The following is a 57,175-nucleotide window of genomic DNA, read 5'->3' as shown; positions in this document are numbered from 1 at the left end:
AACACCGTCGACAGCCCCATGACAAAGAACACCGCCGCCAGAATCGCCTTGCGCCGCGCCGCTGCCGTGCCCTGGATCTCGCCGATGGTGACACCGCTCATATAGGCCAGATAGGGCGGCACAATCGGCAGCACACACGGGCTCAGAAAGCTGATGATGCCCCCGACAAGGGCCACGAACATGGCGGGCAGAAGGCTCGCGTCGATGATCTCGATTCCAAACATAGCGCCTGCATAGTCGAAGCCATTCGCGGCGTCACCTGCACGGCTTGTCACATCCTTGTGGACAGGCTGTAACACGCGGCTTATCTCGGAAGGCATGACAGATTTTGACGCCACGCTGGACGCCATCGGCCTCCTCTGCCCGCTGCCCGTATTAAAAGCCCGCAAACGCCTGGAGCCCCTGCCAAAGGGGGGTGTCTTGCGCATTCTGGCCGATGATCCGGCGGCGATCGTCGATGTGCCACACTTCTGTACCGAGGCCGGACATGGGTTTCTGGGCATGGAAGACGCCGGTGCGCATCAGATCTATCTGATCCGCAAGGGCGCAGACTGACACGGGCCTGTCCCGCTGCCGCGGATCCCTGCCCGCACCGCTGTATGGCACCCCTGAAATAAATAAGGCGACCCGCTGAGGGCCGCCTTTTGTTTTTTGTCCTCTGGTCCTAGCGACCGACCGACCACCAACCGCGCCGCTTGGGCTTTGCAGGCTGTTCCGGCTCGGACTCCGCTGTCACAAGCTCCGGCTCGGGTTCAGGCTCTGGCGCGCTCTCTTCGGCAGCGGCCTCTTCGACAGGTGCCTCAACAGGGGCATCTTCCGTCGGTTGCGCCGCAGCAGGAGCCTCCTCACCGGTTGTCTCGGGCTCAGACGCCGCCTGTTCCGCTTCTGGTTGAGGCGTGTCAGCCTCTGCCTCAGCGACGACGGGCGCGGCATCTTCCGCCGCCGGTGCGGGGGCTGCCTCGGGGGTATCGGCTGCCGGCGCATCCACATCGGCGGCCTCCGCGACCACATCGGCAGCGGCCTCGACCGCGGCGGGTTCTGCACCCGCTTCAGCCGCTTCGGAAGCGTCGCTTTCGGCAGGGGTTTCCGCCTCTGTCACCTGCTCCGTATCCGCCTTTTTGCGCGAGCGGCTGCGGGTGCGGGTCCGGGTTCTCTTTTTCTTCGGCTCCGCCTCGGCGTCGCCCTCAGCCTCCGCTGCGGGTTCTGCGCTGGCGTCAGTTTTCGCCTCTGCGTCCTGAGCGGTCTCCTCGGCCTCTTTGGTCTCCTCAGGTGCCGCAGCCTCGGACGCGGTATTGCCACCGTTGTCCTGACCGTTCTCACCATTGCCGGACTTCTTGCGGCGACGGCGACGACGCTTGCGCTTGGGTTTGCTTTCGCCTTCGGTCTCCTCGGCCTCAACGGGGGCCGGAGCCTCCTCGACGACCGCTTCGGCAACCTCTTCCACCGCATCGATCTGATCCATGATGGAGGCGTCGACCGACACCACCGGGCTGGTCACCGCAGGAATGGCGCGCGAGGCGGTCTTGAACTTCTCAAGCGAGAAATCGGGGCTGACCAGCGTCACATCGCCTTCGATACGCACCGACAGACCATAGCGCGCCTCGATCTGCGCGATATGCTCGCGCTTCTGGTTCATCAGGTAGTTGGCGATGTCCACCGGGCATTTCACCAGCACCTCGCGAGAGCGACGGCGGGTGCCCTCTTCCTCGATCTGGCGCAGGATCGACAGCGCCATGCTGTCATCCGAGCGGATCAGGCCAGTGCCATGGCAATGCGGGCACGGCGCGGTGGTTGCCTCGATCATGCCGGGGCGCAGACGCTGACGCGACATTTCCAGCAGACCAAAGCCGGAGATACGTCCGACCTGAATGCGGGCACGGTCGGTCTTCAGCTTGTCTTTCAGCTTCTTCTCGACGGCGGCGTTGTTCTTGCGCTCGTCCATGTCGATAAAGTCGATGACGATCAGACCGGCAAGGTCACGCAGACGCAACTGACGCGCCACTTCTTCGGCGGCCTCAAGGTTCGTCTTGAGCGCGGTTTCCTCGATCGAGGCTTCCTTGGTTGCCCGGCCGGAGTTCACGTCGATGGCCACCAGCGCTTCGGTCACGCCGATCACGATATAGCCACCGGATTTCAGCTGCACGGTCGGGTTGAACATGCCGCCAAGGTAGCTTTCCACCTGATAGCGCGCAAAGAGCGGCAGCTGATCCTGGTAGTTTTTCACGTTCTTGGCGTGGGACGGCATGATCATCTTCATGAAGTCCTTGGCGATGCGGTAGCCGCGTTCGCCCTCGACCAGAACCTCGTCGATCTCGCGGTTATACAGATCGCGGATCGACCGTTTGATAAGGTCGCCTTCTTCGTAGATCTTCGCCGGTGCGATGGATTTCAGCGTCAGTTCGCGGATCTGCTCCCACATGCGCTGCAGGTATTCATAGTCGCGCTTGATCTCCGCCTTGGTGCGTTTTGCCCCGGCGGTGCGCACGATGAGGCCCGCGCCGGTCGGCACGTCCAGTTCCGCCGCGATGTCCTTCAGCTTCTTGCGGTCCGCCGCATTGGTGATCTTGCGGGAAATGCCGCCACCGCGCGCGGTGTTGGGCATCAGCACGCAATAGCGACCGGCCAGCGACAGATAGGTGGTCAGCGCCGCACCCTTGTTGCCGCGCTCTTCCTTGACGACCTGCACCAGCAGGACCTGACGCACCTTAATGACTTCCTGGATCTTGTAGCGCTTCGGACGCGGCTTGCGCGGCGGGCGAATGTCTTCCTGGTCATCGTCGTCGGCCACCGACTCGATGCTGTCATCCTTGTCGGCCGCGTCAGAGGCTTTGTCCTCGGTCGCGTCGTCCTTGGCCGCCTGCGCCGTGTCGTCATCCTGGACGTCCTCAGCGGGCGCGGCCTCTGCGGATGCGCCTTCGTCAGCGGTATCATCGACATCAGCCTCGGCCGCCGGGGCGGTCTCGGCGCTGTCGTCCCCGTTGGGCTCCTCCACGGGGGTCTCGGCGACGGTTTCCATCGGCGAGGTCGCTTCCGGCACCTCGGCAAGATCGACCTCTTCCTCGGTCAGGTCGATGGTCTCCATGCCGGAGATCTCGCCATTGGCGGCGGCGACGTCCTTGGTTTCCACCGCATCCGACGTCTTGGCCTTCTCGGCGCGGGTCTTGCTGCGCGAACGGGTGCGTTTCTTGGGCTTGGGGTCGTCGTCTTCCTCGTCCCGTGCGCGCTGTGCCTCGGCATAGGCGCGCTCCTCCTCCATCAGGGCCTCACGGTCCGCAACGGGGATCTGGTAGTAGTCCGGGTGAATTTCGGAAAACGCAAGGAAGCCGTGGCGGTTGCCGCCATAGTCCACAAATGCCGCCTGCAACGACGGTTCGACGCGGGTTACCTTTGCGAGGTAGATATTGCCAGCAAGCTGGCGTTTGTTTTCAGACTCAAAGTCAAATTCCTCAACTTTGTTTCCATCCACCACCACGACGCGGGTTTCTTCCGCGTGGGTGGCGTCGATCAGCATTTTCTTCGCCATTAGTCCTTGGATTGCACCATGCCAGCACAGGCCGCCGCCGGTCGGGGCGCATGGGACGCGGGGCGATTGCCCCTGATCCCGCGCCGGGTCCGGGTGGACGTGCATGTTGTGGGTGGTGTCTTGTCAGGGCGATTTTCGACTGCGTGGCGGACCAGGGAGTGCACAAAAGGGATTTCCGGCATAAGTGCGGAAAACCTGTCTCTGTGCTCAATAGTCTCGCGCGCGTCATCGCGGTTCTTCTCCGACAGGTGGGAGTATCCCGATCCCTGCCCGTTATTTCCTCTTTGATCTGACCGAGGTTCGGCCGCGTCAAAGCAGGCACTCTTCTGCCTCGCAATCTGCGAGACGATCTGGTCTGTCACCCCTGCCCCGGCTTTGGCCGGTCGGACATGAGGACAGAAAATCTCATGTGGGAACACCGTCAGATGCAGTGTTCGTACAGTCAGCATAAGGCCTGTGGATAGGTAATGACAATGGTCATTCTGCGCCGGGGCCGTCGCGAACGATATTTTCCAGTCATGCCCGCAAATATCCAAGGCAAGATTAACAGGCGCGCCCAATCCGACATTTTGGCGCGAAAAGCCCGCAAACAGGCGTCACTCTGCCGGGCTGACCGTGCGGCGCGTCTGCTGAAAATGCGCCTGTGCAGTGGCCACCGCCTCCTTCAGCGTCGGCGCAAAACGCTGCCCCACCGCGGGAAAGGCCCGCGATACGGGCCGCAGGTCCGGGATCTGCACGGCGAAACATCCGGCCCGCGCCGCCGCGGTGATGCCAAGGTCGCTGTCCTCAAAGGCCGCACTATCCCCCGGCGCCACCCCCAGTTGCTCGGCCCCTTGCACATAAGGGGCCGGATCGGGCTTGTTCGCCGGAACCTCATCGCCGCCGATCACCGCACGCAAACAGGGCAACAGCCCCGCACGGTCCAAGTGATGACGCGCCTTGTCGCCCAAGGTCGAGGTCACAACCGCCATGGCGTGGCCGTCCGCATGCAGGGCCGCAAGGGTATCGGCGACCGTCGGCTTTACCGGTATCCCGGTCGCAAGGCGTTTCTGGCTGTGATGCTGCCAGGCCTGATCGAGCGCCTCGAAATCGCGTTCGGGGCCGATGAACTCACGCACCATCTGCTCGCCCTGCGCCTTGGCCGTGCCGATCAACCCCATGAAAAATTTCTGCATCTCATGCGGATCGAGGTCGAATTCCGGCCCGCAATCGAGGAACGCATCCAAGGTGAGCTGCTCCGTATCCAGGAGCAACCCGTCCATATCGAAGAGATACGCCGCCGGCATCAGCCCAGATAGTCGGAGCGTTGCAGGCCGTATTTCGCCATCTTTTCGTTCAACGTCCGGCGCGGCAGGCAAAGCTCGTCCATCACCGACGCAATGGAGCCCTTGTGACGGCGCATGGTGTTGTCGATCAGCATCCGTTCGAACGCTTCGACATATTCCTTGAGCGGCTTGCCCTCGGTCGTCATCACCGGCTGCATGTCTTCGTGGTCGCTCATCAGAAGCGAGGCAATGGTGCCGGAGCCGCGCCGCGATTGCAGCACCGCCCGTTCCGCCACATTGATCAGCTGGCGCACATTGCCCGGCCAGGGCGCCTGCAACAGCTGCGCGGCCTCCTGCGCGGTCACCTGCGGCGCATCACAGCCGTATTCCTCGGAGAATTGCTCGGACAGGCGGGTGAACAGCGTCAGGATATCCTCGCCACGCTGGCGCAGCGGCGGCACGGTGATCCGCAGTGCGGCCAGACGATAAAAGAGATCGGCACGCAGCACATCCTCTGAAGTCTTGCCCGCCTCCTGCAGGTTGGAGATCGCGATGATGCGCGTCTCGCCCGGAATCCCCTGCTCGTTGATGAAGTTCAACAGCTTGGCTTGCAGCGCTTCGCTCAGCGCCTCGACATCCTCCAGCACCAGCGTGCCACCACGGGCCTCTTCCACGGCCGGGAGCATGCTGTCCTCGGGCTGCATCGGGCCAAACAGACGTTTGGCGAGCGCGTCTTCTTCCAGCGCGGCACAGGAGACCAGCACGAATTTCTTGCCCGCCCGGCTGCCCACCGCATGCAGCGCATGAGCGACCAGGGTCTTGCCGGTGCCGGTTTCGCCGTCGATCAGCACATGGCCGTCGGCCTGGCCCAGATCGAGGATATCCTCGCGCAGGCGATCCATCACCGGACTGGTGCCGATGAGTTTCTTCATGATCTGGCCGCCGTCGGACAGTTCGCGGCGCAATGCGCGGGTGTCGAGCGTGAGACGACGCGCGCCGGTGGCGCGTTTGGCCAGCTCCGACATGCGATCCGGGTTGAACGGCTTTTCGAGGAAATCGAAGGCGCCGACGCGCATCGCCTCGACCGCCATCGGCACATCGCCATGACCGGTAATCATGATCACCGGCAGGGAGCTGTCAGATCCCATCAGTTTCTTCAGGAACTGCATCCCGTCCATGCCGGGCATCTTGATGTCGGAGATCACGATACCGGGATAATCCGGCCCCAGCTGCTTCAGCGCGTCCTCGGCGCTGGCAAAGGTTTCAGTGTCATAGCCCGACAGTGCCAGCCACTGGCTGATCGACTGACGCATGTCCTGCTCGTCATCCACAATCGCAATTTTCATGGCCTGTGCCATAAGTTGCCCTCCAGGTCGTGCCGCCTACTCGGCGGCCTCGATGCCGTCCACAAGGATCGGCAGTTGCATTTCAAACACCGCGCCGCCCGCCTCGGAATTGCGGGCCGTGAGGCGACCGCCAAGGTCGTTCACGATCCCCGAGGAGATAGCAAGCCCAAGACCAACGCCGTCGCCGGGTTGCTTGGTTGTATAGAACGGTTCGAACAGGCTGTCGAAGTCCTGAATGCCGTCGCCGTTATCCCGCACGGTCAGTGTCGCGGTTTCCCCTGCGGCAAGGATAATCTCCACCTCGGGTTCATCGACGGATTTGGTGGCGTCCAGCGCATTGCGCAAGAGGTTCACCATCACCTGTTCCAGCCGCATCCGGTCCGCCATGACATAGACCGGCTGTTCCGGAAGTATACGGGTAATTTTCACATGGCGCTGACGCAGTTGCGGCTCCATCATCGACAGCGAGGACGCCAGCGCATCGCCCATGTTTACAGGGCTGAACGCATCCCCGCCCTTGCGCGCATAGGATTTAAGCTGCCGGGTGATCGCGCCCATCCGCTCGATCAGGTCGTCGATGCGGCCAAAGGAGGACAGCGCCTCGTCCGGCCGGTTGCGCTGCAACAGCAGCCGCGCGCCCGCGAGGTATGTTTTCATCGCCGCCAGCGGCTGGTTGAGTTCATGGCTGACAGCGGCGGACATCTCTCCCAGGGCGGCCAGTTTGGAGCTTTGCGCAAGGCTCTGTTCGGCCACCGCAAGCGTCTCCTGCACCCGTTCGCGTTCGGCGATTTCCCGCTGCAGCCGGGTGTTCAACACGCGAAGCTCCGCCGACTCGCGCTGGAACAATGCCATCCTGAGCGCGGTCTTGCGGCTCAGCGCATAGAAGGCCAGCGCCAGCAGGATCGCGAAGCCCATGATTTCGAGGGCAATGACGGCGTTTACCTGCTCCCGGATCGAATCATAGGTGGTGTAGGACATCATGCGCCAGCCCTGAAACGGCACCCGCGTCTCCAGCCGCATCACCGCCTCGCCCTGCAGGTAGACATCCGTCGGCAGCGCGGTCCAATCCGCAGTGGCCCGGATCGCCCGCTGGATCGCGCCTTCGGGGGTTTGTTCCTTCAGTGCCTCGGCCTCGGACAGGCCCCGCCAGCGCGCCTCGGTGGCGAGCACCACGGTGCCGGTGCTGTCGGCGACCATCACCGCATCGGAAATCCCCGCCCAGGCGCGCTCGAACTTCTGCAGGTCGACCTCGACCATGATGACACCCAGCGTGCCGCTGCTGTCGACAAGACGGCGCGAGTAGGTGAACAGATAGCCTCGCACCTCGCGCGGGATCACCGAAAACACCGTGGAGTTCGAGCGGATCGCTTCGACGAAATAGGGCGCATTGCGATAGACCTCACCGAGACGAATGCGATCCGTGGCCGCCACCGTCCGCCCGTCCCGATCCATCAGCGTGATGGACGCCGCGCCGATCTCCTCGACAAAGGAGATCAAGCGTTGCGTGGACAGCGAGAAATCCTGGCTTTGCAGGGCGGAGATCAGGGCCTGATCGCGCGACAACAGCTGCGGCACGATCGCATGGCGGCGCAATTCGCTGACGAGGTTGCCGGAATAGAGTGCAAGCCGCAATTCGGCACGGTTGCGGGTGGCTTCGGTAAAGCTGTGGGTCAGGGTGGTATTGGTGAACCAGACCGTGCCCCCGGCAATCGCCATGAACACAACAAGCGCCACGCGCACGCGCCACGAAATGGTGCGTGAGCGCGACACATGACGCTTGGCAGGGCGCTCGGAGGGCGCCCGCGTCTTCTGTTCAGCGGGCTCTTCGGGGGCAGTCATGACGTAACAGTAGGTTTACCGCCCCGAAGGCTCAAGTCAGGCGTCCGTCAGAAGACCGGACAATGCGCGGAACATCGCCGCACCATCGGTGCCGCCATGGCCTTCGTCCGCCGCCCGTTCCGGGTGGGGCATCATGCCAAGCACGCGGCGATTTTCCGACAGGATTCCCGCAATATCGGCGACAGAGCCGTTGGGATTGTCCACATAGGTAAAGGCGATGCGGTCCTGATCCTTCAGCGCCTGCACGGTGGCCTCATCGGCATAGTAGTTGCCGTCGTGATGCGCGATCGGCACGCCGATCACATCACCGGCATTGTAGCCCTGGGTGAAGGCACTGTCCGAGGTCGCAACATTAAGGTCCACGGTCTTGCAGATGTACTTCAGCCCCGCATTGCGCAACAGCGCGCCCGGCAGCACGCCGGTCTCGGTCAGGATCTGGAAGCCGTTGCAGACACCCAGCGCATAGCCGCCGCGTTCGGCGTGATCGACCACCGCCTTGCAGATCGGCGACTGCGCCGCGATCGCACCGCAGCGCAGGTAGTCGCCATAGGAAAAGCCACCGGGAACGCCGACGATGTCCACGCCTTCGGGCAGCTGGCTGTCCTTGTGCCACACCATGGAGACGTCGAAACCGGCCTGTTCAAAGGCCACGGCAAGGTCACGGTCGCAGTTGGAACCGGGGAAAACGACGACGGCAGCTTTCATCACTGGATCTCGACGCTGTAGGATTCGATCACGGTGTTGGCGAGCAGCTTTTCGCACATCTCGGTCACATCGGCCTCGGTGGCACCCTCGGCCAGCTCCAGATCGATGACCTTACCCTGACGCACGCCTTCGACCTTGTCAAAGCCAAGCGCGCCAAGCGCGTGCCGAACGGCCTCTCCTTGCGGATCAAGAACCCCGTTCTTCAGCATCACATGCACCCGTGCTTTCATCGCGTCTTTCCTCAAGTTCCTGCGGGCGGGAGCATCAGCGCCCTGCCCTGTTGCGCTATTGAAAAACCCGCAAGACCGGCGGAGCAGACCTTGCGGGCGAAATCTCTCAGTTCACCAGCTGGGGCTTGCCCGGGGCTGGCGGGTTGTTCGGCATGACACCCAGACGGCGGGCGACCTCGGTATAGGCATCCGTCAGGCTGCCAAGGTCGCGGCGAAACACGTCCTTGTCGAGCTTCTGACCGGTCTTGATGTCCCACAGTCGGCAGCTGTCGGGGCTGATCTCATCGGCGATCACCAAGCGCTGGAAATCGCCGTCATAGATGCGGCCGATCTCGATCTTGAAGTCGACGAGGCGAATGCCGACGGCCAGCATCACGCCGGACATGAAATCATTGACCCGCAGCGCCAGGCTCAGGATGTCGTCCATGTCCTGCTGGCTGGCCCAGCCAAAGGCCGCGATATGCTCTTCGGTGACCAGCGGATCCCCAAGCGCATCGTCCTTGTAGCAATATTCCACGATCGGACGCGGCAACTGCGCGCCTTCCTCAAGGCCAAGCCGTTTGCACAGCGATCCGGCCGCGTAGTTGCGCACGATCACCTCCAGCGGGATGATCTCGCAGGAGCGCACCAATTGTTCGCGCATGTTGAGGCGTTTCAGGAAATGCGTCGGCACGCCGATCTGGCCCAGACCCAGCATGAAGAACTCGCTCAGGATGTTGTTCAGGACACCCTTGCCCTCGATCACGTCGTGTTTTTCGGCGTTGAAGGCCGTGGCGTCATCCTTGAAGTACTGGACGATGGTGCCCGGTTCGGGACCTTCATAGAGGGTTTTTGCCTTGCCTTCGTAAATCTTCTTGCGCCGCGCCATGGAGAGCCTTTCGGTATGGACCACCGGGAATCTGCCCCGATCCGTAGCGCTCTCATAGTGCAAGGGGGACGGTCCCGCAAGCGTGGCGCCGATCCCGCCCGCCTGCCCGTAGGGCAAAGGGCGGCTGCGGATCTGACGTTGCGTTAAATATACGCAATTCCGCACCTCTGCGCCATTTCGCGCCCTGTTGCGCCCTTCGCGTTGACGCTTTGTTCAAGAACGGGCGTTAGTTTGGGTGTTAACCGAATACGGACGTCCACGGATGTCCGGCCTCCCGTGGTGGGACCCGGGGACCGCGGTTTCAGTGCACAGAATGGCACGCCGCACCCTGACACAGATTGTGAAATCGGAATGCGGTGCGATGTGCTACCATGGACCTCCGGGGCAGGTCCGGCAGCGGCACGGCCCCGACCCGCAGGATCGACCGCATCACCACTTTGGGAGGGAGGAGCCGACGTGACGACCTTTGATGACCGCGAGAAGGCATTCGAAAACAAATTCGCGCATGACGCCGAACTGAGGTTCAAGGCAGAAGCGCGCCGCAACAAGCTGCTGGGCCTTTGGGCCGCAGATCTGTTGGGGCACCGAGACGAGGCGGCAGAAGCCTATGCCCAGACCGTCATCCTGGCGGACCTGGAATTGCCCGGTGACAGCGATGTGCTGGACAAATTGGCCCGCGATCTGGATGGCCGGGTCACCCGTGACGTGATCCGCGACAAGATGGCGGACTGCATGCGTCAGGCGGTGGAAGAAATCTCCGCTCAGACCTCCTGATCCCGACGGCTGCCGACCGGAAATACCCGGCACATCCGTCTGATAGTGACCTCGTGTCGACCGCGCGCCGTCTGTTTTTGGCGCACGGTCTGCACGCCTCAAGCATGGCGGATGCCCAAGATGACACCACGCTCCACGCGCAAACAGATCTTTGCCAACGCTTTGCGCGTGATCGCCCCGCTTGTCATCATGGCCACCTGCCTGCTGACGCTGGCCGACCATACCGATCTGCCGGCACTGCCGGATCTGCTGTCGATGGCGCGGCAGGTGCCTGTCGCCAACTGGATCGGCGCCATGGTCGCCACCGGGCTGAGCTTCTGGGCGCTGGGTCGGTATGATGCCGTGGCCCATCGGCATCTGGGCAGCGGGACGCCCGACCCGCTGGCGCGCCGCGCAGGCATGGCGGCCATCGCCTTTTCGCAGGCGGTGGGTTTTGGTCTGCTGTCAGGGTCCTTCGCCCGCTGGCGCCTGCTGCCGCGCCTGTCGCCCCTGCAGTCGGCACAGATCACCGGGTTTGTCGGCATCACCTTCATGACCGCCCTGGCGGTGATCTGCGGGCTGACCCTGCTGCTGATCGGCGCCACACTGGCGTTGCGGGCGGTGGGGCTTGGCATTCTGGTGCTGGCCATACTCTGCTGTGTGCTGTGCTTCCTGCACCCGGAATGGCGCCTGCGCGGTCTGAAGCTGCGGCTGCCGTCACTACAGGCCATCCTGGCGCTTGGCCTCTGGACCCTGATGGATGTGACCTGCGCCGGCATCGCCTTGTGGCTGCTGCTGCCAGAGGGCAGCGGAATTGCACTCGGCGCCCTGCTGCCCGCCTATTTCGTGGCCTTGGGTCTGGCCATCATCTCCTCGTCGCCCGGCGGTGCCGGCCCGCTGGAACTGGCCATGTTGTCCCTGCTGCCCGCGTCCGATCCGGCCGCGCTGATGGCCGGGCTGCTTGCCTTCCGCGCTGTCTACTACGGTCTGCCGCTGCTTGTGGCCGGTGTCGTGTTGCTCTGGCCCGGGCTGATCGGGCGCGCGCTGCCGGCGCCAGCCGTCACGGACACGGATCTGCTGGGGTCGGATGTTCGCCCCGCCGCCAGCCAACCCTTTGTCCGCCCGCAGGCCGAAACCGCCGTGATCCTGCAAAACGGCGGCCATGTCATGGCCTTTGGCCTGAACCAGGTGGCCATGCTGGACACGCCGCAGATCTCCGCGGTGCTGTTTGATCCGCTGAGCGGGCGCCATGGTGAAATCCCCGATGCCCTGCGCCGCCACGCCCGCGCCCGCAATGCCGCGGCCTGTTTTTACAAATGCAGCGCGCGCTTGGCGATCAGCGCCCGCCGCCGGGGGTGGAAAGCGCTCCGGGTGGCGCAGGATGCGATCCTCAGCCCCGCGGAATTCACCCCGACCGGGGCCAGCTTTCGGCAATTGCGCCGCAAACTGCGCCACGCCAGCAAGGCCGGGGTGACCGTCACACCGGCGTGGAGCAACCTGCCGCTTGCCGATATGGCGGCGGTGGACACCGCCTGGACCCAACACCATGGTCGCCCGCGCGGCACCACGATGGGTCAGTTCGAGCCTGGCTACGTCGCCATACAGATGGTCTTTCTCGCCTGGCTGGATGACCGGCTGATCGGTTTCGTCACCTTCCATCGCGCCGCCGATGAATGGTGTCTGGATCTGGTACGGCATTTGCCCGGCGCTCCGGATGGCACCTGTCACGCGCTGGTGCACAGCGCCATCGAGGCCGCGCGCGAGGCCGAGGTCGCCCGCCTGTCGCTGGCCGCGGTCCCCGCTCACCGATTTGCACGCCAAGAGGAGTGTGGATTGCGGCGGTTCAAGGCCAGCTTTGTGCCGCGCTGGGAGAACCGCTATATCGTCGCCCCCAGCTGGCCGCAGATGGCCCTGTCCCTGGCGGAGATGATCCGCATGATTCACCGCCCCGCGCGCCCCGAGATCACATGGCAAACGCCTCCCCAGTCCTCGCATCCGCCTCATGTTGATGTTGAAGAAAATGCAGTTGCGATGAAACGCTCTGCGTGACAGACGGACCCATCTTGTCGGTGGCACATCCCGCCGCTGACGCAGACTTGGCAAGTGGATACCAAGATGAGCAACAGTTTCCTCGATCTATTGCAGAGCCGCGACGTGCTGCTGGCGGATGGCGCCACCGGGACCAATCTGTTCAACATGGGTCTGCAGTCCGGGGATGCCCCGGAACTCTGGAACACCGACGCGCCGGACAAGATCAAGGCGCTTTACCGCGGCGCGGTTGATGCGGGCAGCGACCTGTTCCTGACCAACAGCTTTGGCGGCACTGCCGCGCGGCTGAAACTGCATGACGCGCAGAACCGGGTGCGCGAATTGAACCGCATCGCCGCCGAACTGGGACGCGAGGTGGCCGATACCGCCAGCCGCAAGATCGCCGTGGCCGGCTCTGTCGGCCCCACCGGCGAGATCATGCAACCGGTGGGCGAGATGAGCCATGCCGTGGCGGTCGAGATGTTCCACGAACAGGCCGATGCGCTCAAGGAAGGCGGCGTCGATGTGCTCTGGCTGGAGACCATCTCCGCACCGGAGGAATTTGCCGCCGCCGCCGAGGCCTTCAAGCTCGCCGATATGCCCTGGTGCGGCACCATGAGCTTTGACACCGCCGGGCGCACCATGATGGGCGTCACCTCCGCCGACCTGGCCAAACTGGTCGAAGGATACGACGTGCCGCCGCTGGCCTTTGGTGCCAATTGCGGCACCGGCGCGTCCGACATCCTGCGCACCGTCCTTGGCTTTGCCGCACAGGGCACCGAGCGGCCGATTATCTCCAAGGGCAACGCCGGCATTCCGAAATACGTGGACGGCCATATCCACTACGACGGCACGCCGGAACTGATGGGCGAATATGCGGTCCTCGCCCGGGATGCCGGTGCCAAGATCATCGGCGGCTGCTGCGGCACCATGCCGGAGCACCTGCGCAGCATGCGCGAGGCGCTCGACACCCGTCCGCGCGGCGACCGTCCGACGCTGGAGCAGATTGTCGACGTTCTCGGCCCGTTCACCTCGACCAATGACGGCACCGAAGACGGCGCCAATACCGGCTCAGAGCGCCGCAGCCGCCGGGGTCGTCGCCGCGGCTAAGCCGACGCATCGACGCCATGCCCTAACAAACCTGTAAAGACCGGGCCTCTGCCCGGTCTTTTCCGTTTCAGAACAGGCTGAGCTGGTCGCCGGGTTGCGCGGGACGGGCAAACAGGTCGCATCGCAGCGGCGAGGCCTTCTCCGACAGCCCCAGCCGGGTGCAGGCCAGCTTGAACCGGCGGGCAATCATTTCGGCGTAGTGCCCTTCGCCGCGCATCCGCTGCCCCCAGCGCGGATCATAGTCCCGCCCACCATGCATTTCGCGCAGGCGCGCCATCACCTTCTCCGCCCGGTTCGGGACATGGGCGTGCAACCAATCCTGCCACAGGCCGGAAACCTCGCGCGGCAGGCGCAGCATGATCCAGCTGGCGGCATCCGCGCCCGCATCGACCCCGGCCGCAAGCAAGGCTTCCAACTCGTGATCGGTCAGCCCCGGAACCAGCGGCGAGGTCATGATGCGCACCGGAATGCCGGCGCTGCTCAGCCGTTTGATCGTGGCCAGCCGGCGCACGGGCGCCGGGACGCGCGGCTCCATCCGGCGCGCCAGATCCGCATCCAGCGTGGTCACCGACACGCCGACCCGCACCAGACCCTGCGCCGCCATATCGGACAGGATGTCCAGATCGCGTTCGATCAGGGTCCCCTTGGTCACGATCGCCACCGGGTGGCGAAACTCTTGCAACACCTCCAGACAGGCCCGCATCAACGCATGATCGCGCTCGCAGGGCTGATAGGGATCGGTATTGGTGCCGATGGCGATCGGCGCGACCTTGTACCCCGGTGCAGAGAGCTCCTTGCGCAACAGATCCGGCGCATTTGGACGCGCCACCAGCCTGGTTTCGAAATCCAGCCCCGGCGACAGGCCGAGGTAGGCGTGGCTCGGACGCGCAAAACAATAGATGCAGCCGTGTTCACATCCCCTGTAGGGATTGATCGAGCGGTCGAACGGCAGATCCGGCGACCGGTTGTAGGAGATCAGGCTCCGCGCCATCTCCTGGCGAATCTCTGTCGCGACCGACCGCTCCGGCACGTCCTGATTCCACCCATCTTCCACCTCTTCGCGCTGCAGATCAAAGCGTCCTGACGCATTGCTGAGCGCACCGCGAGATTTACGACATTTGAGGATTTGAGAACCATTTCCATGCATAGTGGGACTATGACACGCCACGCAGAACAAATAAAGAACACTTGCGGAAAAGAATACAAAATCAACCTGCAACAGCAGCATGATTGCGGTGGTTTCATCACCAGAGGTCGGTTCGTAACGCGGCTATGTCGCAATCAAAACAGTTCACCCCGTCGTTTCTGTCACAAAAAGATAGAATAACGGCCAAACCGGGTACGCCCGCCAGCTAAGGAATCCAGATATGTCAGACGAAGAAGACATCATCCTCGCAGACCTCGATGACGAGGAACTGGTCCAACAAATGTTCGACGACCTCTACGACGGTCTCAAGGAAGAGATCGAAGAAGGGGTCAATATCCTGCTGGAGCGCGGCTGGGCGCCCTACAAGATCCTGACCGAAGCGCTGGTCGGCGGCATGACCATCGTTGGCGCAGACTTCCGCGACGGCATCCTGTTTGTGCCCGAGGTGCTGCTGGCTGCCAACGCCATGAAGGGCGGCATGCAGATCCTGAAGCCGCTGCTGGCGGAAACTGGCGCGCCGCGCATGGGCTCCATGGTGATCGGCACCGTCAAGGGCGACATCCACGACATCGGCAAGAACCTCGTGTCGATGATGATGGAAGGCGCGGGTTTCGAGGTTGTCGACATCGGCATCAACAACCCGGTCGAAAACTACCTGGAAGCACTGGAAGAGCATCAGCCCGACATCCTCGGCATGTCCGCCCTGCTGACCACAACAATGCCCTACATGAAGGTCGTGATCGACACCATGGTCGAACAGGGCAAGCGCGACGACTACATCGTGCTGGTCGGTGGCGCGCCGCTGAACGAGGAGTTCGGCAAGGCGATCGGCGCGGATGCCTATTGCCGCGATGCGGCTGTCGCGGTGGAAACCGCCAAGGAATATGTGGCGCGCAAGCACAACGCCATGAACGCCTGATATGGCTGCCGCGTCCCAGCGACGCGGCCGGGCGGCCCGGCTTTCACAGCGGGCCGCCCTCCCCTTGCCGAGCGGCACCTCTCTTGAGGACACGAGCCTGACGGAAAACGGTCTGGCAGCACCGGAGCGCAAGACCGGACGCATCCTGCTGATCGCCTGTGGTGCCCTCGCCCGCGAGATCCTCGACATCACGCGCGCCAATGGTCTCGACCATATGGATCTGACCTGCCTGCCGGCAAAACTGCATCTTTATCCCGACCAGATCATCACCCATGTCGAAGCCGCGGTCGAAAAACACCGCGCGACTTACGACCAGATCTATGTCGTCTACGCCGACTGCGGCACGGGCGGGCAACTGCAGGCCAAATGCGAACAACTGGGGGTGGAGATGGTCCCCGGCCCGCATTGCTATGCCTTCTTCGAGGGCAACGCCCGCTTTGAAGAACAGGCCGAGGCGGGCGAGATCACGGCCTTTTACCTGACCGATTTTCTGGTCAAGCAATTCGATGCCTTCGTCTGGCGCCCCATGGGCCTCGACAAGAACCCGGAGCTGCGCGACATGATCTTTGGCAACTACACGACGCTGATCTACCAATCCCAGGTCACCGATCCGGCCCTGGTGGCAAAAGCACAGGAATGCGCCCGCCGCATGGGTCTGGACTTCGTCCATCGTCACACCGGCTATGGCGATCTGGAAACAACGCTCAAAGGCTGGGGCGCAGCGCCGACATCCGGTGCCTCCGGCTAGGATCAGCGATCACAGCCCCCGCACCGGCTGACGCCGCCGCTCTCTCAGACCTGCCTCAGACCTGCGCGGCTGCCGTGTCGCGAATGCGTTCGATCATGGCGCGCAACCCGTTCGAGCGCTGCGCTGACAGGTGATCGTTGAGCCCGAGGCGTTCCATCTCGGCCCGCGCATCGACCGCGAGCACCTCTTGCAGGGTCAATCCGTTGTAGAGCTTGCGCAGCACCGCAATCAGCCCCTTGACGATCATGGCGTCGCTGTCGCCGTCAAAGTTAAAGACACCATTCTCGATCTGCGGATGCAGCCAGACCTGACTGGCGCAGCCATCCACCTTGGTCGCGGGCACCTTCAGGGCGTCCTCCAGGGGCGGCATCGCCTTGCCCTGTTCGATCACATGGCGATAGCGATCCTCCCAATCTTCAAAGAATTCAAAATCCTCGACGATCTCCTCGAAGGCGGCACTGGCCATGTCAAACCTCATCCTACTGTCAGGTGGCAACAGATCGGACCTAGGCCAGCGCAGGGGTCTTTTCAACCGCTTTTCAACGCCGCTTCAATCGGGTAGTCAGTTTTGCAAGTAACTCTGACTGCGGCAGGTATTCATGCGTATCACAATCGGCGCCCTTTTGGTTGGCACTCTGGTCCTGTCGTCCTGCGGCGGCTGGCGCGACTCGCGCATCAACCCCGGCAACTGGTTCGGACAATCGCGCGACAGCCGCGTCGAGGCCACAGCCGACGAGAACCTGAACCCGCTGATCCCGCAGGAGGAGGACCGGGTGAATCTGATCGGGTCACGCAAGGATGCGGAGCAAGTGGACAACAGCCTGCCCATCGCCCGGATCAAGGACATGCGGATCGAACGCACCTCGGTCGGCGCGATCCTGACGGTCGAAGGTGAAGCCGCACGCAATGGTGCCTACAAGGCCGAGCTGGTGCCGTCGGAGATCCAGGAGGCCGGGCGGCTGGAATACACCTTCCGCGTGACCTATCCCAAGAGCGCCACCTATCGCGGCACCGAGGCAACACGCACCATTCGCGCCGCCGTCAGCCTGTCGAACCAGGATCTGGCCGGAGTGCGGACCATCCGTGTCGTCGGCAAGGAAAACGCCCGCGAAAGCCGCCGCTGAGCCGGGTCGGCAGGGTCCCATCCCCGGGCGCATATTCCATCGCCGCCTTAAGACACAGCCCCCTTTCGTAACAGCGGCTTAGGTTTCGGCCCGCCCCTGCACTCCTGCTCTGACAGCGCGGCTGATCGTCGACCGCCCGCCCCAACGCAAAACACGCTCCCGCAGGGCGAAAGCGTGTTTTATCATCGGTTTGGATTTGGTCTTTCAGAGGTCGACGACCTTTACGACCTGCCCTTTTGCCGCCAGCGCCACTTCGCCATTGCACAGGCGCATGGCATCGGCGCCAAACACCTCGTGCCGCCAGCCTTTGAGGGCCGGAACATCCCGCTCTCCGGCGGCGATGGCATCCAGATCAGCGGAGGGCGCGATCAGCTTTGCGGCGACACCGGCGGTTTCAGTCTTGGCCTTCAGCAGCACCCGCAGCAGATCGGCCAGCGCGCCGTTGATCTGCATCTTTTCGCGCGAGCGATCCGGCTGCGGCATCTCGTCCTGCGGGCAGTTCACGCCACGCTCCACCGCCTTGAGGATGCCCTCGGCAATGGCGCCTTTGCGCGCCTCGCGCAGCAACAGGCGGGAGCCACCCAGATCGGACGGCGTGCGCGGTTTGGTGGACGCGAGTTCGACCAGCGCGTCATCCTTGTAGACCCGGTTGCGGGGCACATTGTTGGTCTGGGCGTATTCCTCGCGAAAGGCCGCAAGCTCACGCACCACAGCAAGGAACTTACCAGAATTGGTGCGGGTCTTGACCCGGCGCCAGGCCTCTCGGGGCTGGATATCATAGGTCGCGGGATCGGTCAGAACCTGCAATTCTTCGGCGACCCAATGGCTGCGCCCGGTCTTGTCCAGTTCTTTGCGCAGGTGTTCATAGATCTGGCGCAGATGGGTGACATCCGCCAGCGCATAGGTCTTTTGCGCATCACTCAGCGGGCGACGCGACCAGTCGGTAAAACGCGACGTCTTATCAAGGCCTTGCTTGCAGATCTTGCGCACCAGCGTCTCATATCCCACCTGCTCGCCAAAGCCGCAGACCATGGCGGCGACCTGCGTGTCGAACAGCGGTTTGGGAAAGACGGCCGCATCCACCCAGAAGATCTCCAGATCCTGACGTGCGGCGTGGAAGACCTTGACCACATCCTCATTGCGAAACAGCTCATACAGGGGCTCCAGCGACAGATCCCCGGCAAGCGGATCGACCAGAACCGCATCCGTTTCACCATCACCGCGATAGGCGATCTGGATCAGGCAGAGCTTGGAATAATAGGTGCGCTCTCGCAGGAACTCGGTATCCACCGTAACATAAGGATATTTCGCGGCCTCTTCACAAAAGGCGCGCAGTTCGTCGGTGGTGGTCAGAGTTTTCATCAAATGGGTCTTTATTAAGGGTTTCTGCCGCTCGGTTCCCCGTTGATACGACGAGTGCAAGCGGGTTGCAAACCCTCTAACGGCAAGAAAGGGCGCAGGTCAGTTCAGACGCAGAATGTCGCGCTCGCCGCGCAAATAGCGCGCAAGCACGGCGGGATAGAGGCGATGTTCCTGCACCAATACGCGCGCGGCCAGATCGTCCGGCGTGTCACCGGGCAGAACCGGCACCTCCGCCTGGCCCAAAATCGGCCCGTCATCCAGGAGCGGCGTCACCTCATGCACGGTGCAGCCATGCCGCTCATCGCCGGCCTCCAGCGCACGGTCATGGGTATGCAGGCCCTTATATTTGGGCAGGAGAGACGGGTGGATATTCAGCATCCGCCCCTCGAACTGGCGCACAAACCCGGCGGTTAGTACTCGCATGAATCCCGCAAGACAGACCACATCGGCGCGCGCCTCGAGGATAGGCTTTACCAGCTCGGCCTCAAACGCCTCGCGATCCTTGCCAAAGGGACGATGATCCACAACAGCCGTCGCAACGCCGCGCGCGGCGGCCTTCGTCAGCCCGCCAGCATCGGCGTTGTTGGACAGCACCAGACAGGGTTGGCCCGGATGATCGGCGTCCTTCAGCATACTGTCGACGAGGGACACCATATTGGAGCCCCCGCCGGAAACCAGAATGGCGACGCGTTTCTTGTCGCTCACAGCAGCCCGCCTGTGTAGCGGATGCCCTCCCCGGCTGTCACGGTGCCGAGACGCGCGACGGTCTCGCCTTCGCCCTCCAGCACCGCGGTCAGCGCATCGGCGCGGTCGGCCTTCACCACAAACATCATGCCGATGCCGCAGTTGAAGGTCTTGAGCATTTCACCCTCTTCAATGCCGCCGGTTTCCGCCAGCCATTTGAAGACGCCCGGAAGCTCCCACGCACCAAGGTCGATATCGGCCCCCAGCCCCTCGGGCAGGACGCGCGGCAGGTTCTCAGTGAGGCCGCCACCGGTGATATGCGCCAATGCATTGACGCCCCCCGCGCGTACCGCCGCCAGGGCCTGTTTCACATAAAGACGCGTCGGGGCCAGCAACGCCTCTCCCAGCTTGCCCGCGCCAAACGGGTTGTCGCCGTCCCAGCCAAGGCCGGAATATTTCACGATCTGGCGCACCAGCGAATAGCCGTTGGAGTGCACACCATCAGAGGCCAGCCCCAAGAGCACATCGCCCTCGCTCACGCCTTCGGGCAGTGCAGTGCCCCGTTCCATCGCCCCAACGGCAAAGCCTGCGAGGTCAAAATCACCCTTGGGGTACATGCCCGGCATCTCTGCCGTTTCACCACCGATCAGCGCACAGCCAGAGCGCACGCAGCCCTCGGCGATGCCTTCGATGATTCGCGCCGCGACATCGGTTTCCAGCTTGCCGGTGGCAAAGTAGTCGAGGAAGAACAGCGGTTCTGCGCCCTGACAGACCAGATCGTTGACGCACATGGCCACGAGGTCGATGCCCACGCCATCCACAAGACCGGTATCAATGGCGATGCGCAGCTTGGTGCCGACCCCATCGGTGGCACCGACAAGGATCGGATCCTCGTAACCGGCAGCCTTCAGATCAAACAGCGCGCCAAAACCGCCGAGGCCGCTCATCACACCCGGACGTGCAGTCCGCTTGGCCGCCGGCTTGATCCGGTCCACAAGCTCATTGCCCGCATCAATATCGACCCCTGCATCCGCATAGGTCAAACCGTTCTTGCCGCTGGTCATCGCATGGCTCCTTCCGTGAGGTTGCGCTGCCTTTACCGCTTTCAGTCAGATGTGGAAAGCCCCAGCTTGCCATTTCCCCCAGCATACTGTCACTTGCGGTATCCGACAGAACCAATACTTCGATGGATTTTAGTCGAACGCGTTAAGGTTGTGCAAAAACTCACCGGACTGCTGAGGGCGCACTGTAGGGCGATCCTGTACCCCCGGCCCCCCCCCATGCCTGTCCCCGTCGCAAGCCGTTGGCCACGGCCGGAGGGCTGCCTTGTGACATCGGCGGCCCTCCGGCTCTGCGCTAGATCACAGCCCGAATTGCCACGGCGCCTGGTCAAAGGCATAGGCCGCGCCGTCGCGCTCCACCCGTCCCAGTCCCGGGAAATCCAGGTGCATGCCGGTCACCAACAGCTGATCGGCGGCGGCCCGATCAAACATCGCCTTGCGGGTCTCTGCCGCCAGCGGCTGATCGACGTCGAAGGGAATGGTCCAGCCCGGGTTGGCGAATTGCAACGCGGTGCTGTGCACCACATCGCCCCAGATCAGCAGCGGCGTGGCGCCCGTGTCCAGCACGAAGCCCGAATGGCCCGGCGTATGTCCCGGCAGCGGCATGGCGTCAAAGCCCGGCAGCACCTCGCCTTCGCCGGCAAAGACCTTGCGCCGCTGCGCATAGGGGGCGACCGCATTCCGCGCCATCTGAAAGAACCCGCGGCTGCCCTCGTCAACCGAAGCCATGATCGCGTCATCATGCCAGAACGCCCATTCCGCTTCGGCCACCACCAGCTCCGCATTGGGGAAGGCCGCGCTGCCATCCGCAGCCAACAGGCCGCCGGCGTGATCGGGGTGCATATGGGTCAGCAATACGGTGGAGATCTGCGCCGGGGCGACACCCGCAGCCGACAGCGCCGCCATCAAGCCGCCCAGATCCGGCCTCATCAGCTGTGCCGTCCCGGTGTCCACCAGCGTGTACTGACCGCCGCGCTCCACCAGATAACCGTTCACCGGAATTTCCAGACCCTGCGGGCCTTCGGAATAGAAGCTGCCGGACAGAGTCTCCTCCGCGCGCGCTGCGTCATAGCCGGTGAAGGCCGCAGCCGGGACCGCGAGATGCCCGTCGAGCAAGGCTGTTATCGTCATCTCGCCCAGCCTGATCTGGTGCAGCACCGGCGCGGGCCCTGCGGGCGCGGCCTGTGCCAGCCGGCCAAACCCGGGGAGGGACAGCGACGCGGCACCAAGGCCAAGGGTTTTCAACAGGGTTCTGCGGGAAAGGGTCATAAGAAGCTCCAATATCCTGGGCCCGTCAATTACGGGCTGCACTGACCTTATCGCTTTGGTCTGGCATCCCCTAGCGGGGACCGTCTAATATGGGGTATTAGCACCACTGATAGGATGGACCATGGATCGGCTGTCACTTCTCGAGACCCTCATCGTTGCGCTGGACGAAGGCAGCCTGAACCGGGCGGCCCAGCGGCGCGACATGACGCAATCCGCGGTCAGCCAGCAGATCAAGCAGCTCGAAGCGCTGGTGGGGCATCAGCTGCTGCACCGCACCGCACAGGGTGTGCGGGCGACGCGCTCGGGTGCCTTGGTCTATGCCCATGCGCAGGATCTTCTGGGCGGCTTTGACCGCATGGCGGCAGAGCTGGATCAGATGCACAACAGCCTGTCGGGAGATTTCCGCATCAGCGTCAACAGCTTTCTGGGGCGCGGGGTGATCGGCCCCATGTTGCTGGACCTGGATCGCAGGCATGATGACCTCAACATCATCATGCGGATCGAGGACCGGCTGGTCGATGTGGTGCGCGAAAACTATGATCTGGCGATCCGCACGGGCCGCCTCGGCGATACCGATGGTGTCGGCCGCCGCATCGCAAGCCTGGAAACCGTGCTCTTTGCCACCCCGGAATATCTGGACCAGAAAGGCCGGCCCAGTGACCCCGAAGATCTGAAGCACCTGAAGTTCATCCAGCACCACGAGGACCAGACCAAGGGGTTCTTTCCATTGACGCGCAATGGAACCGAGCATCTGGCCCCGATCCGGGTCGGGTTCACCGCCGATGACCCGGACCTGATCATGCGCGCGGTCGGCAGTGGATCGGGCTATACCCGAGCGCCCTTGTTCTTTGTCCAGGACATGCTTCGGGACGGCACCTTCGAACAGGTTCTGCCCCACTGGAGCGCGCCGGAAAAGGATGTGTTTGCGGTGTATCCCTCGCGCCACGGCCTGGACCGGCGGCGGGATCTGGTGATCGACGGCGTGATCGAGCGCTTGCAGGAGATCCGCCACAATCGTCCCCCTCCCCGACTGCACGCAATCACCGCTTGACCTCTCCCGCGCCATTTCCTACCTGTTTGCGCAGGTGGGCCTGTAGCTCAACGGTTAGAGCAGAGCGCTCATAACGCTTTGGTTGCAGGTTCGAATCCTGCCGGGCCTACCAGATAATCGAGACGTCCCCGACAGCCCCGCTGCAACAGCCCCAAACGGCACCCTGTACCGCCAGCAGCGTTTGCCTGTGCGGGACGGCCTATACGTTCCAACATCAGGCGATAACGTCAGCGGCCCGCCAGATGCCGGCGGGCCGCGTTTTATATGCCCCTCATCACGGATGGGGGATCCGTCAGGGCCTGCTGGCCTTACTTACCCTCGTAGGTCGGCATGGACTTCAGCTTCTCTTCGGTCATCGGCACGTAAACGCGCACATCATCGCCATCGGTTGCGGTCATGACCTGGACCTCATCGATGCTCAGCTTGACGGGCTTTTCGCCGATACCGAGGAAACCACCCACATCAACAACGGCATGCGTGATGACCTGCTTGTCGTTCATGACCAATTCGGACACTTCGCCCATCCATTCGTCCTTGGCGTCATAAACCCGGGCACCGGTCAGAAGGTCTGCCGTCAAGGTCTTGTCGACCACCGGTTCATACTCGTCGCGCAATATCGGTTCGCCGTCCTGCGCCATCGTGTCGGCGGCCATGTCCTGTGCCTGCTCGGTTGTGTCAGAAATCGCCTCTCCCACTTCGGAGGCTGCGGTTTCGGCACCGGACTGCAGATCCTGAGCGGTGTTCTCAATGGCCGTTCCCGTTGCGTCGGCGGTTTGCTCGACCGCATCCGCGGCCTGCGCGACCTCCTGGTCCAGAGTGCTACGGGCATCGGTGTGGTAGGCCGGCGCGTTCTCGAAATCCGCCATATCGGCCTGCATCACCAGGAAGTAGTCCGAGGTGTCTTCCGCCGTGGCACTGTCAGAGACCCATTTCAGCGCATCCATGTCCACGGCGATCTGACGCTCGCCGATCCCGAGGAAACCGCCGATGTCCACGAGGACCGAGTCGATCATCCCGTCGCGGCTGAGCACGATATCATTGACCTCGCCAATGTTCTCCCAGCCGTCCTGGATACCGGCAAAGCTGTCCTCTTCAACAGCATCGCTGCTGGTGTAGATGCGCTGGCCGATGAACTCGGATGCGTGAATTGCCATCGGGTCGTTCTCCGCGCGGAACATCCCTGTTTCCGCCACGGCCATGGTCGAGGTTACGGTCAGCAAGGCGCTGGTAATAAACAGATGTTTCATTGGAACTCTCCTCATTGATTGGGCAGTGGTCTGTCGCGACGACACTCCCCCAACCAACCGGATGGGGTGAAAAATGTTCCTGAAAAAAACCACGTGCTGCCGCCGTTCTGCGCAAGAACCGGCTCAGAACCCGCACCCGGCCAAGGCGCGCACGGCGACGTCAGACCGCTGTGACACAGGTCGCAGCACGACCACGGTGAAGGTTTGACGGCGTCGCGGGAACGAGTTGGCGCGGGCTGCGTTGTCGTTGCGTCAGGGAGAGAGAACCAGATCATGAAACCCACGAACTCAGCGCCGGATGGCACAGCCTCACCGGCCTCCGATCACGCCGTGTCCAGCGCCACCTTCGATCAACCCGGCGCTACTGCGACGCAGGCCACGCACCGCAACCTGGTCCTGATCCGGAACTTTCTCGGTATCATCGTGGTCATCTGCGCCGCCGCGCTGATCTTCTTTGCCAAGGAGGTCATCCTCCCCTTTGTGCTTGGGGTGCTGATTGCGCTTACGCTCAGCCCCCTGACCCGAGGGCTCGCCCGTCACGGCGTCCCGCCCCTGATCTCGGCGGGCTTGCTGGTCCTGGCGGTTGCGGCAACGGTGGCCGGTGGCATCTACCTGCTGAGCGGCCCGGTCGCCGAATGGATTGACGAGGCACCGCGCATGCGCGCCGTACTCGAACAGCGGTTGAGGGCGATCACCTCCTCCCTGGAAACAGTCCGCGAAGCCTCGCAGCGTGTCGAAGACATCGCCGCCAGCACCGAAGATTCCGATGTCATCAAGGTCGCGATCGACCAGCCGGGGATCATTGCCTCGACCGCGCTTGACATCGTGACGCTGGCCACGACCGCGATGGTTGCGCTGGTGCTGGCGCTGTTTCTTCTGGCCTCCAACGATATGTTCTACCTGAAAATCGTGCAGAGCTTTCCCAGCCTGACCGAAAAGACCCGCGCCTTGCAGATCGTCTACAGCATCGAACGCCGGATTTCGCGCTACCTCTTGTCGGTGACGCTTATCAACGCCGGTCTGGGCGTCGTGGTTGGGTGTTGCATGTGGATCATCGGCATGCCGCAACCCGTGGTCTGGGGGGCGATCGCCTTCCTGTTCAACTTCCTGCCCTATATCGGCTCACTTGCCGGTGTGGTGCTCTGCGCGGTGGTGTCGCTGGTGACCTTCTCCGCCTTGTCCTATGCCGTGCTGGCGCCACTGGCCTATTTGCTTGCAACTCTGATCGAAGGGCAGTTCGTGACCCCGGTCTTGTTGGGGCGGCGCCTGAACCTGAACGCAGTTGCGGTGTTTGCGGCGGTGGTGCTCTGGGCCTGGGTCTGGGGCGTGGCGGGCGCCCTGATGGCGGTGCCGCTTCTGGTCTGTCTCAAGTCCCTGTGCGATCACGTGCCCGCCCTGTCCGTTCTTGGCACCTTTCTCGGCGACTCGAGCGCCCCAGCCGCACGCCCTGCCGCCTAGCACATTGGCAGCCGCGATTTGGTCACTCACCTGCGTCCTGCGAAACAGGCCAACGGCAGCCGATGCGCAGTTGTGCCCCAACGGCCGCCCCCGACACGAACCGGCACAAACCGGCACGAGCCGACACAAAAAAGCACGAAATCCGGGGGATCCCAATCGCGTCCCGCCGCAGTCACAAGAGCAAGACACCCTTGCAGATCTGCGGCACGCGATCAGCAATCAGCGGATTTCGTGCGGATGAAACCGGATTAAGGGGCAGTTGCGCCTAGAGCGCGCGCCCCTTGGGACCGGCAAAGTACCAGATGATAAAGCCGAGCACGGGCAGGATCAGGATCAGAAGCGTCCAGAGAATTTTTGCGCCGGTGCTGCTGCCACTGCTCCAGGTTTGCAAGATCGCGTAGATGTCCGCGATCAGGACCAGAAGGCCAAATATACCATATTCCATGTGCTGTCTCCTTGAAGCTGTTGCTTCGGAAACGCCTTAGTCGCGGTTTCGTTCCCGACCGGCAGAGACGGCACCGAGCTGACACCCGCGGAAACACGCACACGCCCCACCGGCGCGACCGCGCCACACGGGGGGTAATCTCCTCTGGCACCGCCCATCTGCCGGCGGCGCGTTTTCGCGGCGGGCCGCGCGGTCAGAGTGCAATCACGATGTCCGCCTGCAACCCTCCAAGCTCCTCGCTGGTTTCCAGTCGCAAGGTCCCGCCATGGGCGCGCGCGATATCCGCCACGATCGCCAGGCCCAGGCCAACGCCCGTGCCCCGATCCTGGTTGCGCGCTGGATCAAGCCGGGTGAACGGGCGCACCGCATCGCCCCGCAGATCATCCGGGATGCCCGGGCCGTCATCCTCCACCCGGATACGCAGAGATTTCTGCATCACCGCCACCGAGACCCGCGCACGGGTGCCGTATCGCACCGCATTGGAGATCAGATTGTCGAGCGCGCGGCGCACCGCAGCCACCCGCAGGGGCACCGGACGGTTGCCAACCGCCTCCACCAGCAGCACGTTCTTGCCCTGTCGTGTCCAGCTGTCCACCGCCTCCGAAACCAGGGCGCAGGGGTCGGCCTCCTCCATGGCACTGGTGCTCACCCCGCGCGAAAAGTCGAGAAAGGCATTCACCATGTTCTCCATTTCGGTGACGTCCTGCAGCATCGGCTTGGCGTCGTCATCGTCCAGCATCGACAGGCTCAGCTTCAACCGGGTGAGCGGTGTACGCAGGTCATGGCTCACCCCCGACAGCATCAGCGTGCGCTGTTCGATCTGCCGCTCGATCCGGGATCTCATATCGACAAAGGCCGCCCCGGCCGCACGCACTTCGGTTGCGCCGCGCGGATGATAGGGGATCATGCGCCCGCGACCAAAGGCTTCGGCCGCATCTGCAAGCCGTTTGATCGGTCGCAACTGGTTGCGCATATAGGCCATGGCGATGACGCCCAACAGAATGCCAAAGAAGACCATGATCACGATCAGCTGGTGCGGCGCGGCAACGCTGACGCGTCGGCGGCTGAACTCCACCTCCAACGGGCCGTGCCGCGTGTCGACCACCGTGCGCAGCACCTTGGTCCGCGGCAGCTGGATCGACAGGAACTCCGGCAGGCTCTGTGCCAGGGTCGCGCGCACGATCCGGCCCGAAAAATCCTCGAAATGGATCAGATCGGGGGGCACCGCGCCCGCCTCCAGAAATCGCACCGACATCTGCAACGGCCCCATCATCGGGTCGAGCCGGGCCAGCGCCGCCGCGCGATCCTCCGCCTGCGTCACCTCGTTTCGGATCAAGGTGAGCTCACGCACCATCGTGTAGGTCATCTGCTGGGTGATGTCTTCCAGATCGCGCCGGATGAACACAAAGGACACCACGAATTGCAGGGCAATCACCGGCATCAGCAGGATCAGCGCCGCTCGCCCGTAGATGCCCGAGGGCATTCTGGGGAGATAGTATTTGAGACGTGAGAGTTTCATGACTAAGCCTAGGCCTGGGCGCCGGTTGCAACGGCGCTCCGATACGGGAGGTGCCAGATGAACAGACCGCAAGCCGACACCGGGTTCAACCCCAAACCCGGTGTGCCCGAAGAGGTGGCCCCCGGGGTCCGCCGTCTGCTCGCGCCCAACCCCTCCGCGATGACCTATCGTGGCACCAATACCTATCTTGTCGGCGACAGCGAGATTGCGGTGATCGACCCCGGGCCGGCGTCGGACGCGCATCTGGAGGCCATCCTCAACGCGGTGCAACCGGGCGGGCGGATTGGCCATATCTTGGTGACCCACAGCCACCTCGATCACTCGCCGCTGGCGGCCGCGCTCCGGGAGGCCACCGGCGCGCCTGTCTATGCCCATGGCACGGCCACCACGGGGCGCAGCGCGATCATGGCCCAGCTTGCCGCCGAGGGCATGCTCGGCGGTGGTGAGGGCATCGATCACGGTTTCGTCTGCGATCATACTATGGCGGATGGCGACATCATCACGGGTGCCGGCTGGCAGATCGAGGCGCTGCACACGCCCGGTCATATCGGCAATCACCTGTGCTTCGCGATCGGGGGGCTGCTGTTCTCCGGCGATCACGTCATGGGCTGGGCCAGTTCCTTGGTCTCGCCCCCGGACGGCGATCTCACGGACTTCATGGCCTCTTGCGCGCGGCTGCAGCAGCGCCGCTGGACCTGTTTTCTACCCGGACACGGCGATCTGGTGCACGATCCCGCGGAGAGGCTGGCCTGGCTGATTGCGCATCGCAAAAGGCGCGAGGCCGATATCCTCGAACAACTTGCGCATGGCGCCGCCGACGCCCCCAGCCTGGCCAGGCACATCTACCGCGACACCCCCGACGCGTTGCTCCCCGCGGCGGAGCGCAATGTGCTGGCTCATCTTGTTGACCTCTATCAGCGCGGGCGGGTGCGGCCGACCGCGACATTGGCGCGCGACGCCACCTTCGAACTGTGCCGTTGAATTTTTTTCAGAATTTCACATTTCCCACTGGACGCCCCCGCCTGTGGCGTCTATATCGGCGCCCACACTCCGGCGTAGCTCAGCGGTAGAGCAGTTGACTGTTAATCAATTGGTCGTAGGTTCGATCCCTACCGCCGGAGCCAAAGATTTCAAGGACTCAGCGCTCGTTCGCTAGGTCCTTTTTTTCTTGTTGAATACGCTGTCGTCGCGAAGATACGCGCCCGTGCCGTATCTCGCCAAACCGACCAGAGCGCGACCTGCGTTTCCGCAATGTGATCGCAGCGGGGTTTTGGTGCATCGTGACAGATCTCGTCGTCCCGCATGATCAACTTGGTTCAATCCGTCGCCCGGCCAGATCGCAAAGGCAGTCGCCTGCGTCGTGAGGTTTGGGGCCAGATTTTCATACTATAGAGTATGTTTCACCGGTCTCCGGCAGCCGCGGCCGCAGCCGACAGTTGCGTTTCATGATCTCTGGTGCGGACGGCAACCAATCAGGACACGCACGAAAAAAAACGCGGCCCAAGAGGCCGCGTTTTCCTGAAAGGGTATTGTTGAGATCCGGATCAGAAATCGTCCCAGATCTTGGTCGCTTCGCTGCCACCACCGCTTGCGACTGCAGCCTGGCTGGGCTCCGGGGTGTAATCCCAATCCTCCCCATGCGCAGAGGGCGCTGTGTGCTGCTGTTCTTCGGCAGCTGGCACCAGAGGTTCCACATTGCGCGTGCCGGCGCCGAGTTTGAAATGTGACACCATTTCCGCGAGGTTGGTGGCATTTGCTTTCAGCATATGGCTTGCGGCGGTCGCTTCTTCGACCATTGCGGCGTTTTGCTGGGTCACCTGGTCCAGCTCGACCATGCCGCTGTTGATATCGCCAAGACCGGCCGACTGTTCACTTGCGCCCTGGGCGATGTCGGAAATCAGACCGGAGATCTGCGTGACCCGTTCGACGATATTGTGCAGGGCTTCGCCTGCCTTGCCGACCAGATCCACGCCGCGTTCGACCTGTTTGGAACTGTCGCCGATCAGGGTCTTGATTTCCATCGCCGCATCAGAGGACCGCTGGGCAAGCGCCCGCACCTCGGAAGCGACAACCGCAAAGCCACGGCCGGCTTCGCCCGCACGGGCCGCTTCGACGCCCGCGTTCAGGGCCAGCAGGTTGGTCTGGAACGCAATGTCATCAATCACACCAATGATCTGGGAGATATGGCTCGAGGATTGCTCGATCTCGGTCATTGCCGACACAGCGCTGTTGACAACGGTTCCGCTGTTCACCGCTTCGGATTTTGCCTCTTCCATGGTGTTGGCCACGCTGCTGGCCCCATCCGCAGCCTGACGCACGGAGGCGGTCAGCTCATCCAGAGCGGCAGCGGTTTCTTCCAGAGTTGCCGCCTGGCTTTCGGTGCGGCGCGCCAGATCGTCCGAAGCGGAACTGATCTCGGTCGAGCCGTTCTGAATGCTATCGGCGGCGTCGACCACGGCGGACACCGTGTCAAACAGGCGATTGACCAGCGCATTGAAGTCCGTGCGCAGCTTTTCGTAGTCTGCAGGGAAATCTTCGGTGATCTGCACGGTAAGGTCGCCGGTGGAGAGGTTGCCAAGCGCGTCGCTGAGCACTGTCACAACATGTTCCTGAGCGGCGTCCTGCTTGCGCTTTTCCTCTTCCATGCGTTGCTGTTCGGCTGTGGTGTCGCGGAAATCCACCAACGCTTTGCCAAGCGCACCGATTTCGTCCCGGCGGTCCGCTTCGGGGATATCCCGGGTGGTGTCACCATGTTGCAGCGCATCGATGTGGTTGACGACGTCGCTGATCGGACGCGAGACGGCAACCGCAATCATGTAGAAGATAACAGAGAAACCGGCAAAGATGGCAAATCCCAGACCCGCCGCAACCGTATTGGCGTGCATGATTTCATTGGCGATGATGGAGGTGTCCAACGCCCAAACCATGTTGCCGGCTTCTTCTCCTTCGAACAGGAGCGGTGTGCGGAAGTAGGTGAAGTCGCCATCCACCAGCCGGGTTTCCCCGGTTTCGAGCAACTCTTCTGCCTTCAGCGTCCAGGCTTCCTGCATTTCCTCGCCCTTGAAGGCTTCGGACAGCACGTCGCCGCTGCTGACGACACGCGCAAACACGAAGGTCTCGCGCTCGGCGAGGGAGGCCAGCGTGGTGTTGGCCAGTTCCTCGTCATAGTTCCATGCCGCGGTCGCAAGCGGTGCGGCAATATATGTTTCGGTCAGTTCGACCTGCTCCTCGAACCCGGTATAAAGCGCGGTCGAGAGGCGCTGTGCCCAGAACGTCGTGATAACGCCAATCATCATCAACAGACCAGCCATCCCGGGAAGCAGGATCTTCTGTTTCACTGGCATGTTCCGGAACCAAGACTTTAAGAACATGGTGTCCCTCCAAATCGTTCGGAGATACCATTGCGCAAGACACTTGTTATTTCGTTAAGTCGGGAGAGACCGCCGGCGCGATAAAGGGACCGCAAAATGCGGTATTTTAGTAAAACACGGATCCGCACCGCGCCTTGGGCCGCGCCTTGAAATGAGGCGCAATCACGCACGCATAAACCGCCTGCGAAGGCGGCTATTGTGTGCCCAAAACATTATGGAATTTTGGCTCCGGCGGTAGGGATCGAACCTACGACCAATTGATTAACAGTCAACTGCTCTACCGCTGAGCTACGCCGGAGTGTGAGGGCGGATATAGACGCCACAGACGGGGGCGTCCAGAGGAAAAAACGCGCTTGAAACCAGTTTTTTGTCGCGTGGTCCGGTCAAGTGCTGGCAGTCGCTCAGCGCATGCCGTTCCGACCGAACATATGCGGGCAAGTGATGGCGCCTCCTCGAAATTTCTGTCGCCGCCCGCCAATCCCATCACATCCTACGGATCGACCCGCATGTGGCTGTGCCTTGGGCACAACGCGCCATCAACACGACATCTAACGACCGACATAACGGTTCAGCAGACCGTCCGCGTTTTCCCAAGCCTGTCGCAACCCGTCCAGGTTCGGCATCGCGTTTGTATTGGCCTGTTCAATGGCCAGCATCGATGCACGCAGATCCGCAAATCCCAGCACCGCCGCAGACCCCGCCAGGCGATGCGCTTCCTGACGGTGGCCTTCTGTGAGTTCCGTGCTCTGCCCGAGCACCTCGTTGAGGCTCTGCATGTCGCTGCGGAACTCTGCCAGAAAATGTCGGGCCTTCTCCGGGCCAATGGCCTCGACGAACTGCGCAATATCCGAATCCTGGTCCGCCTGCGGCGGCGCTACAGCAGCGCCGCCCCCGCGCCGGGCCACTAGATCGGCCAGAGCAGCGCGGTTGATCGGCTTGGTCAGAACCTCGGCGAACCCGGCCTTGACGATCCGCGCGTGGTCCTCGGCCGCCGCATGCGCCGTCAACGCCACCAGATCGATCCCTTCTGCCAGCTTTTCCGCGCGCACCCGCCGCAGCACCTCCATGCCATCCACGTCCGGCATGCTGATATCGGACAGGATCAGATCGAAACGCTGCGCGGCGATCCGGTCAAGCCCCTCGGCGCCCCCGGCGGCTGAGACCACCTGATGCCCCAGATCGGTCAGCATCTTTTCCAGCAACAGCCGGTTGATGTCATTGTCCTCGATCACCAGCAGGCTCCGGGCCTCCTGCCCTGTTTGCGTATGCGCGACCTGGGCCGGTTCCGCCAGTTCCGCCGGAGGGAGCGGGATCGTAAAGGAGAAGATGCTGCCCTCGCCCGGTTCGCTTTCGCAGGAGATTTCGCCCCCCATCATCCGCACCAGCCGCTGCGAGATGGCGAGACCCAGGCCAGTGCCCTCGCTGCCGCGTTTGTAGCTGGGGTCGAGCATGATGAAGTCATCGAAGATGCGCTCCAGATCCTCCGGCGCGATCCCCTTGCCCGTATCTGCGACGCTGAACTCCACGACATCCGCCTCGCCACGCAGCACATCGACCGAGACTGCGCCATCTCGAGTGAATTTCAGCGCGTTCCCGATCAGATTCAGCAACACCTGCTGCAGCCCGCGGGTTCGCCCGCGCACCCCGGTTCGGTTGCCGATACTGCAAAACACGCTCAGCTCGTTGTTGTTGCGGGCCGCGTTGGCCTGCTGGCTGTCCACGATGCTGCCGACCAGTTCCTCAAGGTCAAAGACACGTTCCTGTTCCGGTTCGGCACCCGCTTCGAGGCGCGACAGCTCCAGCACATCGTTGACATGATGCAGCAGCAACTCACCGGACACCCGCATCGCCTGCAGATACCGTGCCTGCTCAGCCGAAGGGTTGCCATCCTCAAGAAGGTCAAGAGAGCCCAGGATACCCGTCAGCGGCGTGCGCATTTCATGGCTCATCACCGTCAGCAGCTTGTCCTTGGCCCGCTCGCCCGCCAGCGCGTCGTCGCGTGCCCGACGGAGTTCCTCTTCAGCCTGCAGGCGTGTTGAGATGTCGCGGATATAGCTCACCAGAACGGGGCTGCCGCCCGACCGGCTGATTGTCAGCGACACCTCTACCGGCAGTGCCTCGCCGGATTTGCGATAAGCGGTGAGCTGGATGCGTCCGTCACCGGCATCCGCGGCCACCGACGCCTGACCGATCAGGGTTGGATCAACGTCCACCAGCGTCTGGAAGGGGCGCCCCAGAGCCTCCTCCACCGTGTAATCGAACATGCGTTCCGCCGCGCCGTTCAAGGCGGTGATCCGCCCGTCTTCATCCGCCATCAGGATGGCGTCCAGCGAGGAGGTGACCATTGCCTCGGTGCGCGCGGCCTCTTGCGCCTGAAGATGGGCCAGCCGCTGCCCCCGCCGATAAAGAAACAATATCACCAGCGCCGTCAGGGTGAGCGCAAAGGTCAGCGTGATCACCACCACTGCCAGCCGAAGGAACAGCTGGTGCAACCGGCCGCGCTCGTCCCCGGCGGCGGCGGCCTGCAGCACCACGCCCATAAGGGCGAGATCGCGGACATCGTCGCCCTCGTCGCGGATCAACTGACGCAGCTCTGCCATGCGTGACAACAGGGTTTCATCCGCAGCATCGATCAGCGCCGCCTGCTCGTTCAACCCCTGACGCAGACCCTCAAGCAAATCACTGCCTTCCGGCGTCTCGCGAATACCCGCATAGGAGGAGCTTTCCCGAAAAGTGGCAATGCGGCTGTAATAGATGTCGAATTGACGGCGCAATGCGCGCAGGTCCGACGGGCCCTGAACACGCGCGGCGGCTCTTTGATATTTGAGAAAATCGACCTCGGCCTGCGACAAGGTCCATTGCAGGTTATCCGTTGCCGCGGATGACAGCGCCTCCAGCCGGGTCTGCACGTCCTTGCCCAGCCGAAAGGCCTGCACCGCCAGCAGCATCAGCACCACGGCAGCGCCGGTCAACAGCAGACGGTACAAAGTGTGGGCCGAGGGGCGGGTCACAGGCGAGAGCTCTCCCTATACTCCGCCGCATGTCGGGCGGGTCATTTCACGGTTATCCGATTCAACTGCCAGATGCTGCGGGAAAACACCTCTTCGGTACGGAATTCCGCGCCATCATCATAGGGGTAAATCACCCAGAGCGGCCCCTTGTCCCGCAGCGACATGGTTTCACCATTGCGCAGATAGGCAATGATCGGGCCACCGGGACGCACGTCGGACATCGGAATTTCCACGGCATAGTCGTTCACGGCCGCAGCTTCGAGGGTGCCGCTGTCGACCCCCACATGGGCCATCAGCCTGTCGAGAGGCACGCCCACGAATTCCTGCAGGCCGTCGCTCCAGATGGTGGTGGTTTCGATCTTGCGCTCCCCAACCGCGCGCAGGTCGGCGATCGAGAATTCATGACTGTCGCTGTCCGTGCGGAGCGTCAGCACGATATCATCCTCCGCGGCCGCCACCGGCAGGGAAACAGTGAGAGCAAACACCGCCATGAGGGCGGACAAAAGGCGTTTCATGAAGTGTCTCCTTACGCAAACCATACCCAGAGCGGGCGTGGGAGGATACTGGCACACCCCTGCCGCGAGGACATGAGCGCCTGTGTATAGTCTGCTAGACTTTCGTATAATATCGGTAAACTGCCGCACACAGGAGGCACCCGGTTGCCCCGGCCCGGACCTCTTGAGAGCGAATTAAACTCGACTCACCCGCCACAATTCAGCGGTTTTGGTGATTCAGGAGTTCGAAATGCAGAATACAAACACAACCGTTGAGTCAGAAAATGAGTCAGAAGTTGATAGATTCGAAACGTTTACGCCTGTAGGGTCAGATCAGAACAGTGAAAACAGGTTAAATGGCGATATGCGTATCCTTCTCGCAGACGATCATGACATGGTCCGTGACACCATCTCCGCTTATCTGACTTCGGAAGGCGGAGCAGAGATCACCACAACCACCGACCTGCCACGCGCCATGCAGGAACTCGAGGCAAACGGACCCTATGATCTGGTTCTGCTCGACTACAACATGCCGGGCATGAACGGGCTGGACGGGTTGCAGCGGGCGCTCAAGGCAAATGGCGGCCGGGGTGTCGCCATCCTCTCCGGCAGCGCGCCGACGCGCACCGCCCAGGAAGCGCTTGATGCAGGGGCGATCGGATTCCTGCCCAAGACGATGGGGGCGCAATCGCTTCTCAACGCCGTGCGTTTCATGAGTGCGGGCGAAATCTATGTCCCGGTCGAGCTGATGCGGCAAGAGGCAGCGGCCCCGGCCCATCCGCTGATTGCGCAGCTCAGCCCGCGCGAGGTCGAGGTGCTGAATGGTCTGTGCCGTGGCCAATCCAACAAGGAAATAGCCCGCGACCTGAACCTTCAGGAAGTCACCATCAAGCTGCATGTGCGCACGCTGTGCCGCAAGCTTGATGCCAAGAACCGCACCCAGGCGGCGCTCACCGCCAAGGAAGCCGGCCTGTTCTGATCGAAGGCGACGCGTTTGCGTCTCCTCTCGCACCCGCTATCGGCACACCGACATCCAGGCCCGATGAAACCCGCCCCTGCGCGCCCGCCTCTCGGGCCGGGGCGCGTTTTGCGTTCTGCGTCCATCCACAGGGATCGGTCTCGCCCTGCCCCCAGCGGGTGCCGGAAGCTTCCCCTCCGCGCCGTCAGAGGGCTTTGGCAGACCCAAACTCTGCACCGCCGGGCGTCCGCAACCAATCGCCCCGGATACTTCGGCCGCGCCCCGGTCGGCACCGCCGCGCCGGCTGATTTGACCCGGTGCCGATCCGATCACACTGCCCTTCCCGTCCTGTCGCGGAACGCCAGACAGGGACGCCTGAAACAAAAGAGACGCCCCGCGTGGGCGCGCGGGACGTCTGAGTGCCGTTGTTGCCTTGATCAGAGGGGGGGGAGTCAGGCAACTCCGGCGGGGGGAACAATTCCAGCGCGATCTGCGACATGCGCCGTGTCCGGCAGGGCGCTGACATGCAGCTGGATCAGTTGGAGCGGCGCCGATCCGGGGTTTTCGATCCGGCGCGAGCGACCGGCGGGCACGCGGGCGCTCTGGCTTTCCCAGACCAGGCGGACATGGTTGCCGAGGGTGATGAGGGCGGCTCCCTGCACCACAACCCAATGCTCGGCGGCCCCGTCTCCGGCGCAGAGCTCGACGCTTTCGCCCGGGTTGACCAGCAGGCGTTGCAGCGAGAACCCCGGCCCCATCGCCAGTGTCTCCTTGCGGCCCCAGTCATGCTCATCGCTGTGGGCACTCAGTGCATCGCCCGCCTCAGCCTCCACGAGGCTGGCGTAAACCGACATCATGTCCGCAGCGTGGGGATGCGCGCCTGCCGCCTGCCGTTCTGCGGCCAGGTCCGCCTCCCAGGCGGACAGGTCCTGCCCACCGGAGTGCCGTTCCGCGTCGCGATCCCGATCCCAGTCGGCATGCACGCTCCAGTCCACATCCAGCTGCACGGCCACGAGGTTATCCGCCTTCTGCGCCACCGCCCGTTCGAAGCTGAGCGTTTTGATCCGGCGATAGGTCCGATCCTCCAGCAGCGTCGCCTCGCCGATGCGGCTGGCACGCTGCGCCGCATTCTTCACGGCCAGGAAAATCCGGCTGGCATGGCGCTTGTAGGCAGCAAGCAAGGTATCCACACGTGCAACATAGATCCCCAACCCGCAGAGGTGATGGTTGCCGTGGAACAGGCCTGACAGCATCGGCTGCCGGTCCGAAGTGAGCACACGGTCCACCGATACCGGCGCCGAGGACCGCGGCGCGCTTGCGACTTCGAGCAGGCCGTGCCCCATGTAGGCGCGGCTGCGGCGCTGCCCCAGCATCACGATCTCGCCACGCTGGGCGGCGGGGATCGCATGGCACAGGGCGGTGTCCAGTTGCTGTGCATCCGCAAAATCGGCGCTGGCCGGGGCCACAACCACCAGCGCATGCGGCCGATCACGCAGCGCCATGAGCGCGCTCAGCACCGCCGCGGCCGGTTTGTGCTGCTCGGGTTCCAGGATCAGGCTGCTGCCGGCGACGCATTGCGCCTGACGTGTGGCCACGGTGGCGCAGTCCCGGGTCGCGACCACCAGCGGCGGCGCAAAGACATCCCCAGACAGGGCCGTCAACAGCCGCTCAAACCGGCTGGGCACCCCTGGGGCGTCTTCAAAGTGCAACGGGGTCATGTCAGACTCTGCAACGCTGGACGGAAGGGGCGTACCGGCGAGAATAATCGGGTGCAGCATGGGAACCTCGCTTGCTTGGTATATCATTGCATACAGTTTTAGACGAAGACGCGTCACAGACCTTCCTACCCAGACGTCGCTCTGCCCCTTGCGAAAGCATAGCGCTCCCCCTTTAGGATAGGTGGGAACCGCTCCGAGGGTCACAAATTTACTGAATTTATTGGTATCAGTCTTTGGCCGCGGAAATACTAACAGGCATTAACCATGATCTTTCCAACCAATTGGAATCATTAACCAAGATCAGATCTGCCGCCTGGTTTCTGATTCCGCGCCAGCTCCCGTCATGACGGTGCCGCCGAGTTCGGGGCTGACGTTCCCGCCCGGGTGCGTTAGGCTCAGCCGCATGAGCTCGATCACCTCCATTCGCAATCTCGGTCCCGCCTACGAACAGGCCTGTGCCCGCGCCGGCATTCACAGCGCCGAGGAACTGCGCGCCCTTGGGGCTGACGCGGCTTATGCAAAGATGCTGCAATCAGGCAGCAAGCCGCATTTCATCGGCTATTACGTTCTGGTGATGGCCCTGCAGGGGCGCCCCTGGAATGACTGCAAGGGCGACGAGAAGAAGGCGCTGCGCAAACGGTTCGACGCGATCAAGGCGCGCTCCTTCGACAGCGGGCAATCCGCCCTGGATGCGATATTGAACGAGATTGGCGTGGTGGAGCGGCGCCCGGGCTGAAGCGCATCCCGCAGGCACGCCCAGCCCTCTGGCCGGGTCTGCAGCTGTTGCCCCCTGCGTCCCCCTGCACCGTTGACCACTCTGCATAGCACGAGGGGACCGCTCTGCTGGGTATAAGAAAACCGCCACGCGTGGGCATGGCGGTTCTGTAGTACAGGGAATGGTTCAACGCTGAACCATTCCCTGTTGATAGTTTGATCGTTAAACGATCAGCCAACCAGCTCGATGCCGGAGAAGAAGTAGGCGATTTCCACAGCCGCGGTTTCCGGTGCGTCGGAACCGTGCACGGAGTTTTCACCCACGGATTCGGCAAATTCGGCACGGATGGTGCCGGGAGCCGCGTCCGCCGGGTTGGTGGCGCCCATGATTTCGCGGTTCTTCGCGATGGCGCCTTCGCCTTCGAGCACCTGCACAACCACCGGAGCGGAGGACATGAATTCGCACAGTTCGTCGTAGAAGGGACGCTCGGCGTGCACTTCGTAGAACTTGCCTGCCTGCGCTTTGGTCATGTGGATGCGCTTCTGCGCAACGATGCGCAGGCCGGCTTCTTCGAATTTGGCGTTGATCGCGCCGGTCAGGTTACGGCGGGTTGCATCGGGCTTGATGATCGAAAAGGTGCGTTCCAGTGCCATCAGGCGATCTCCTTGGGACATTCACGGGTCGATTAAGTGTCGCAGAGCCCGCCTGTGCGGACGCCGCAACGATCTGGCGCCGGGTAGCACGGCTGGTGCCGCATGGGAAGAGGGCTTGTCGCGCCGCAGGGGTGCAATTCGCCGCCCCGGTCAGGATTGGGCGGGTTCCAGCGGATCGGCGGCATCCACGGCCATCACGTAGAGCGCCGAGACCAGCGCCAGCAGACTGGCCGCCAGCATGATCCCCAGAACCATGAAAGGCGCATTGTCCGGCGCGACCAGAACCCCTGTCATGGACGTCAGCGCCGCGCCCAGCGCCACGGTGAGGGCCCCGGACAGCCCCGCCGCACTCCCGGCGAGCTCGGGACGCACCGACATCAGGCCCGCGCTGGCATTGGCAATGGTCAACCCGTTGCCCAGCCCGACGCAGATCGCAGACCCAAAGAAGACCCATTCGCTGCCCTGCCCGCTCCAGAACAGGCTCAGGCCCAGCGCCGGCCCAGCGCAGGAGATGACGCGCCCCACCAGCACCAGGGACAGCAGCCGGACCCGCTGCGCCAGCAGCCCGGTCACGAAATTCCCGGTCATGAAGCCCGCGGTGATAATGCCGATCCCCAGCCCCACCATGGCCGGGCTCAGATCGAACCAGGCCGCAGCCACCAGCGGCGCGCCGGTCACGAAAGAGTAGAACCCGCCGATTGAAAGGGCGACGCAGGCGGAGTAGCCCCAGAACCGGCGTGACGAGAACAGACGGGGATAGAGGCGCAGCTGCGAACGAAAGGTCGCGGAGCGGGTCGTATTGGTCTCTCCCATATCGGCCCAGGTGAACAGCATCACGCCACCGCCCAGCGCACAATAGAGCCAGAACCCCGCCCGCCAGCCAAACGCCATGTCGAGCGCCCCGCCGATCATCGGTCCCAGCATCGGCGCCAGCGCCATGATCATGCCCATATAGCCAAGTTTGCTTGCGGCGGCGCTGGGGGCATACATGTCGCGGATCACCGCACGCGACACCACCTGGCCGCTGATGATCGCCCCCTGCAACAGACGAAACCCCAGGAACACCCAGATGTTGCTCGCCAGTGCACACCCGGCAGAGGCCACCACAAAGAGACCGCAACAGACCAGCATCACGGGTCTGCGCCCGTATCTGTCGGAGAGCGGTCCCATCAGGATCTGCAACACCGCGGAGACAGCGAGATATCCGGCCACGGCGAGATTGGCGAGTGCGTAATCCGCGTCAAACGCCGCCGCGATCCCGGGCAGAGACGGCAGGAACATGTTCAGTGACAGCACCGACAGCGCGGTGCCGAACACAAGCGTCATCAAGGTCGGAGGCGATTGTGCCGCGCGCAGTTTCATGATGTGGTGTCCCGTCCTCCACAGGCCGGGCGCGAAGGCAGCCGGCGGCCGACGGTCAGTGAACCCCTAAACGCTCTCTGATACAAGGCAGGGATACAAGGCGGGTTCAGCGCAGCCGTGTGACCTCGACCGAGAGCGTGCCGGCGTTGTTGCGGTACATATGCCAGGCATCATTGGCGAACAGGTAGAAATAGCCGCTCTCGCTGGCCGTGAACGCGCCCTCCTGCGCCAGTTGGTGTATCTCGTGCGCGGCAACGCCCTCGCCATGCTCGCTGGCGCCCTGACCATTGGCCACCGCTCCGATCAGGGCGAACCACGGCGCGGTATCGACGCGGCGGGCAAAGATCACATCGGCCTTGGCCAGCCGCCTGATCCGGCGCAACCCGCGGCGCAGCGCTTCGGGGATGGTCGCCAGCAGATAGGCCAGCTTGCCCAGATGCGCCCCGGCGCGCGCGCCATCCGCAGTTGCGGGGATGGAGGCGTCCAGCCACTCCCCCCGTGCCCGTATCCTGTAGCGCCCGCCCGCCTCGATAAACAGGCCGGTGGCGTTCCAGTGCTGGCGCGCATGGGCGGCGACGGTTCGGGTCTGCCCCGGGTGCAGCACACAGGTGGGCCAGTAGCTGGCTTCTCCCGGCGGCGGGGTGCGGTGGCGGGCATAGACCGACGGGTCAAACCGGGTGCGGCTGCGCAGGTCGGATACCGTGGCAGCGTCCGGTGTCAGCTCCGGCACCGCGCGTGGACGGGTCGGCCGATAGAGAAACAGGCCGAGGCGGGACGTGTGCCGCCGCGCAAAGGCATCGGGCGCCAGTTGCCCCGGTGCAATCTCGCGCAGCCCGAGCCCCCGGGAGCGGGCTTCCGTCAGCATCCACTCCAGCGTCAGATCGCCCAGGCCGCAATCGGAATAGCTGCCCCCCACATCCCCGTGCACCCCCGGAAACCAGCGCTGCTCCACATCCTGACCCGGTGCCCAGCTGGTCCACAGAGTGGGCGTGAAATCATGACGCTGCTCGTCCATGCCCAGCGCGTGCCGGGCACATCGCACATTGCCGCCCAGCTCGGTGTCGCGAAACCCGTGTTTGCGCGGATCACCCAGCAGCAGCCGCAAAAGCCCCTTGTCATCGGGAATGCCCAGCGCCCCGACGGTGTCCCAGACCCCGATGAAGGCAAAGCCGACCTGCCCCGGGTCGTGAAAGCGCACCACCCCCAGGGGGCGCTCCTGCAACAGGGCGGCCTGCAAGGCGGTCTTTTCCGTTCCGGCCTTGCGTGATTGGTAGCGTTCCATCAGCCGGGTCACGACCTCCCAGGGGTCCTCATAGGGCGACAGGTGGTCCGGACGCAGATCGGCAAGCCCGACGTTGGACACCATGCCGGCAAGGCTGCGCACGGTGTAGGCGCCACGACTGAAGCCGAACAGAAAGATCTCGTCGCCGGGCGCATAGGTCTCCGCCAGGAATTTATAGGCGCTCATGATGTCATCTTCGAGCCGCAAGCCGATCGCCCCGCCGAGCATGCGACGAAAGATGCCCCCCGAGGTGCCGACCCCGGTACGGTAGTAGCCCAGCTGTTCGATACCGGCGTCGTCGCGCGCCGCCACCAGGGAATGCAGCTTGGCCACATTGGTCGGTGTCGGCGTACCGTCCTTGTGCTGGTCGGCGGTGTTCCAGGTGCCATCACAGCAGATAATCAATCGGCGCATCTCAAAATCCCCCCGCAGCCCGTCAATGCGGGTCCTGCCCCGCTCCGGCATGCTCAAATGCAACCTAGGGTAACACGGAACCCGGGTGCGCCAAGGCTGGAATTCCCCCTGCAGGCGCGGCCGGGCTTTGCCGCGCCGAAAGACGGATAGTCATTGACCCCCCGCGCAGGTTTCGACATGAGAGACCTCATGCTCAGGATCGATAACATCACCTATTCCGTCGAAGGCCGCCCCCTTATGGAGGAGGCCTCTGCCACTATCCCAACCGGCCACAAGGTCGGTGTCGTGGGCCGCAATGGCACCGGCAAATCCACCCTGTTCCGCCTGATCCGCGGAGAACTTGCGCTGGAGACCGGGTCCATCACCCTGCCCTCTCAGGCGCGTATCGGCGGTGTGGCACAAGAAGTCCCCTCGTCGGACACCTCCCTGATCGACACCGTGCTGGCAGCCGATACCGAACGTGCGGCGCTGATGGCCGAGGCCGACACCGCAACTGACGGCGCCCGCATTGCGGAAATCCAGACCCGGCTGGTGGATATCGACGCATGGTCGGCCGAGGCCCGTGCCGCCTCGATCCTCAAGGGGCTTGGCTTTGACGATCAGGACCAACTGCGCCCCTGTTCCGATTTTTCCGGCGGCTGGCGGATGCGTGTGGCGCTTGCGGCGGTGCTCTTTGCACAGCCCGACCTGCTGCTGCTGGACGAGCCGACCAACTACCTCGACCTTGAAGGCGCGCTTTGGCTCGAAAGCTATATCGCGCGCTATCCGCATACGGTGCTGATTGTCTCTCACGACCGCGGGCTTTTGAACCGGGCGGTGGGGGCGATCCTGCATCTGGAAGATCGCAAACTGACGCTCTATCAGGGCACCTACGACACCTTTGCCGAAACCCGCGCCGCGCGCATCGCTGTGGCACAATCCGAGGCGCGCAAGCAGGAAACCCGCCGCGCCCATCTGCAAAGCTTCGTGGACCGCTTCCGCGCCAAGGCCTCCAAGGCGAAACAGGCCCAGTCCCGCCTGAAGATGATCGAGAAGATGAAACCGATCTCGACCCCGCAAGAGGCCGCGCTGCGGGCGTTCACCTTCCCGGAACCCGAAGAGATGTCACCGCCGATCATCCAGATCGAAGGCGGTGTCACCGGCTATGGCGATGTCGAGATTCTGAGACGCCTCGACCTGCGCATCGATCAGGATGATCGCATCGCGCTTCTGGGCAAGAACGGTCAGGGCAAATCCACCCTGTCCAAACTGCTCTCGGACCGGCTGCCGCTGATGGCGGGCAAGATGGTGCGCTCGTCCAAGCTGCGCATTGGCTATTTCGCCCAGCATCAGGTGGACGAGCTTTATGTGGACGAAACCCCGATTGATCACCTGCGTCGGCTGCGTCCTCATGAGGCGCCCGCAAAATGGCGCACGCGCCTCGCGGGCTTTGGCCTGCTGGCCGCGCAGGTCGAAACCGCAGTTGGGCGGCTGTCCGGTGGTCAAAAGGCCCGCCTCAGCCTGCTTTTGGCGACGCTCGATGCGCCCCATATGCTGATCCTCGACGAGCCGACCAACCACCTCGACATCGAAAGCCGCGAGGCGCTGGTCGAGGCGCTCACCGCCTATAGCGGCGCGGTCATTCTGGTCAGCCACGATATGCATTTGCTGAGCATGGTGGCGGATCGGCTCTGGCTGGTGTCCGACGGCACCGTGGCGCCTTATGATGGCGATCTCGACAGCTATCGTGAAATGCTGCTGATGCGCGACAAACCCGCCCGCAAAGCGGATGCAAAAGCCGCGTCCAAGCCAAAGCCCAAGCGCGCGAGCCGCGATCAGATCCTTGCCCTGCGCAACGAGGTCCGCAAGGCCGAGGCCCGCATCGAGAAGCTGACCGAGATGCAGGACAAGCTGGACGAAAAGCTCGCCGATCCGGAGATTTACGAGTCGAGCCGTGCCGGTGACCGGGCGGTCTGGCAGAAAAAACACGCCGAATGCATGGACGCGCTGGACCGCGCCGAGGAGCTGTGGATGAAGGCACTTGAGAAACTGGAGGTCGCCGAGGCGCAATGATCGACACCGCGTTCCTGATCACCTCATTTGTGACGCTCTTTGTGATCATTGACCCCATCGGGTTGATGCCGGTGTTTCTGGCGTTGACCCAGGGCATGACCAGCAAGCAACGCCGCGCCATCGCCATTCGTGCCTCCATCACAGGGGTCGGAATCCTCGCGGTCTTTGCGCTGTTTGGCGAAAGCGTTCTGGGCTTTATCGGGATTTCCATGCCGGCCTTTCGCGTTGCAGGCGGTATTCTCTTGTTCCTCACCGCACTCGACATGCTGTTTGAGCGCCGCACCGCGCGCCGTCAGCACCAAGGCGACGAGATCGCCCCCGAGGATGATCCCTCTGTCTTTCCCATGGCCATCCCGCTGATCGCGGGGCCCGGTTCCATCGCCACGGTCATCCTTCTGACCGGGCAGCATCCGGGCATCGAGGGCTTTGCCTCGGTGATGGCCATTGTGGTGGCGGTGATTGCGCTGATGCTGGGGATGTTTTCGATTTCGGGCCTGCTGGAGCGCCTGCTGGGTCCCGTCGGCATCAATGTGGCAACCCGGTTGCTGGGCATGCTGCTCGCCGCGCTTTCGGTGCAATTCGTGCTGGAAGGTCTGCGCGCCTTTGGCTTTGCCAGCTAGACATAGATGCGGTGAACACCTACCTCCCTGATATGGAGGACGAAGACCGATGAATTCAGACGACATTGGCCAGCTGGTCTACCTCATCGCATTGCTCGCCGCTGTCGGGACATGGGTGTTCGTGCAGAACCGGCAGTCGCTGGGCAAAACGGTCCAGCAGTTGATGATCTGGGGGCTGATCTTCCTTGGCGTGATTGCCGCCTACGGCCTGTGGGGAGACATCCGCTCCACCGTGGTGCCGCAGCAGGCCGTGCACTCTTACGGCGGTCAGATCAGCGTGCCACGCGCGCGCGATGGTCATTACTACCTGACGTTGCAGATCAACGGCGATCCGGTGGATTTTCTGGTCGACACCGGTGCCAGCGACATGGTGCTGAATGCCGAGGACGCCCGGCGGATCGGTATTGATCCCGCCAGCCTCGCCTATCTCGGGCGCGCGATGACCGCCAATGGCGAGGTCCGCACCGCGCGGGTGAAACTGGACAGTGTGGCGCTCGGCCCGATTACGGATCGCAACGTCTCCGCCTGGGTCAATGAGGGCGCGTTGGAGCAATCCCTGCTGGGCATGGGGTATCTCCAGCGTTTCTCTGGCATTGAAATTCGCAACAATGAACTGATCCTCACCCGTTGAAATCGCGCCTCACGGCGCGGGCCTCCGGCGGGGATATTTGGAGTTAGAAGAGTATGGAACCTGCCACACAAGCGGCGCGCGCCCGTGCGGCAGGTCCTCTCCTAACACGGCCATCGGCTTCCCAGCCTGTTCCGCAATCCTATCAGTGCGCAAACTGGTTACCGAAACCTTTCTGCATGGCACAACTGACGCTCTTCTAACGCTAAATCTCCCGGGGTGAATTGGCCGCTCGGCCAAGAGGGGCAGCGCCCCTCATCCCCCGCTTTCGGCCTTTTTCTCCCAGCGGCCGCTTTCCTCGGACCAGTACTGCGCCTGACATCCAGCGGCGGTCAGCGCCTTCCACTGACCACGCGCGTGCTGCACCGCCTCCGCGTCGGTGCCATCAAACAGGATACACACACGATCCAGCGCGGTGACTTCCTCGGGCGCAACCTGCGCGCCGTCGATGCTCATCACACAGGTCGCCTTGTTCGGCGCCTCGGCCGAGGTGGTCAGCAGGATCGGTTGCAGCGCGTCATGGGGGCCACCCGCCAGCCCGTGCGGCAGGAAACTGGCGTCCCCGCCAAGCCAGAGCGTATCATCCAGCCACGCCAGCCGCTCCGGATCACGTCCGCGCACGGCGATACGCCAGCCCGCGCCCCGCGCCTTGTCCAGCAACACAGGCAGCGTTTCCTGCAAGGGCTTGCGGGTCAGGTGATAGAAATAGGCGGCCCCCATTGCGGTCTTACTCTGCCTCGAACTGATCTTGTACCAGACGGCTCAGCGCCATCACGCCCCAACCGGTCGCCCCTTTGGGCGCATAGGCGGTGTTGGATTTGACCGAAGCCACACCGGCGATATCCAGATGGATCCAGGGCGTGCCGTCCTTGATGAAACGTTGCAGGAATTGCGCCGCCGTGATTGACCCCGCCGGGCGACCACCGACGTTTTTCATATCCGCCACATTGGATTTGAGCTGATCGTCATAGGCCTGCCCCAGGGGCATCCGCCACGCGCCCTCGCCCTCGGCCTCGGCGGCCTTGAGGAATGCAGAACAGAGCTTGTCGTCATTGGAGAACACGCCCGCATTGTCATGCCCCAGACCGATGATGATCGCGCCTGTGAGGGTGGCCAGATCGATGACACCGGCCGGTTTGAACCGCTCCTGCGCATACCAGAGCACATCGCAAAGCACCAAGCGCCCCTCGGCGTCGGTGTTGATGATCTCGACCGTGTCGCCCTTCATGGATTTCACCACATCACCGGGACGGATCGCCGTGCCGGAGGGCATGTTTTCCACAAGCCCCACAAGCCCCACCACATTGGCCTTTGCCTTGCGCAGCGCCAGCGCCCGCATGGTGCCCGCAACAACGCCCGCGCCGCCCATGTCCATGGTCATGTCTTCCATACCCGCCGCCGGTTTCAGCGAGATGCCACCGGTGTCGAACACAACGCCCTTGCCCACCAGCGCCAGCGGGGCGGCGTCCTTGTCGCCGCCGTTCCATTTCATGACAACAACCTTGGAGGGGCTGGCCGACCCCTGGCCGACACATAGGAGCGTGCGCATGCCGAGCTTCTCCAGCTCTGCCTCCTCCAGAACCTCCACCTCAAGACCGAGCGAGGTCATTTCCTCCAGCCGCGCGGCAAATTCGGTGGTGGTCAACACGTTTGCAGGTTCGTTGACCAGATCGCGGGTCATATGCACGCCTTCGGCCACCGCCAGAAGCGGCGCAAAGGCGGCTTCGATCTCTTCGGGTTTGTTGTGGCCGATGGTCACGGTGCCGGGCGTTTCCGCATCTGCGGATTTATGCGCATCAAAGCTGTAGCTGCGCAGCGCCAGCCCCAAAGCCAGATCGGCGGCGCGGGACATGTTCCCCGCCTTCACCGTCAGCGCTTTGTTGCCACGCGCTTCGGCCAGTTTTGCGCCTGCCTTGCGCGCCTCGATCGCGGTGATGCGACGGGGCAGCACAATAACATGCAGGGCCTCTACCGCCAGACCCGCAGGCCATGCCAGCGTGATCACCTGACCGGTCTTGGACTTGGCAAAACCATCGGAGGCGATCAGACGCGCCACCGCGCCCTTGCTCAGGCGATTGGCGCTGCGGGCAGCCTGATCCATCGTGCCTTCGGGCGTGACCACCACGGCCAGATGGCCTTCGACCTCGGCCAGCGATTTCGGATCAAAGGTGGAAAAACGGATCGGGGTGAGCGCGCTCATTCGGGTCTCCTGTGGTTGATCTGCTCTTGTCGCCGCTTGCGCATCTGGCTGACAGTCCCGTAACAGGTAGCGGTTGACCGAGATGAATACCAGAGCGGGCAGACCAGCGCGCCCAATCCTTGCCGATCAGGCAGGGGCCCGGGAAGATTGCAGTTTTCCCGCCCGCACAATTCCTCTAAGGTCCGGCGAACAGTCCGAGCGCAAGATCTATGGGGGGATCGGGTGTCACGCTACGACAGATATGTGCTGTCGCAATATCTTTTGTTCTTTGGCTTTTTTGCCTTGATTCTGGTGGCCGTGTTCTGGATCAACCGGGCCGTGAGCCTGTTTGACTGGCTCATCGGCGACGGGCAAGGCGTGATGGCTTTCCTTGAAATCTCGGTTTTGAGCCTGCCGAACCTCGTGCGTATGGTGCTGCCGCTGGCGGCCTTTGCGGCGACGGTCTGGGTCACCAACCGGTTGAATTCCGAGAGCGAACTGACGGTATTGCGCGCAACGGGGTCGAGCCCCTGGCAATTGGCCCGCCCGGCGATGGCCTTTGGCGTGCTGACCGCCCTGATGATGTCCGCCCTCAGCCTGGTGCTGCTGCCCGCATCACTGGCGCAGATGCAGGAACGGGAGGCCGAATTGTCACGCAGCGTCAGCGCCAAACTCCTGAAGCCCGGCAGTTTTCTGCATCCTGCGGACGGTCTGACCTTCTTTATCGGCAGCATTGACGACGATGGCACGCTCAACAATGTGTTCCTGACCGACCAGCGCGCCGCGACGACCGAGGTCACATATACGAGCGACAAGGCCTATCTGGTGCGTGATGGCGACGGCGCGCATCTCATTCTGGTTGACGGGCTTGCCCAGCGGCGAAACCTGGAGACCGCGCAGCTGTCGACCACCGCCTTTGCCGATTTTTCTTATCCCATCGGGCGCGTCACCCCGGAGATCGGCGACGGCCCCCGGCCGCTGCGCAGCATTCCCACGCGCGACCTGCTGTATGACCGGGCGCAGATCACCGCCACCGAGACACATTCCCCCGGCGCCCAGGCCGAAGAACTGCACCAGAGATTCGCGCGGGCCGTGGTGACGCTGGCCGTGGTGATGATCGCGGTATCCACTTTGATGCTTGGCGGCTTCAGCCGGTTCGGCATCTGGAAACAGCTGCTGGCCGCCTTTGTGCTGCTGATTCTGATTGAAGGATTGCGCGGCATCGTTGCCGCCCCGGTGCTGGAAGACGCGGCCATGTGGCCCTTGCTCTATCTGCCCGCTGGCTTGGGGCTGCTGATATCGCTGGTGTTCCTGCATCTTGCAAGCCGGCCGCAGCTGCTTGCCAGAGGGCGCTCCCGCCCGGAGGCGTCGGCATGATCCTCGACCTCTATTATGCCAAACGGTTCCTGCAATGGTTCCTGGTCATCACGGCGGTGCTGATGAGCCTGGTGATGCTGATTGACCTCAGCGATCAGTTCCGCCGCTTTGACAGCCAAGATCTGAGTTTCTGGCAATTGTTCGGGCTCACGCTCCTGAATGCGCCCGCCGCCCTCAGCCAGTTCCTGCCGCTCATCATGATCCTCACGACGATCGTGCTCTTTGTGGGGATGGCGCGCAGCAGCGAACTGGTGGTGACGCGGGCGATCGGACGCTCGGGGATCCGGGCGCTGATGCCACCGGTAGGCGTGGCGATGGTGATCGGCGGATTGGCCGTCAGTACGCTCAACCCGATCGAGGCTGTCACCGCCAACCGCTACAAGGCGCTGGTCGAGGACTATCGCCAACCCGGATCGGCGGCCGCGGTTTCCCTGACCGGCGAGGGCCTGTGGCTGCGACAGGGCGGGCAGAACGGCCAGTCCGTCATCCATGCGGTCAACTATCACGGCGATGCGCAGAATCTCGTGCTTTATGATGTGTCGATCCTCTCCTACGCGCCGGAAGGCGGGCCGGTGCGGCGCATCATGGCACAGGAGGCCTGGCTGGACGGCGCGGACTGGGTGCTGCGCGATGCCAAGGTCTGGCAGCTGGTGGTCGGAGTGAACCCGGAGACCAGCGCCCGGCGCCATGACGAGTTGCGCCTGCCCACCACGCTCACAAACGAGCGCATTCGCGATACGCTCAGCTTTTCCGAAGGCATCTCGATCTACGAACTGCCGGAGACCATTGCCTCCCTCGCCGAAGCCGGATTTTCGACCACGCGGTTCCGGGTCTGGTTGCAGGTTGAGCTGGCTCGCCCGCTGTTTCTGGTCGCCATGGTGCTGGTGGGCGCTGCCTTTACCATGCGCCACACGCGGTTGGGGGGCACCGGGGTCGCCGTGCTGACGTCGGTGCTGCTGGGGTTCGCGCTCTACTTCGTCCATAACTTCGCCCGGATCCTTGGCGAGAATGGACAAATCCCGGTTCTGCTGGCGGCCTGGGCGCCGCCGGTGGCCTCAATACTTCTGACAATGGGACTGCTCCTGCATGCCGAAGACGGTTGAATTCAAGAACTGGCGGCGAGGAGCGCTGCTGTCCACGGTGCTGCCCCTGTGGCTCGGCCTGTTGCCGGCGCCCGGGATCGCACAGCCTGTGGCGCCGCCGTCGTCGCAGGTCAGCGCGCCGGCCATGCTGGTCGCCGACCGCGTGTTCCTGTCACCGGATCGCAAGCTCGTTGCCGAGGGCAATGTGGAAGCGTTCCAGGGGGATGTGCGGCTTCAGGCCCAGCGGATCACCTATGATCGCGACAGGGGTGTGCTCAACCTCGAAGGTCCGATCCGCATCGACCAGAGCGGGTCGGTCACCGTATTGGCCAACGCCGCCGAACTGGACAACGGCCTGCGCAACGGGATTCTGCGCGGCGCTCGGCTGGTGTTCGACCAGCAGGTGCAGCTTGCGGCCTTGCAGATGACCCGGGTCGAAGGGCGCTATTCCCAGCTCTACAAGACCTCTGTCACCTCCTGCGATGTCTGCGATGACGGCCGCCCGCCGCTCTGGCAAATCCGCGCGGAACGGATCACCCACGACCAGGTGGAGCGGCAACTCTATTTCGAAGGCGCGCAGCTGCGGATCAAGGATGTTCCGGTGTTCTACTTTCCGGCGCTACGCCTGCCGGACCCGAGCCTGGAGCGCTCCACCGGGTTCCTGACCCCGTCACTGTCGAGCGACTCCAACCTCGGCGTCGGTGTCAAGCTGCCCTATTTCGTGACCCTGGGGCCGCATCGCGACCTCACCATCACGCCCTATATCTCCGCCAAGACCACGACCCTCGGCCTGCGGTACAGGCAGGCCTTCCGCAACGGTCGGATCGAGCTCACCGGCGCCTTCAGCCGTGACGACATCCAGCCCGACGACGGGCGTGGCTACCTGTTTGCAAAAGGCAGCTTCGACATCCGGCGCGGCTACAAGCTGAGCTTCGATCTCAAGAGCGTGTCAGACGATGCCTATCTTGCCGATTACGATATTTCCGACACCGACCGGCTGCGGTCCAGCATCACCCTGTCGCGGGCCCGTCGCGACGAACTGATCGAAGGTACGCTCTATCACTACAAGACCCTGCGCGGCACCGAGGATCAGGCGTTTCTGCCCGCCACAATCCTGACCGGCACATTTGAAAAACGCCTGTTTCCCAACCGCATCGGCGGCGAATTGCGCCTGCGCCTGAACACCAGCCACTTCAACCGCCCCTCCTCGCAGGAGGCCACCGCGACCAGCGCCAACGGGCGCGACATGACCCGAGTGTCCGCCGACGCCACCTGGCTGCGCAGCTGGATTCTGCCCTGGGGCGTGCAGGGCAGCTGGACGTTGGGTGTCGGGGTGGACAGCTTTGCGCTGGCCGATGATGGCGCGTTTGACAACGAGGCCACGCGCGTCACCCCCAAAACAGCGGTGACCTTTCGCCGACCGATGGCGCGCCAGACCGCCTCCGGCGCGGTTCAGATCCTCGAACCCATTCTGCAGATCGGCTGGACCAAGGTCAGTGGCGACAGCACCCCCAACGAGGCCAGCAATATCTCGGAATTCGATCAGGGCAACCTGCTCGCCTTGTCGCGGTTTCCGGAAACCGATGCGCGCGAGGACGGGCGCACCCTGGTTTACGGCGTGAACTTCTCGCATTTTGATCCCAGCGGCTGGCAGGCCACCGGCACCATTGCCCAGATCCGGCGCGAAGAGGCACAACCCGGCTTTACCTCCTCCTCCGGGCTGGACGGGCGCAACTCGAACCTCCTGCTGGCGGGCCAGATCGGCTTGCAGAACGACCTGACCCTCACCGCGCGCGGCATCCTCGACGAGGAGTTCTCCGTCACCAAGGCCGAATTCCGCGGGGATCTGCACCGCAACCGCGTGACCCTCGCCGGGAGCTACCTCTGGCTCCAGGCCGACCCGGAGGAAGACCGCACCGAGGAGACCTCGGAACTGTGGTTTGACGGCGCCTATGACCTGAACGAGACATGGCGCGCCGGGGCGAATATGCGCTACGACATCACCGATGGGCGCGCGACCCGGGCCGGGCTCGGCCTGACCTATCGCAATGAATGCGTCACCCTCGACCTCTCGGTCAGCCGTCGCTATACCTCAACCACAAGTGTTGAGCCTTCGACAGATTTCGGATTTACACTCTCGCTCAACGGATTTTCCGTGAAAAGCGCGACCACAACAAGCAGGCGATCATGCAGCAGAACGTAACCTCCCGCCGGATCACCCGGATCCTGACCACCTGGACCCGCAACGCTGCTGGCGCGGGCGCCCTGGCGCTGGCAGCGCTGTCGCTCCCCTCCGCATCTGCGGTCATGGCGCAGGGGCTGTTTGCTCCGGTTGTGATCGTCAACGAGGATGTGGTCACCCAGTATGAGCTGGAACAACGTGCGCTGTTCATGTCCGTCTTGGGCTCCGCACAGGGCGACCCGCTGGAAGAGGCCCGCGAAGATCTGATCGAAGACCGCCTGAAACAGGATCTGCTGAACGAGGTCGGTCTGACCCTGTCCGAGGCCGAGGTCACCGAGGGCATGCGCGAACTGGCTGGGCGTGCGAATATCCCGCTGGATCAGTTCCTGGCACAGCTCCAGGAGGCCGGGGTCGCCCCCGAGACCGTGCGCGACTTTGCCGCCGCGGGCCTTGGATGGCGCGAATATGTGCGCGGGCGCTTCCTCGCACAGGCGCGCCCCTCCCAAGACGAGATCGACCGCGCCATGGGCACCGCGGGATCCGGCAGCGTGCAGGTGCTGCTGTCAGAGGTCATCCTACCGATGACGCAGGAGAACGCCGCCCAGGTTCAGGAACTCGCCACGCAGATCTCTGAGCTGAAGACGCAGCAGGCCTTTACCGCCTCCGCCGCCCAGTTCTCTGCCGCCGACAGCCGCGTCGACGGTGGCCGCCTGCCCTGGATGCCGCTGACACGGCTGCCCACCCAGTTGCAGGAGGTGGTGCTGGGGCTGAAACCCGGAGAGATCACCCAACCGCTGCCCTTGCAGGGGGCGATCGCCATTTTCCAGATGCGCGGCCTGCGCGAAGTCGACGGACGCAGCACCAATTACGCCGCCATCGACTATGCCACCTATCGCATCCCCGGCGGTCGCAGCCCAGAGGCCCAGACACGCGCAACCGAACTGCGCAACGAGATCGACACCTGTGACGACCTTTACGGCATCAACAAGGGCCAGGCCCCGGAGCGCCTGGAGCGGATCAGCCGCGCCCCCTCGGAGATTCCACAGGACATCGCATTGGAACTGTCCAAGCTGGATGCCAATGAATCCTCTGCCGCCGTGACCCGTGACAATGGCCAGACGCTGCTGTTCGTGATGCTCTGCGGTCGCACCAGCGATGTGGTCGCCGCGCAGGAGAACGCCCGCGCCACCGTCGCCAATGCGCTTGTCCAGCAGCGGCTGAATGCCTATGCCGACAGCCTGGTCGAACAGCTGAAAGCCAACGCGCGGATCGAATACAAATGACCCGGCCCCCGCAGGTGATCGCGCTGTCCTGCGGCGAACCTGCGGGGATCGGTCCCGAGATCGCCGCCGCCGCATGGGAGGCGCTGCGCGCTGACTGTCCCTTTGTCTGGATCGGTGACCCCCGGCACCTGCCTGCCGAGACCAACTGGCAACAGGTCGCGTCCCCCGCCGATGTGCTGGAGCTCTGTGCCACCGCCCTGCCCGTCCTGCCGCTCACTTTTGAAGGCGATGCGACCAAGGGCACGGCCGACCCCAGGAACGCTGCCGGGGTCATCCAGTCCATCGAAACCGCAGTCGGGCTGGTCACCTCCGGTCAGGCGGCAGCGGTCTGCACCGCTCCGATCCACAAGAAGGCGCTGATTGACGGGGCGGGGTTTGCCTATCCCGGCCATACCGAATTCCTCGCCGCGCTTGCGGGCGTCGATCATGTGGTGATGATGCTTGCCAGCGCGCAGTTGCGGGTGGTCCCGGCCACCATTCATATCCCCTTGCGACAGGTGCCCGAGGTCCTGACCCCGGCGCTGTTGCGTCAGGTGATCACCATCACCGCACAGGGGCTGCGCGACCAGTTCGGTCTCCAATCCCCCCGCATCGCGGTGACGGGCCTCAACCCGCATGCGGGCGAAGGCGGCGCTATGGGCAATGAGGAACTCGACTGGATCGAGACGCTGATTGCCGACATGCAGACCGAGGGCCACCGGCTGACGGGGCCGCATCCCGCCGACACGCTGTTTCATGCCGCCGCCCGGCAGCACTATGACGCGGCCATCGCCATGTATCACGATCAGGCGCTGATCCCGATCAAGACGCTGGATTTCGACAAGGGGGTCAATGTGACCCTCGGCCTGCCCTTTGTTCGCACCTCGCCGGATCATGGCACCGCCTTCGACATTGCAGGCCAAGGCCGGGCCAACCCATCCAGCCTGATCGAGGCGCTGCGTCTGGCGCAATCCATGGCCGCCACGCGCGCGGCCTGAAGGGCGCGGACCACAGACAAACCTGCGCGCTGGGCATTTGCCCTGCGCACCGTTTCACAACAAAAGCCGCTTTCCAGATCGGTATCCGCCCCTTATGAAGACCCATCATGAGCGCCATCGACAATCTCCCCCCGCTGCGTGAGGTCATCGCGACCCATCAGCTCTCGGCCCGCAAATCGCTGGGCCAGAACTTCCTCCTGGATTTGAATCTGACCGCCAAGATCGCGCGTCAGGCCGGGGATCTGACCGGCTGTGACGTGCTGGAAATCGGCCCCGGTCCCGGCGGTCTGACACGGGGGTTGCTGAGCGAAGGCGCCCGCAAGGTGCTGGCGATCGAAAAGGACCAGCGCTGTCTGCCCGCTCTGGCGGAGATCGCCGCCGCCTATCCGGAGCGTCTGGAGGTGATCAATGGCGATGCGCTGGAGATCGACCCGCTGGCGCATCTGACGCCCCCGATCCGCGTCGCCGCCAACCTGCCCTACAACGTCGGCACCGAGCTGCTGGTGCGCTGGCTGACGCCCAAGGACTGGCCGCCTTTCTGGCAAAGCCTCACCTTGATGTTCCAGCGCGAAGTGGCCGAACGGATCGTGGCGCAACCCGGCTCCAAGGCTTACGGGCGGCTTGCGATCCTTGCGCAGTGGCGCGCGGAGGCCAAGATCGCCCTGTCGCTGCCGCCGGGGGCCTTTACGCCGCCACCCAAAGTGTCCAGCGCCGTGGTGCATCTGACGGCCCTGCCAGAGCCGCGTTTCCCGGCCGATGCGGCCATCCTCAGCCGCGTGGTGGCTGCGGCCTTCAACCAACGCCGCAAGATGCTGCGCGCCTCGCTCAAAGGCGTCTCGCCGCAGATCGAGGATCACCTGAACGCCGCAGGCATTCCGCCAACCGAACGCGCCGAGCAAGTCAGCCTGGAGGCGTTCTGCGCCCTTGCCCGCAGCCTCGCGCAGGCCTGACGCGTCCGCGGCCAGAACCGCCAGAGACACGCCCGGAATGACAAGAAACCCCGCAGCTCGTGCAGCGGGGTTTTCTTTTGTCTCGCATGGACAGGATGGGCCTTATTCGGCGGCTTCCTGCGGCTCATCCGGCTTTGGCTTGGGTTTGGCGCGGCTGCGTTTCGGCTTGGCCTCGGCCTCCGGTTTGCCCTCGCCGGTCTCCCCATCCTTGGGGGCTGCCGGTTTGCGACTGCGCGGTTTGCGCGCAGGCGCTTTCTTGGCAGGTGCAGCCTCTCCACCAGAGGTCTTGCCTTCGGGGGTTTCCACCAGGCCGCTGTCCTCTTGCGATGCAGGTGCCGCGGACTCGCGCGGATCGGCGATCTCGGGCTGAGGCCCATCGCCCGCAGCAGCCTCTGCCGCTTCGCGCTCCTGCCGTTCCAGACGCTCTGCCCGCTCGCGGTCACGCTCGGCCTGACGTTCGCGGTTCTGGCGTTCCTGCTCTTCGCGCTTGGCTTCGATCTCGCGCTGCGCTTCGTTCAGCATGCGCAGGTAATGTTCCGCGTGCTGCTGAAAGTTCTCAGTGGCCACACGGTCATTCCCAAGCTGCGCATCGCGCGCCAGCTGGTTGTATTTGTCGATGATTTGTTGCGGCGTTCCGCGAACCTTGCCCTCGGGCCCAGAGCTGTCGAACACGCGGTTGACAACATTGGCCCCATTCGGGCGATTACGGTTCGACTTCGAACGCGAACGTGATTTTGACGATCTCATATGCCTAACGTCAGCCTTGGTTCTAATTGTCGAAGACCGCGTACCGCGCATCCTGCGCATGGGCCTGCGAACTTTTTTGGGCTTGGCGTCGCCGAGAGGTCCGTTGACGTCCTCTTGCAACAGCGACACCTTGAGTAACCACGTTCCACCGTCACAAACAAGGGGGGAGCCGTGGTTTTTTGACTCTTTTTGCTCTGACACCTCAAAATATAGGGCAAATGGGCCGGAATGTCACGATTTTCGCCCTGAAACGACGCGATCCCGGCCATCCAGATCCGGCAGCACCACGACATCGACCAGCCCCTGCGCCCGCATCATCTGTGCCACAGCCGCCCCCTGGGTCGGGCCGATTTCCACCATGACGCGGCCCCCTTGCGCCAGATGACGCCCAAGCCCCGCGCAGATCAACCGATAGGCGCTGAGCCCATCGGCCCCGTCCGTGAGCGCCATCTGCGGCTCGTGATCGCGCACCTCGGCGGACAGCCCGTCCATCTCGTCCAGCGCGATATAGGGCGGGTTGGAAACGATCAGGTCGAACTGGCCTTCGACGGCGGAGAACCAGTCGGACTGGCGAATGTCTGCCCGTGCCTCGACGCGGTGCAACACCGCATTGGCGCTGGCCTGCAAACAGGCGGCCTCGCTCAGATCCACCCCCAGCCCCAGCGCGCCCTGCTGTTCCGCGAGCAGCGTCACCAGGATGCAGCCCGAGCCCACGCCGAGGTCCAGCACACGTTCAAACGGTTCCGCCAGCGCCGCCTCGATCAGTGTCTCGGTTTCCGGGCGTGGATCCAGCACCTCCGCCGAGACCTTGAAGCGGCGCCCGTAGAAATCCCGCTCGCCGATCAGATGCGACACCGGCACCCGGATCGCGCGCAGGGAAATCAGCTGGTCATAGCGCTCCGCCACCTCGTGCGAGAGCTCCTCGGGTGCGATCAGCGTCACCCGCGCTGCCTCGATCCGCGCCGCATGGGCCAACAGCACCCGGGCATCGCGCGCCGGATCATCCACCCCGGCGGCCCGAAGACGTGCGGTCGCAGCAACCATGGCCTGCGCGGCGGTGGTGGTCATTGTCCCATCTCCGCCAGCAGTTTCGCCTGATGTTCGGAAATCAGTGCATCGATGATCTCATCCAGATCGCCGCCCATGATCTGCTCCAGCTTGTAAAGCGTGAGGTTGATCCGGTGATCCGACATGCGCCCTTGTGGGAAATTATAGGTGCGGATGCGTTCCGACCGATCCCCCGACCCCACCTGAGAGGCACGATCCGCTGAGCGTTCGCTGTCGATGCGCTGGCGCTCCAGATCATATAGCCGGGTTTTCAGCACCTGCATGGCGATCTCGCGGTTGCGGTGCTGGGATTTCTCGGAACTCGTCACCACCAGCCCCGTGGGCAGGTGCGTGATCCGCACCGCCGAGTCG

50 protein-coding genes and 3 tRNA genes (2 of these 53 cut by a window edge) are annotated in these 57,175 nt (G+C 63.4%); 23 read left to right on the top strand and 30 right to left on the bottom strand.

Annotated features, from left to right (window positions below; all coding sequences use genetic code 11):
* A protein-coding gene (locus MHM88_RS00805) for a cytochrome c biogenesis CcdA family protein (protein ID WP_239359776.1) crosses the window boundary here: on the bottom strand, positions 1-224 show its start. It extends 529 nt beyond the left edge of the window; only the first 224 of its 753 coding nucleotides appear in the window; the start codon lies at positions 222-224; its stop codon lies beyond the left edge, outside the window.
* 94 nt (positions 225-318) lie between these two features.
* Here MHM88_RS00805 and MHM88_RS00800 point away from each other — a divergent pair, with 94 nt between their 5' ends.
* Positions 319-555 carry a sulfurtransferase TusA family protein gene (locus MHM88_RS00800; RefSeq protein ID WP_239359078.1) on the top strand — a complete coding sequence of 79 codons (237 nt, stop codon included), beginning with the start codon at positions 319-321 and terminating at the stop codon, positions 553-555.
* A 109-nt stretch (positions 556-664) separates the two neighbouring features.
* On the opposite strand, the gene MHM88_RS00795 is transcribed toward MHM88_RS00800, so the two are convergent.
* The 7 genes from MHM88_RS00795 to purC all read right to left on the bottom strand — a co-directional run bounded on the left by MHM88_RS00795 (position 665) and on the right by purC (position 9,776).
* Positions 665-3,523, bottom strand: a complete 2,859-nt coding sequence (locus tag MHM88_RS00795) for an Rne/Rng family ribonuclease (RefSeq protein WP_239359077.1) — start codon at positions 3,521-3,523, stop codon at positions 665-667.
* A 596-nt stretch (positions 3,524-4,119) separates the two neighbouring features.
* A complete protein-coding gene (locus tag MHM88_RS00790) occupies positions 4,120-4,809 on the bottom strand; it encodes an HAD family hydrolase (RefSeq protein ID WP_370687444.1) in 690 nt (229 codons plus the stop codon).
* Entirely contained in the window at positions 4,809-6,146 is a 1,338-nt protein-coding gene (locus tag MHM88_RS00785; protein WP_239321705.1) for a sigma-54 dependent transcriptional regulator, read from the bottom strand. The genes MHM88_RS00790 and MHM88_RS00785 overlap by 1 nt, the downstream gene beginning before the upstream one ends.
* 24 nt (positions 6,147-6,170) lie before the next feature.
* Positions 6,171-7,973, bottom strand: a complete 1,803-nt coding sequence (locus MHM88_RS00780; RefSeq protein ID WP_239359073.1) for an ATP-binding protein — start codon at positions 7,971-7,973, stop codon at positions 6,171-6,173.
* A 36-nt stretch (positions 7,974-8,009) separates the two neighbouring features.
* Positions 8,010-8,678, bottom strand: a complete 669-nt coding sequence (gene purQ, locus MHM88_RS00775; RefSeq protein WP_239359068.1) for a phosphoribosylformylglycinamidine synthase subunit PurQ — start codon at positions 8,676-8,678, stop codon at positions 8,010-8,012.
* Entirely contained in the window at positions 8,678-8,908 is a 231-nt protein-coding gene (gene purS, locus MHM88_RS00770) for a phosphoribosylformylglycinamidine synthase subunit PurS (RefSeq protein ID WP_005607046.1), read from the bottom strand. The genes purQ and purS overlap by 1 nt, the downstream gene beginning before the upstream one ends.
* 106 nt (positions 8,909-9,014) lie before the next feature.
* Positions 9,015-9,776, bottom strand: a complete 762-nt coding sequence (gene purC, locus MHM88_RS00765; protein ID WP_239322038.1) for a phosphoribosylaminoimidazolesuccinocarboxamide synthase — start codon at positions 9,774-9,776, stop codon at positions 9,015-9,017.
* Between the two features lie 456 nt (positions 9,777-10,232).
* Here purC and MHM88_RS00760 point away from each other — a divergent pair, with 456 nt between their 5' ends.
* From MHM88_RS00760 to bmt, 3 genes are all read left to right on the top strand, one after another.
* Positions 10,233-10,550: a DUF1476 domain-containing protein gene (locus MHM88_RS00760; RefSeq protein WP_239359066.1), complete on the top strand. Its 318-nt coding sequence runs from the start codon at positions 10,233-10,235 to the stop codon at positions 10,548-10,550.
* Between the two features lie 120 nt (positions 10,551-10,670).
* Complete coding sequence (locus tag MHM88_RS00755) at positions 10,671-12,578, top strand: phosphatidylglycerol lysyltransferase domain-containing protein (protein ID WP_239359064.1); 1,908 nt, start codon at positions 10,671-10,673, stop codon at positions 12,576-12,578.
* 66 nt (positions 12,579-12,644) lie between these two features.
* Positions 12,645-13,667, top strand: a complete 1,023-nt coding sequence (gene bmt, locus MHM88_RS00750) for a betaine--homocysteine S-methyltransferase (protein ID WP_239321716.1) — start codon at positions 12,645-12,647, stop codon at positions 13,665-13,667.
* A 67-nt stretch (positions 13,668-13,734) separates the two neighbouring features.
* Here bmt and MHM88_RS00745 read toward each other — a convergent pair whose 3' ends face one another.
* The gene (locus MHM88_RS00745) at positions 13,735-14,814 is read right to left on the bottom strand and encodes a PA0069 family radical SAM protein (protein ID WP_239359054.1); all 1,080 of its coding nucleotides are present in this window, start codon (positions 14,812-14,814) and stop codon (positions 13,735-13,737) included.
* Positions 14,815-15,034: 220 nt separating this feature from the next.
* On the opposite strand from MHM88_RS00745, the gene MHM88_RS00740 reads away from it, so the two are divergent.
* Positions 15,035-15,733, top strand: a complete 699-nt coding sequence (locus MHM88_RS00740; RefSeq protein ID WP_239321720.1) for a B12-binding domain-containing protein — start codon at positions 15,035-15,037, stop codon at positions 15,731-15,733.
* Position 15,734: 1 nt separating this feature from the next.
* The gene (locus MHM88_RS00735; RefSeq protein WP_239359052.1) at positions 15,735-16,481 is read left to right on the top strand and encodes a DUF1638 domain-containing protein; all 747 of its coding nucleotides are present in this window, start codon (positions 15,735-15,737) and stop codon (positions 16,479-16,481) included.
* Positions 16,482-16,536: 55 nt separating this feature from the next.
* Here MHM88_RS00735 and MHM88_RS00730 read toward each other — a convergent pair whose 3' ends face one another.
* Positions 16,537-16,947, bottom strand: a complete 411-nt coding sequence (locus MHM88_RS00730; protein WP_239359050.1) for a SufE family protein — start codon at positions 16,945-16,947, stop codon at positions 16,537-16,539.
* A 133-nt stretch (positions 16,948-17,080) separates the two neighbouring features.
* On the opposite strand from MHM88_RS00730, the gene MHM88_RS00725 reads away from it, so the two are divergent.
* Positions 17,081-17,605: a hypothetical protein gene (locus MHM88_RS00725; protein ID WP_239321726.1), complete on the top strand. Its 525-nt coding sequence runs from the start codon at positions 17,081-17,083 to the stop codon at positions 17,603-17,605.
* Between the two features lie 204 nt (positions 17,606-17,809).
* Here the strand turns inward: MHM88_RS00725 and rnd are convergent, their stop codons facing one another.
* The 4 genes from rnd to MHM88_RS00705 all read right to left on the bottom strand — a co-directional run bounded on the left by rnd (position 17,810) and on the right by MHM88_RS00705 (position 21,981).
* The gene (gene rnd / locus MHM88_RS00720) at positions 17,810-18,967 is read right to left on the bottom strand and encodes a ribonuclease D (protein ID WP_239321728.1); all 1,158 of its coding nucleotides are present in this window, start codon (positions 18,965-18,967) and stop codon (positions 17,810-17,812) included.
* 99 nt (positions 18,968-19,066) lie between these two features.
* Positions 19,067-19,672 (bottom strand): phosphoribosylglycinamide formyltransferase, encoded by a 606-nt coding sequence (gene purN / locus MHM88_RS00715; protein ID WP_370687443.1) that lies wholly within the window; start codon positions 19,670-19,672, stop codon positions 19,067-19,069.
* Positions 19,669-20,715 carry a phosphoribosylformylglycinamidine cyclo-ligase gene (gene purM / locus MHM88_RS00710; protein ID WP_239359048.1) on the bottom strand — a complete coding sequence of 349 codons (1,047 nt, stop codon included), beginning with the start codon at positions 20,713-20,715 and terminating at the stop codon, positions 19,669-19,671. Before purM ends, purN begins: the two co-directional genes overlap by 4 nt.
* A gap of 297 nt (positions 20,716-21,012) precedes the next feature.
* Entirely contained in the window at positions 21,013-21,981 is a 969-nt protein-coding gene (locus MHM88_RS00705) for an MBL fold metallo-hydrolase (RefSeq protein WP_239359046.1), read from the bottom strand.
* 121 nt (positions 21,982-22,102) lie between these two features.
* Here MHM88_RS00705 and MHM88_RS00700 point away from each other — a divergent pair, with 121 nt between their 5' ends.
* Together MHM88_RS00700 and MHM88_RS00695 are read left to right on the top strand one after the other, a co-directional pair.
* A complete protein-coding gene (locus MHM88_RS00700; protein ID WP_239359044.1) occupies positions 22,103-23,032 on the top strand; it encodes a LysR family transcriptional regulator in 930 nt (309 codons plus the stop codon).
* A 36-nt stretch (positions 23,033-23,068) separates the two neighbouring features.
* Positions 23,069-23,144 (top strand) — tRNA-Ile (locus MHM88_RS00695).
* Positions 23,145-23,340: 196 nt separating this feature from the next.
* On the opposite strand, the gene MHM88_RS00690 is transcribed toward MHM88_RS00695, so the two are convergent.
* On the bottom strand, positions 23,341-24,279 hold the full coding sequence (locus MHM88_RS00690; protein WP_239359042.1) for a PRC-barrel domain-containing protein: 939 nt from the start codon (positions 24,277-24,279) through the stop codon (positions 23,341-23,343).
* A gap of 273 nt (positions 24,280-24,552) precedes the next feature.
* On the opposite strand from MHM88_RS00690, the gene MHM88_RS00685 reads away from it, so the two are divergent.
* A complete protein-coding gene (locus tag MHM88_RS00685; protein ID WP_239359040.1) occupies positions 24,553-25,737 on the top strand; it encodes an AI-2E family transporter in 1,185 nt (394 codons plus the stop codon).
* A gap of 265 nt (positions 25,738-26,002) precedes the next feature.
* Here the strand turns inward: MHM88_RS00685 and MHM88_RS00680 are convergent, their stop codons facing one another.
* Positions 26,003-26,182 carry a PLDc N-terminal domain-containing protein gene (locus tag MHM88_RS00680; protein ID WP_239321739.1) on the bottom strand — a complete coding sequence of 60 codons (180 nt, stop codon included), beginning with the start codon at positions 26,180-26,182 and terminating at the stop codon, positions 26,003-26,005.
* 193 nt (positions 26,183-26,375) lie between these two features.
* Entirely contained in the window at positions 26,376-27,701 is a 1,326-nt protein-coding gene (locus tag MHM88_RS00675; RefSeq protein WP_239359038.1) for an ATP-binding protein, read from the bottom strand.
* Between the two features lie 57 nt (positions 27,702-27,758).
* Between MHM88_RS00675 and MHM88_RS00670 the strand changes: the two genes are divergently transcribed.
* Positions 27,759-28,682 (top strand): MBL fold metallo-hydrolase, encoded by a 924-nt coding sequence (locus MHM88_RS00670; protein ID WP_239359036.1) that lies wholly within the window; start codon positions 27,759-27,761, stop codon positions 28,680-28,682.
* A gap of 68 nt (positions 28,683-28,750) precedes the next feature.
* Positions 28,751-28,825, top strand: a tRNA-Asn gene (locus MHM88_RS00665).
* A 420-nt stretch (positions 28,826-29,245) separates the two neighbouring features.
* On the opposite strand, the gene MHM88_RS00660 is transcribed toward MHM88_RS00665, so the two are convergent.
* The 4 genes from MHM88_RS00660 to MHM88_RS00645 all read right to left on the bottom strand — a co-directional run bounded on the left by MHM88_RS00660 (position 29,246) and on the right by MHM88_RS00645 (position 34,598).
* Positions 29,246-31,072, bottom strand: a complete 1,827-nt coding sequence (locus MHM88_RS00660; RefSeq protein ID WP_239359034.1) for a methyl-accepting chemotaxis protein — start codon at positions 31,070-31,072, stop codon at positions 29,246-29,248.
* Between the two features lie 223 nt (positions 31,073-31,295).
* Positions 31,296-31,370 (bottom strand) — tRNA-Asn (locus tag MHM88_RS00655).
* A 250-nt stretch (positions 31,371-31,620) separates the two neighbouring features.
* Entirely contained in the window at positions 31,621-34,083 is a 2,463-nt protein-coding gene (locus tag MHM88_RS00650; protein ID WP_239359024.1) for an ATP-binding protein, read from the bottom strand.
* A 41-nt stretch (positions 34,084-34,124) separates the two neighbouring features.
* Positions 34,125-34,598 (bottom strand): oxidoreductase, encoded by a 474-nt coding sequence (locus MHM88_RS00645; RefSeq protein ID WP_239321749.1) that lies wholly within the window; start codon positions 34,596-34,598, stop codon positions 34,125-34,127.
* A gap of 343 nt (positions 34,599-34,941) precedes the next feature.
* Here MHM88_RS00645 and MHM88_RS00640 point away from each other — a divergent pair, with 343 nt between their 5' ends.
* On the top strand, positions 34,942-35,556 hold the full coding sequence (locus MHM88_RS00640) for a response regulator transcription factor (RefSeq protein ID WP_239321751.1): 615 nt from the start codon (positions 34,942-34,944) through the stop codon (positions 35,554-35,556).
* A gap of 431 nt (positions 35,557-35,987) precedes the next feature.
* Here the strand turns inward: MHM88_RS00640 and MHM88_RS00635 are convergent, their stop codons facing one another.
* On the bottom strand, positions 35,988-37,253 hold the full coding sequence (locus tag MHM88_RS00635; RefSeq protein WP_239359023.1) for a mannose-6-phosphate isomerase: 1,266 nt from the start codon (positions 37,251-37,253) through the stop codon (positions 35,988-35,990).
* Positions 37,254-37,656: 403 nt separating this feature from the next.
* Between MHM88_RS00635 and MHM88_RS00630 the strand changes: the two genes are divergently transcribed.
* Positions 37,657-37,989, top strand: a complete 333-nt coding sequence (locus tag MHM88_RS00630; protein WP_239359022.1) for a TfoX/Sxy family protein — start codon at positions 37,657-37,659, stop codon at positions 37,987-37,989.
* Between the two features lie 209 nt (positions 37,990-38,198).
* On the opposite strand, the gene ndk is transcribed toward MHM88_RS00630, so the two are convergent.
* The 3 genes from ndk to MHM88_RS00615 all read right to left on the bottom strand — a co-directional run bounded on the left by ndk (position 38,199) and on the right by MHM88_RS00615 (position 41,679).
* A complete protein-coding gene (ndk, locus tag MHM88_RS00625; RefSeq protein WP_239321757.1) occupies positions 38,199-38,621 on the bottom strand; it encodes a nucleoside-diphosphate kinase in 423 nt (140 codons plus the stop codon).
* Between the two features lie 150 nt (positions 38,622-38,771).
* Positions 38,772-39,983, bottom strand: coding sequence for a multidrug effflux MFS transporter (locus MHM88_RS00620; protein ID WP_239359021.1), 1,212 nt, complete (start codon positions 39,981-39,983; stop codon positions 38,772-38,774).
* A 106-nt stretch (positions 39,984-40,089) separates the two neighbouring features.
* Entirely contained in the window at positions 40,090-41,679 is a 1,590-nt protein-coding gene (locus MHM88_RS00615; protein ID WP_239359020.1) for a DUF2235 domain-containing protein, read from the bottom strand.
* A 189-nt stretch (positions 41,680-41,868) separates the two neighbouring features.
* Here MHM88_RS00615 and MHM88_RS00610 point away from each other — a divergent pair, with 189 nt between their 5' ends.
* Genes MHM88_RS00610 through MHM88_RS00600 form a run of 3 tightly spaced genes read left to right on the top strand, consistent with a single transcriptional unit; the run spans position 41,869 to position 44,982 of the window.
* Positions 41,869-43,731 carry an ABC-F family ATP-binding cassette domain-containing protein gene (locus MHM88_RS00610; RefSeq protein WP_239359019.1) on the top strand — a complete coding sequence of 621 codons (1,863 nt, stop codon included), beginning with the start codon at positions 41,869-41,871 and terminating at the stop codon, positions 43,729-43,731.
* Positions 43,728-44,351: a MarC family protein gene (locus MHM88_RS00605; protein ID WP_005613274.1), complete on the top strand. Its 624-nt coding sequence runs from the start codon at positions 43,728-43,730 to the stop codon at positions 44,349-44,351. The genes MHM88_RS00610 and MHM88_RS00605 overlap by 4 nt, the downstream gene beginning before the upstream one ends.
* A gap of 49 nt (positions 44,352-44,400) precedes the next feature.
* Positions 44,401-44,982, top strand: coding sequence for a TIGR02281 family clan AA aspartic protease (locus MHM88_RS00600; protein WP_239359018.1), 582 nt, complete (start codon positions 44,401-44,403; stop codon positions 44,980-44,982).
* Between the two features lie 252 nt (positions 44,983-45,234).
* Here MHM88_RS00600 and MHM88_RS00595 read toward each other — a convergent pair whose 3' ends face one another.
* Entirely contained in the window at positions 45,235-45,699 is a 465-nt protein-coding gene (locus MHM88_RS00595) for a DNA polymerase III subunit chi (RefSeq protein WP_239359017.1), read from the bottom strand.
* A gap of 7 nt (positions 45,700-45,706) precedes the next feature.
* Entirely contained in the window at positions 45,707-47,179 is a 1,473-nt protein-coding gene (locus MHM88_RS00590) for a leucyl aminopeptidase (RefSeq protein ID WP_239359016.1), read from the bottom strand.
* 222 nt (positions 47,180-47,401) lie between these two features.
* Between MHM88_RS00590 and lptF the strand changes: the two genes are divergently transcribed.
* The 6 genes from lptF to rsmA all read left to right on the top strand — a co-directional run bounded on the left by lptF (position 47,402) and on the right by rsmA (position 55,009).
* On the top strand, positions 47,402-48,535 hold the full coding sequence (lptF, locus tag MHM88_RS00585; RefSeq protein WP_239359015.1) for an LPS export ABC transporter permease LptF: 1,134 nt from the start codon (positions 47,402-47,404) through the stop codon (positions 48,533-48,535).
* A complete protein-coding gene (gene lptG / locus MHM88_RS00580; protein ID WP_239321773.1) occupies positions 48,532-49,638 on the top strand; it encodes an LPS export ABC transporter permease LptG in 1,107 nt (368 codons plus the stop codon). The genes lptF and lptG overlap by 4 nt, the downstream gene beginning before the upstream one ends.
* A complete protein-coding gene (locus MHM88_RS00575) occupies positions 49,622-51,820 on the top strand; it encodes an LPS-assembly protein LptD (RefSeq protein WP_239359013.1) in 2,199 nt (732 codons plus the stop codon). The genes lptG and MHM88_RS00575 overlap by 17 nt, the downstream gene beginning before the upstream one ends.
* Positions 51,805-53,082: a peptidylprolyl isomerase gene (locus tag MHM88_RS00570; protein WP_239359004.1), complete on the top strand. Its 1,278-nt coding sequence runs from the start codon at positions 51,805-51,807 to the stop codon at positions 53,080-53,082. The genes MHM88_RS00575 and MHM88_RS00570 overlap by 16 nt, the downstream gene beginning before the upstream one ends.
* The gene (gene pdxA, locus MHM88_RS00565; RefSeq protein WP_239359002.1) at positions 53,079-54,059 is read left to right on the top strand and encodes a 4-hydroxythreonine-4-phosphate dehydrogenase PdxA; all 981 of its coding nucleotides are present in this window, start codon (positions 53,079-53,081) and stop codon (positions 54,057-54,059) included. Before MHM88_RS00570 ends, pdxA begins: the two co-directional genes overlap by 4 nt.
* A gap of 107 nt (positions 54,060-54,166) precedes the next feature.
* Positions 54,167-55,009, top strand: a complete 843-nt coding sequence (rsmA, locus tag MHM88_RS00560) for a 16S rRNA (adenine(1518)-N(6)/adenine(1519)-N(6))-dimethyltransferase RsmA (RefSeq protein ID WP_239359000.1) — start codon at positions 54,167-54,169, stop codon at positions 55,007-55,009.
* A gap of 102 nt (positions 55,010-55,111) precedes the next feature.
* Here rsmA and MHM88_RS00555 read toward each other — a convergent pair whose 3' ends face one another.
* The 3 genes from MHM88_RS00555 to prfA form a co-directional block, all read right to left on the bottom strand.
* Entirely contained in the window at positions 55,112-55,756 is a 645-nt protein-coding gene (locus MHM88_RS00555) for a DUF4167 domain-containing protein (RefSeq protein WP_239358998.1), read from the bottom strand.
* 231 nt (positions 55,757-55,987) lie between these two features.
* Positions 55,988-56,824, bottom strand: a complete 837-nt coding sequence (gene prmC / locus MHM88_RS00550) for a peptide chain release factor N(5)-glutamine methyltransferase (protein WP_239358996.1) — start codon at positions 56,822-56,824, stop codon at positions 55,988-55,990.
* Positions 56,821-57,175, bottom strand: the end of a protein-coding gene (gene prfA, locus MHM88_RS00545) for a peptide chain release factor 1 (RefSeq protein ID WP_239359772.1). The gene runs 698 nt beyond the window's last position; the window shows 355 of its 1,053 coding nt (coding positions 699-1,053); its start codon lies off the right edge, out of view; it ends in the stop codon at positions 56,821-56,823. Before prfA ends, prmC begins: the two co-directional genes overlap by 4 nt.

Origin of the sequence: Epibacterium sp. MM17-32 (genome assembly GCF_022348205.1) — a bacterium.
Classification (GTDB): Bacteria; Pseudomonadota; Alphaproteobacteria; order Rhodobacterales; family Rhodobacteraceae; genus Epibacterium.
The sequence above is the reverse complement of the archived record's forward strand: the minus strand, read 5'-3'. Positions and strand labels throughout refer to the sequence as shown.

Bases quoted from the DNA above. Each gene is read 5' to 3' on its own strand.
- ndk (WP_239321757.1), bottom strand. From the start codon at position 38,621: ATGGCACTGGAACGCACCTTTTCGATCATCAAGCCCGATGCAACCCGC.
- MHM88_RS00660 (WP_239359034.1), bottom strand. From the start codon at position 31,072: ATGTTCTTAAAGTCTTGGTTCCGGAACATGCCAGTGAAACAGAAGATC.
- MHM88_RS00725 (WP_239321726.1), top strand. From the start codon at position 17,081: ATGCGTATCACAATCGGCGCCCTTTTGGTTGGCACTCTGGTCCTGTCG.
- MHM88_RS00640 (WP_239321751.1), top strand. From the start codon at position 34,942: ATGCGTATCCTTCTCGCAGACGATCATGACATGGTCCGTGACACCATC.
- bmt (WP_239321716.1), top strand. From the start codon at position 12,645: ATGAGCAACAGTTTCCTCGATCTATTGCAGAGCCGCGACGTGCTGCTG.
- MHM88_RS00575 (WP_239359013.1), top strand. From the start codon at position 49,622: ATGCCGAAGACGGTTGAATTCAAGAACTGGCGGCGAGGAGCGCTGCTG.
- MHM88_RS00800 (WP_239359078.1), top strand. From the start codon at position 319: ATGACAGATTTTGACGCCACGCTGGACGCCATCGGCCTCCTCTGCCCG.
- MHM88_RS00675 (WP_239359038.1), bottom strand. From the start codon at position 27,701: ATGAAACTCTCACGTCTCAAATACTATCTCCCCAGAATGCCCTCGGGC.
- MHM88_RS00685 (WP_239359040.1), top strand. From the start codon at position 24,553: ATGAAACCCACGAACTCAGCGCCGGATGGCACAGCCTCACCGGCCTCC.
- pdxA (WP_239359002.1), top strand. From the start codon at position 53,079: ATGACCCGGCCCCCGCAGGTGATCGCGCTGTCCTGCGGCGAACCTGCG.
- MHM88_RS00680 (WP_239321739.1), bottom strand. From the start codon at position 26,182: ATGGAATATGGTATATTTGGCCTTCTGGTCCTGATCGCGGACATCTAC.
- MHM88_RS00600 (WP_239359018.1), top strand. From the start codon at position 44,401: ATGAATTCAGACGACATTGGCCAGCTGGTCTACCTCATCGCATTGCTC.
- MHM88_RS00790 (WP_370687444.1), bottom strand. From the start codon at position 4,809: ATGCCGGCGGCGTATCTCTTCGATATGGACGGGTTGCTCCTGGATACG.
- MHM88_RS00635 (WP_239359023.1), bottom strand. From the start codon at position 37,253: ATGACCCCGTTGCACTTTGAAGACGCCCCAGGGGTGCCCAGCCGGTTT.
- purC (WP_239322038.1), bottom strand. From the start codon at position 9,776: ATGGCGCGGCGCAAGAAGATTTACGAAGGCAAGGCAAAAACCCTCTAT.
- MHM88_RS00605 (WP_005613274.1), top strand. From the start codon at position 43,728: ATGATCGACACCGCGTTCCTGATCACCTCATTTGTGACGCTCTTTGTG.
- MHM88_RS00700 (WP_239359044.1), top strand. From the start codon at position 22,103: ATGGATCGGCTGTCACTTCTCGAGACCCTCATCGTTGCGCTGGACGAA.
- purQ (WP_239359068.1), bottom strand. From the start codon at position 8,678: ATGAAAGCTGCCGTCGTCGTTTTCCCCGGTTCCAACTGCGACCGTGAC.
- MHM88_RS00785 (WP_239321705.1), bottom strand. From the start codon at position 6,146: ATGGCACAGGCCATGAAAATTGCGATTGTGGATGACGAGCAGGACATG.
- MHM88_RS00745 (WP_239359054.1), bottom strand. From the start codon at position 14,814: ATGCATGGAAATGGTTCTCAAATCCTCAAATGTCGTAAATCTCGCGGT.
- MHM88_RS00645 (WP_239321749.1), bottom strand. From the start codon at position 34,598: ATGAAACGCCTTTTGTCCGCCCTCATGGCGGTGTTTGCTCTCACTGTT.
- rsmA (WP_239359000.1), top strand. From the start codon at position 54,167: ATGAGCGCCATCGACAATCTCCCCCCGCTGCGTGAGGTCATCGCGACC.
- MHM88_RS00755 (WP_239359064.1), top strand. From the start codon at position 10,671: ATGACACCACGCTCCACGCGCAAACAGATCTTTGCCAACGCTTTGCGC.
- MHM88_RS00610 (WP_239359019.1), top strand. From the start codon at position 41,869: ATGCTCAGGATCGATAACATCACCTATTCCGTCGAAGGCCGCCCCCTT.
- MHM88_RS00795 (WP_239359077.1), bottom strand. From the start codon at position 3,523: ATGGCGAAGAAAATGCTGATCGACGCCACCCACGCGGAAGAAACCCGC.
- MHM88_RS00735 (WP_239359052.1), top strand. From the start codon at position 15,735: ATGGCTGCCGCGTCCCAGCGACGCGGCCGGGCGGCCCGGCTTTCACAG.
- MHM88_RS00595 (WP_239359017.1), bottom strand. From the start codon at position 45,699: ATGGGGGCCGCCTATTTCTATCACCTGACCCGCAAGCCCTTGCAGGAA.
- MHM88_RS00615 (WP_239359020.1), bottom strand. From the start codon at position 41,679: ATGCGCCGATTGATTATCTGCTGTGATGGCACCTGGAACACCGCCGAC.
- MHM88_RS00690 (WP_239359042.1), bottom strand. From the start codon at position 24,279: ATGAAACATCTGTTTATTACCAGCGCCTTGCTGACCGTAACCTCGACC.
- MHM88_RS00630 (WP_239359022.1), top strand. From the start codon at position 37,657: ATGAGCTCGATCACCTCCATTCGCAATCTCGGTCCCGCCTACGAACAG.
- purS (WP_005607046.1), bottom strand. From the start codon at position 8,908: ATGAAAGCACGGGTGCATGTGATGCTGAAGAACGGGGTTCTTGATCCG.
- MHM88_RS00620 (WP_239359021.1), bottom strand. From the start codon at position 39,983: ATGAAACTGCGCGCGGCACAATCGCCTCCGACCTTGATGACGCTTGTG.
- MHM88_RS00730 (WP_239359050.1), bottom strand. From the start codon at position 16,947: ATGGCCAGTGCCGCCTTCGAGGAGATCGTCGAGGATTTTGAATTCTTT.
- MHM88_RS00740 (WP_239321720.1), top strand. From the start codon at position 15,035: ATGTCAGACGAAGAAGACATCATCCTCGCAGACCTCGATGACGAGGAA.
- prmC (WP_239358996.1), bottom strand. From the start codon at position 56,824: ATGACCACCACCGCCGCGCAGGCCATGGTTGCTGCGACCGCACGTCTT.
- lptG (WP_239321773.1), top strand. From the start codon at position 48,532: ATGATCCTCGACCTCTATTATGCCAAACGGTTCCTGCAATGGTTCCTG.
- MHM88_RS00705 (WP_239359046.1), bottom strand. From the start codon at position 21,981: ATGACCCTTTCCCGCAGAACCCTGTTGAAAACCCTTGGCCTTGGTGCC.
- MHM88_RS00590 (WP_239359016.1), bottom strand. From the start codon at position 47,179: ATGAGCGCGCTCACCCCGATCCGTTTTTCCACCTTTGATCCGAAATCG.
- MHM88_RS00780 (WP_239359073.1), bottom strand. From the start codon at position 7,973: ATGACTGCCCCCGAAGAGCCCGCTGAACAGAAGACGCGGGCGCCCTCC.
- MHM88_RS00555 (WP_239358998.1), bottom strand. From the start codon at position 55,756: ATGAGATCGTCAAAATCACGTTCGCGTTCGAAGTCGAACCGTAATCGC.
- rnd (WP_239321728.1), bottom strand. From the start codon at position 18,967: ATGAAAACTCTGACCACCACCGACGAACTGCGCGCCTTTTGTGAAGAG.
- MHM88_RS00670 (WP_239359036.1), top strand. From the start codon at position 27,759: ATGAACAGACCGCAAGCCGACACCGGGTTCAACCCCAAACCCGGTGTG.
- MHM88_RS00570 (WP_239359004.1), top strand. From the start codon at position 51,805: ATGCAGCAGAACGTAACCTCCCGCCGGATCACCCGGATCCTGACCACC.
- purM (WP_239359048.1), bottom strand. From the start codon at position 20,715: ATGACCAGCGGCAAGAACGGTTTGACCTATGCGGATGCAGGGGTCGAT.